This window comes from Deinococcus radiotolerans, assembly GCF_014647435.1.
In the GTDB taxonomy this organism is placed as follows: domain Bacteria; phylum Deinococcota; class Deinococci; order Deinococcales; family Deinococcaceae; genus Deinococcus; species Deinococcus radiotolerans.
The window spans coordinates 1-49,319 of record NZ_BMPE01000025.1 but is presented as its reverse complement, the minus strand read 5'-3'; the positions used below and the strand labels follow the sequence as shown (position 1 = coordinate 49,319).

At 67.1% G+C, this 49,319-nt stretch carries 45 protein-coding genes; 24 read left to right on the top strand and 21 right to left on the bottom strand.

From position 1 onward, the window contains the following. Positions 1-194: 194 nt before the first annotated feature. The 3 genes from IEY63_RS20335 to IEY63_RS20325 form a co-directional block, all read right to left on the bottom strand. A complete protein-coding gene (locus IEY63_RS20335; protein ID WP_189070831.1) occupies positions 195-671 on the bottom strand; it encodes a hypothetical protein in 477 nt (158 codons plus the stop codon). A 91-nt stretch (positions 672-762) separates the two neighbouring features. Next, positions 763-1,722 carry an excalibur calcium-binding domain-containing protein gene (locus IEY63_RS20330; RefSeq protein WP_229784832.1) on the bottom strand — a complete coding sequence of 320 codons (960 nt, stop codon included), beginning with the start codon at positions 1,720-1,722 and terminating at the stop codon, positions 763-765. 38 nt (positions 1,723-1,760) lie between these two features. Further along, the gene (locus IEY63_RS20325) at positions 1,761-2,042 is read right to left on the bottom strand and encodes a DUF3006 domain-containing protein (protein WP_189070829.1); all 282 of its coding nucleotides are present in this window, start codon (positions 2,040-2,042) and stop codon (positions 1,761-1,763) included. A 513-nt stretch (positions 2,043-2,555) separates the two neighbouring features. Between IEY63_RS20325 and IEY63_RS20320 the strand changes: the two genes are divergently transcribed. Then, positions 2,556-2,795 carry a hypothetical protein gene (locus tag IEY63_RS20320; RefSeq protein WP_189070828.1) on the top strand — a complete coding sequence of 80 codons (240 nt, stop codon included), beginning with the start codon at positions 2,556-2,558 and terminating at the stop codon, positions 2,793-2,795. 28 nt (positions 2,796-2,823) lie between these two features. Here IEY63_RS20320 and IEY63_RS20315 read toward each other — a convergent pair whose 3' ends face one another. After that, positions 2,824-4,335 (bottom strand): toll/interleukin-1 receptor domain-containing protein, encoded by a 1,512-nt coding sequence (locus tag IEY63_RS20315; protein ID WP_189070827.1) that lies wholly within the window; start codon positions 4,333-4,335, stop codon positions 2,824-2,826. Between the two features lie 255 nt (positions 4,336-4,590). Here IEY63_RS20315 and IEY63_RS20310 point away from each other — a divergent pair, with 255 nt between their 5' ends. The 4 genes from IEY63_RS20310 to IEY63_RS20300 all read left to right on the top strand — a co-directional run bounded on the left by IEY63_RS20310 (position 4,591) and on the right by IEY63_RS20300 (position 7,156). Then, positions 4,591-5,766, top strand: a complete 1,176-nt coding sequence (locus IEY63_RS20310; RefSeq protein WP_189070826.1) for a hypothetical protein — start codon at positions 4,591-4,593, stop codon at positions 5,764-5,766. 114 nt (positions 5,767-5,880) lie between these two features. Beyond that, a complete protein-coding gene (locus IEY63_RS20305; protein ID WP_229784831.1) occupies positions 5,881-6,738 on the top strand; it encodes an NAD(P)/FAD-dependent oxidoreductase in 858 nt (285 codons plus the stop codon). Beyond that, a complete protein-coding gene (locus IEY63_RS22325) occupies positions 6,732-6,929 on the top strand; it encodes a hypothetical protein (protein ID WP_229784830.1) in 198 nt (65 codons plus the stop codon). Before IEY63_RS20305 ends, IEY63_RS22325 begins: the two co-directional genes overlap by 7 nt. Next, positions 6,926-7,156, top strand: a complete 231-nt coding sequence (locus tag IEY63_RS20300) for a hypothetical protein (protein ID WP_189070825.1) — start codon at positions 6,926-6,928, stop codon at positions 7,154-7,156. The genes IEY63_RS22325 and IEY63_RS20300 overlap by 4 nt, the downstream gene beginning before the upstream one ends. A 288-nt stretch (positions 7,157-7,444) precedes the next feature. Here IEY63_RS20300 and IEY63_RS20295 read toward each other — a convergent pair whose 3' ends face one another. The 13 genes from IEY63_RS20295 to IEY63_RS20235 all read right to left on the bottom strand — a co-directional run bounded on the left by IEY63_RS20295 (position 7,445) and on the right by IEY63_RS20235 (position 21,498). Next, positions 7,445-8,434 (bottom strand): DUF3103 family protein, encoded by a 990-nt coding sequence (locus IEY63_RS20295; protein WP_189070824.1) that lies wholly within the window; start codon positions 8,432-8,434, stop codon positions 7,445-7,447. Positions 8,435-9,054: 620 nt separating this feature from the next. Continuing rightward, positions 9,055-10,164 (bottom strand): galactose-1-phosphate uridylyltransferase, encoded by a 1,110-nt coding sequence (gene galT, locus IEY63_RS20290; RefSeq protein WP_189070823.1) that lies wholly within the window; start codon positions 10,162-10,164, stop codon positions 9,055-9,057. After that, positions 10,151-11,701, bottom strand: coding sequence for a glycoside hydrolase family 36 protein (locus IEY63_RS20285; RefSeq protein WP_189070822.1), 1,551 nt, complete (start codon positions 11,699-11,701; stop codon positions 10,151-10,153). Before IEY63_RS20285 ends, galT begins: the two co-directional genes overlap by 14 nt. Positions 11,702-11,736: 35 nt before the next feature. Next, positions 11,737-13,065 (bottom strand): alpha-glucosidase/alpha-galactosidase, encoded by a 1,329-nt coding sequence (locus IEY63_RS20280; RefSeq protein WP_189070821.1) that lies wholly within the window; start codon positions 13,063-13,065, stop codon positions 11,737-11,739. Between the two features lie 70 nt (positions 13,066-13,135). Further along, positions 13,136-14,446, bottom strand: a complete 1,311-nt coding sequence (locus IEY63_RS20275) for an ABC transporter substrate-binding protein (protein WP_189070820.1) — start codon at positions 14,444-14,446, stop codon at positions 13,136-13,138. Between the two features lie 89 nt (positions 14,447-14,535). Beyond that, positions 14,536-15,438: a carbohydrate ABC transporter permease gene (locus tag IEY63_RS20270; RefSeq protein WP_189070819.1), complete on the bottom strand. Its 903-nt coding sequence runs from the start codon at positions 15,436-15,438 to the stop codon at positions 14,536-14,538. Between the two features lie 28 nt (positions 15,439-15,466). Then, the gene (locus tag IEY63_RS20265) at positions 15,467-16,387 is read right to left on the bottom strand and encodes a carbohydrate ABC transporter permease (RefSeq protein WP_189070818.1); all 921 of its coding nucleotides are present in this window, start codon (positions 16,385-16,387) and stop codon (positions 15,467-15,469) included. A gap of 57 nt (positions 16,388-16,444) precedes the next feature. Next, positions 16,445-17,449 (bottom strand): LacI family DNA-binding transcriptional regulator, encoded by a 1,005-nt coding sequence (locus IEY63_RS20260; protein WP_189070817.1) that lies wholly within the window; start codon positions 17,447-17,449, stop codon positions 16,445-16,447. A 144-nt stretch (positions 17,450-17,593) separates the two neighbouring features. Further along, positions 17,594-18,517, bottom strand: coding sequence for an AraC family transcriptional regulator (locus IEY63_RS20255; protein ID WP_189070816.1), 924 nt, complete (start codon positions 18,515-18,517; stop codon positions 17,594-17,596). A 36-nt stretch (positions 18,518-18,553) separates the two neighbouring features. Continuing rightward, entirely contained in the window at positions 18,554-18,955 is a 402-nt protein-coding gene (locus IEY63_RS20250; protein ID WP_229784829.1) for a cyclophilin-like fold protein, read from the bottom strand. Positions 18,956-19,049: 94 nt separating this feature from the next. Then, the gene (locus tag IEY63_RS20245) at positions 19,050-20,273 is read right to left on the bottom strand and encodes an MFS transporter (protein ID WP_189070814.1); all 1,224 of its coding nucleotides are present in this window, start codon (positions 20,271-20,273) and stop codon (positions 19,050-19,052) included. A 53-nt stretch (positions 20,274-20,326) separates the two neighbouring features. Next, positions 20,327-20,725, bottom strand: coding sequence for a (R)-mandelonitrile lyase (locus tag IEY63_RS20240; protein WP_189070813.1), 399 nt, complete (start codon positions 20,723-20,725; stop codon positions 20,327-20,329). Between the two features lie 29 nt (positions 20,726-20,754). Beyond that, positions 20,755-21,498, bottom strand: a complete 744-nt coding sequence (locus IEY63_RS20235; protein WP_189070812.1) for an SDR family oxidoreductase — start codon at positions 21,496-21,498, stop codon at positions 20,755-20,757. 313 nt (positions 21,499-21,811) lie between these two features. On the opposite strand from IEY63_RS20235, the gene IEY63_RS20230 reads away from it, so the two are divergent. The 5 genes from IEY63_RS20230 to IEY63_RS20210 all read left to right on the top strand — a co-directional run bounded on the left by IEY63_RS20230 (position 21,812) and on the right by IEY63_RS20210 (position 25,459). Beyond that, positions 21,812-22,753, top strand: coding sequence for a hypothetical protein (locus IEY63_RS20230; protein ID WP_189070811.1), 942 nt, complete (start codon positions 21,812-21,814; stop codon positions 22,751-22,753). Positions 22,754-22,893: 140 nt separating this feature from the next. Next, positions 22,894-23,199, top strand: coding sequence for a PadR family transcriptional regulator (locus IEY63_RS20225; RefSeq protein WP_189070810.1), 306 nt, complete (start codon positions 22,894-22,896; stop codon positions 23,197-23,199). Between the two features lie 14 nt (positions 23,200-23,213). Beyond that, complete coding sequence (locus tag IEY63_RS20220; RefSeq protein ID WP_189070809.1) at positions 23,214-23,819, top strand: hypothetical protein; 606 nt, start codon at positions 23,214-23,216, stop codon at positions 23,817-23,819. 7 nt (positions 23,820-23,826) lie between these two features. Then, positions 23,827-24,432, top strand: coding sequence for a competence protein CoiA (locus tag IEY63_RS20215; protein ID WP_189070808.1), 606 nt, complete (start codon positions 23,827-23,829; stop codon positions 24,430-24,432). Between the two features lie 4 nt (positions 24,433-24,436). Next, positions 24,437-25,459, top strand: a complete 1,023-nt coding sequence (locus IEY63_RS20210) for a hypothetical protein (RefSeq protein ID WP_189070807.1) — start codon at positions 24,437-24,439, stop codon at positions 25,457-25,459. Between the two features lie 548 nt (positions 25,460-26,007). On the opposite strand, the gene IEY63_RS20205 is transcribed toward IEY63_RS20210, so the two are convergent. Next, a complete protein-coding gene (locus IEY63_RS20205) occupies positions 26,008-27,654 on the bottom strand; it encodes a M20/M25/M40 family metallo-hydrolase (protein ID WP_189070806.1) in 1,647 nt (548 codons plus the stop codon). A gap of 104 nt (positions 27,655-27,758) precedes the next feature. Between IEY63_RS20205 and IEY63_RS20200 the strand changes: the two genes are divergently transcribed. Continuing rightward, the gene (locus IEY63_RS20200) at positions 27,759-28,634 is read left to right on the top strand and encodes a LysR family transcriptional regulator (protein WP_189070805.1); all 876 of its coding nucleotides are present in this window, start codon (positions 27,759-27,761) and stop codon (positions 28,632-28,634) included. A 334-nt stretch (positions 28,635-28,968) separates the two neighbouring features. Here the strand turns inward: IEY63_RS20200 and IEY63_RS20195 are convergent, their stop codons facing one another. Next, positions 28,969-31,983 carry an AfsR/SARP family transcriptional regulator gene (locus tag IEY63_RS20195; RefSeq protein ID WP_189070804.1) on the bottom strand — a complete coding sequence of 1,005 codons (3,015 nt, stop codon included), beginning with the start codon at positions 31,981-31,983 and terminating at the stop codon, positions 28,969-28,971. Between the two features lie 511 nt (positions 31,984-32,494). Here IEY63_RS20195 and IEY63_RS20190 point away from each other — a divergent pair. The 6 genes from IEY63_RS20190 to IEY63_RS20165 all read left to right on the top strand — a co-directional run bounded on the left by IEY63_RS20190 (position 32,495) and on the right by IEY63_RS20165 (position 37,931). Further along, a complete protein-coding gene (locus IEY63_RS20190) occupies positions 32,495-33,202 on the top strand; it encodes a hypothetical protein (RefSeq protein WP_189070803.1) in 708 nt (235 codons plus the stop codon). A gap of 81 nt (positions 33,203-33,283) precedes the next feature. Continuing rightward, complete coding sequence (locus tag IEY63_RS20185) at positions 33,284-33,817, top strand: AbfB domain-containing protein (RefSeq protein ID WP_189070802.1); 534 nt, start codon at positions 33,284-33,286, stop codon at positions 33,815-33,817. A 91-nt stretch (positions 33,818-33,908) separates the two neighbouring features. Further along, positions 33,909-35,327 (top strand): hypothetical protein, encoded by a 1,419-nt coding sequence (locus IEY63_RS20180; RefSeq protein WP_189070801.1) that lies wholly within the window; start codon positions 33,909-33,911, stop codon positions 35,325-35,327. 243 nt (positions 35,328-35,570) lie between these two features. Next, positions 35,571-35,996, top strand: coding sequence for a response regulator (locus tag IEY63_RS20175; RefSeq protein WP_189070800.1), 426 nt, complete (start codon positions 35,571-35,573; stop codon positions 35,994-35,996). Positions 35,997-36,955: 959 nt separating this feature from the next. Next, positions 36,956-37,309 carry an HIT family protein gene (locus IEY63_RS20170; RefSeq protein WP_189070799.1) on the top strand — a complete coding sequence of 118 codons (354 nt, stop codon included), beginning with the start codon at positions 36,956-36,958 and terminating at the stop codon, positions 37,307-37,309. Between the two features lie 196 nt (positions 37,310-37,505). Next, entirely contained in the window at positions 37,506-37,931 is a 426-nt protein-coding gene (locus IEY63_RS20165) for a hypothetical protein (protein ID WP_189070798.1), read from the top strand. 317 nt (positions 37,932-38,248) lie between these two features. Here the strand turns inward: IEY63_RS20165 and IEY63_RS20160 are convergent, their stop codons facing one another. After that, on the bottom strand, positions 38,249-38,449 hold the full coding sequence (locus IEY63_RS20160; RefSeq protein ID WP_189070797.1) for a hypothetical protein: 201 nt from the start codon (positions 38,447-38,449) through the stop codon (positions 38,249-38,251). Positions 38,450-38,755: 306 nt separating this feature from the next. On the opposite strand from IEY63_RS20160, the gene IEY63_RS20155 reads away from it, so the two are divergent. The 7 genes from IEY63_RS20155 (at position 38,756) to IEY63_RS20125 (ending at position 47,701) form a co-directional block, all read left to right on the top strand. Then, the gene (locus IEY63_RS20155; protein ID WP_189070796.1) at positions 38,756-39,607 is read left to right on the top strand and encodes a DUF4388 domain-containing protein; all 852 of its coding nucleotides are present in this window, start codon (positions 38,756-38,758) and stop codon (positions 39,605-39,607) included. A gap of 8 nt (positions 39,608-39,615) precedes the next feature. Beyond that, a complete protein-coding gene (locus IEY63_RS20150) occupies positions 39,616-40,470 on the top strand; it encodes a HAMP domain-containing protein (protein WP_189070795.1) in 855 nt (284 codons plus the stop codon). Positions 40,471-40,539: 69 nt separating this feature from the next. Next, positions 40,540-41,415 carry a prephenate dehydratase domain-containing protein gene (locus tag IEY63_RS20145; protein ID WP_189070794.1) on the top strand — a complete coding sequence of 292 codons (876 nt, stop codon included), beginning with the start codon at positions 40,540-40,542 and terminating at the stop codon, positions 41,413-41,415. Between the two features lie 75 nt (positions 41,416-41,490). Continuing rightward, positions 41,491-42,429, top strand: coding sequence for a tripartite tricarboxylate transporter substrate binding protein (locus IEY63_RS20140; RefSeq protein ID WP_189070793.1), 939 nt, complete (start codon positions 41,491-41,493; stop codon positions 42,427-42,429). Positions 42,430-42,614: 185 nt separating this feature from the next. Further along, positions 42,615-43,229, top strand: a complete 615-nt coding sequence (locus IEY63_RS20135; RefSeq protein WP_189070792.1) for a hypothetical protein — start codon at positions 42,615-42,617, stop codon at positions 43,227-43,229. A gap of 231 nt (positions 43,230-43,460) precedes the next feature. Continuing rightward, positions 43,461-44,519 (top strand): hypothetical protein, encoded by a 1,059-nt coding sequence (locus IEY63_RS20130; RefSeq protein WP_189070791.1) that lies wholly within the window; start codon positions 43,461-43,463, stop codon positions 44,517-44,519. Then, on the top strand, positions 44,516-47,701 hold the full coding sequence (locus IEY63_RS20125; RefSeq protein ID WP_189070790.1) for an AAA family ATPase: 3,186 nt from the start codon (positions 44,516-44,518) through the stop codon (positions 47,699-47,701). The genes IEY63_RS20130 and IEY63_RS20125 overlap by 4 nt, the downstream gene beginning before the upstream one ends. A gap of 246 nt (positions 47,702-47,947) precedes the next feature. Here IEY63_RS20125 and IEY63_RS20120 read toward each other — a convergent pair whose 3' ends face one another. Continuing rightward, positions 47,948-48,838, bottom strand: coding sequence for a YdgH/BhsA/McbA family protein (locus tag IEY63_RS20120; protein ID WP_189070789.1), 891 nt, complete (start codon positions 48,836-48,838; stop codon positions 47,948-47,950). Between the last annotated feature and the right edge of the window lie 481 nt (positions 48,839-49,319).

Sequence of the window (49,319 nt, the reverse complement as noted above, 5' to 3'; positions counted from 1 at the left end):
AGGCTGCTGAGCACACCATTTCACGCGCCAGGCGCGGCTTGAAGGCAAGATGTCCTGTACAGAACTCCGCCCCATCTCCACTCCTCCGCCCATAAGGCAATCGGCACCAGATCGAATCGAACGCCGCCATGCGCCCACCTCGGAGCGCTCCATGATGGTGACGTGCACGGAAGGTCCACCCCTCGGCTGGAGGTTCACGTGTCCTCATCAGGGTCGAGGTGGGCCCGGAGGTCGAGATCAGCGGCCAGCCATCCGTCCCGCAGCAGCGTCGCCACCAGGGTGTCACCGAGGCCAGCGCCGTAGGCTCGGTTCAGGGCGTCCTGACCCATGGCCAGCACCGCCGGACTCGCGCAGAGTCGGCCCACCTCGCAGAGGGACAGCATGGCGCGTCCATCGTCCGCCCCAGGGTCGATGGTGCGCCACCGGCGTCCCCTGAGGACCGTCTGGACGTCCGATTCAAAGGCCGTCCACCCCTGAAGTTGATGCAGGTAGTAGGCCGCCGCGACGGCCCGGATGGAGCCCGGGTCTTCGGCATCGTGGCATCTGGAGAGGACGTGCAGGCCCAACCGGCGGCCCAGCGAGCCGGGGAAGCGCGTATGACTGAGGAAGACGGCATGCGTGCTGGACAGCCCTTCCAGGAGCAGGGTACGGTCGAGTGCTGAGGTGGGCACGTTGTGCATCAGCCGTTCTACTTCGAATCCGAGTTCGCGCGAGTTCATCGGGCGGCACCTGAACGCGGCCTGGCCCCGACGGAGGCCGTGGTCACTCGCACGCCCGGCCATCCCCATCCCGGTCGAGTTTGGGCGAGTACCCAGGCTGACCGCGCAGCAGGGGGGCTTTCCCGGCCGCCCGCACGGCCGCGCAGTTGGCATAGACCACGCTGGGGGCCGCTGGTGGCGTGACGCTGGGTGGCGCCTGGGTCCGGGTGGCCGCCGTCCCGGTGCCTTTGGCCGCACTGAGCGTGTACGTGCCGCCGGGCTGCACAGTCACGGTAACCGTACCGTTGAGGTCCGTGCGGTAGATCGCCGCGCCGGCTTTCTTGTACAGCGTGATGGCTTCAGCGGTCGGGTGCCCGTAGTTGTTCGGCCCGACACCGATCACGACGTTCGCAGGGCGGACTGCCGCCAGCCACGCGGCGTTGTCCCCGTTCTTCGCGCCGTGGTGAATGCTCTTGTACACGTCGATCGGCCCGAGGGTGGAGGCGGGGAGCTGTTTCAGCCACGCTCTCGTCTCCGGTGTTTCGCTATCGCCGGTCATCAGGGCGCGGAACGACCCGTACTGCACGAGCAGCCCCACACTGTTGGTGTTCTGGTCCTTCATGCCGGGTGGCGGGGGAATGACGGTGAGCTTCACGCTGCCCAGGTTGATGACCTGGTTCTTCGCTCTGAGCCCCTGCGTGCCGGCCAGCTTCGCGGTGGTGACAAGCTTCTGCCAGATCTGCGTGGTCCCGGCCAAGCCGTTGTTCAGGAAGTACTTCGGCTTGAAGGTTTGGACCGCGGGGACGAGCCCGGTGATGTGATCCGAGTCCGCGTGACTGGCGACGACCAGGTCGAGAGACTTCACCTGGTACTGCGTGAGCAGGCCCTGCAGTCTCGCTTCGCTGCGCCCACCGTCGTAGAGGACACTCTTCCCTTCGGGGCTGGTGATGAGCACCGCGTCGCCCTGGCCCACATCCAGAAAGCGGATGGTCAGGACACCACTCGGCGCGGCTTGGGCAGACACCAGCCCCAGACACAGCCCTGCGAGGACCGCTAACCGCCTCACAGGTCCAGCTCCCCGTCCGGGCTGCCGGCATTGAGTTCCGTCAACTCGGCCTGGGCGCGCTGGGTGCGCCGCCGCGTCTCGGCCCGGTCGATCCGGACGTGCCGCTCCCCGTCCTCCACGCGCACGTGCAGCACGTCGCCTTCCTGGACGTCCCGGGGCAGGTCGAGACGTGCCCAGTCCTGGGTGGTGCCGTCCGGCAGTTCGACGCGCACCACCGGCCCTTCGAGGGCGTCGACCGTGACGGTGGCGTGCGCGGGTGGGCCGGGCTGATCTGCCATGGGTCACGGTAGCACCGTGTACCGACCAGGCGCCGCTCATACTGCTGAACCGCTCGCACTAGGAGCAGCATGCTGTACCAGTGAACCGGTCCCCGGCAGGTCCCTGTCCGCTTGCGTGTGGTGGGAACCCAAATCCTGAAGAGCGCATGAACGCGGGGGCATGCCCCCCCCTCACCGTTCAACAATCCTGGTCCAGGCGCTGTTGCGTACGGTAAGAGCCGGGTTGATCCCACGGTTTTTTCGAGGAGTCCAATCTCGCACGGCGCGTGTCACACGGGCATCTTGACGCCATACCTGGTCCCATGATCCGCACCACAGATCCACCTTGATGTCAGTGCGGAATCAAGTGCTCCTCTGATCAGCACAAGACAGGCACACGTACTGCACGCGCACCGGATCGCGGTGCGTGTACACCTCTTCATCGCCATCCGCACGGACAACCCAGTACTCCGTCGAACCTACCACCAGCTTGCTGAGCGTCGTGCTCAGCCGTCACACCAGAGGTGATCCACCGTGATTGCAAAATTGGCGTTGTTCCTCGGTACCGTCATTACTTTCCTTGGCTTTGCCGCAATTGGCGTACCTGTGCCCTGGGACCACCTCGTGCCGTTTCTGGAACACCTGGCCGGGGAGGTCGTCACGCTCACCGTCCTGACCGAAGTCATCCGGGCGCTCCCGAAAGCGGCTGCCCCAACTCCGCAGGAGCGGAGCAATCCGGATTCGCCATTGCAAGATGCCCCGGCCCAGCGCTGACGCGCCCGCCACCCGCGTCCAGACATGGCTACCGGCGGGTGCCCCACGTATCAAGTTTTAAGAGGACGTCCATCGACACCGTACCCCACCGGCTGTTCAACCCGCGCCCAAACGTCTGGTCCGGGAACGCTTTCCGGAGTGCCGCTTGCGCCGCGGGCACGTCCGCACTGTTGAACAGAGGGAGCCAGGGCCGAATCACCCGCTCACTGAGAAAGCGGCCAAACAGCGGGAAGTAGCTGGTCAGCTCGAGGAAGTTGCCGATCGTGCAGTACCACCGACCGTCGTAGGATTCCCAGTCATGCTCCAGTCCGCTTTTGACGTACAGCAGAATGTCCGCTTGAGTCAGGGCGCGCGTGTCCACCGACTGTAAAGTGGCCCGTTCACTCAACCACCCGCCGACCGGCGAGATCCAACGTCGGCCCAGGTGGTGCTCCAGATGGCTTTCGTCACTGATGTGACGAAGAACCGTGAAGTTCACGGCCTTCTCATCACCCCGCTGCCGCAGGAAGTACGTGTGTTCCGTCAAGGCTTTCAGCGCGTCCACCTGGTCCTCAGCGATCAGGATGGCCGTGGTGTACAGCGTCAATTCCAACACCAGGAAGTCAACGTGCTGGAACAACACTGGCCGCATGACGTACCCATCCCGGCGGTACTGCGGTTCATCGGGCAGTTGGCCACTGAGATTCATCACACGCTCGAAGAACCGCACGACTTCATCCATGGGCAGGCCGCCATGACGGATCCCCAGTTGGAGGGCCCGGACGAACTGATCGCGAACTGGAGTAAACCGAGCAGCCTCCTCTCGGGCGATGTGAACGTCGTACTCCCAGGCGCCATCGACCAGCGTGGCGGGTTTGAGTTGCCGCAGGGCCAATTCCACCTGTTCGAGGTAGTCGCGCCAGTGATGCTTGGTCGCCTGCTCGCGCTCCAGGCGCCGCTGTAACGTATCGAACTGCACCTGACTGGGTAGGCGCGCTGGCGCGTCCGCGCGGAGGTGCGCGGGCACCTCCCCAAGTGCGGGGCGGACGAGTTCAGGCCGGTCCAGCAGAAACCGCAGCAGCTGCTCGAAGTTGGCGTCGTACGCCTCGTCTGTGCTCATATCGATGAATTTCATGGAGCCGAACATGGTCGGACGATTCCGGGGATCTTCGACGAGCGTTCCAGGCCTGCACGTGAAAATCACGGGGATGAACCGGCGCTCACGGAACCCCTCGGGCTGGCCGGACCCGCGCAACTGGTCGATGACGTGTGGGCTCATTAGCATGCCTTCCTGGCCGACGCCGCCCGCCCGGTCATTCATCTTCTGAACGTACTTCGGGTCGCAGATGGCGATGACTTTCTGAATGTTCCCCTGAGCGGCCGCCTGCTCCATGAACCGGTTGACATCGTCGCCATCGCGCAGGTCGTATTGATCGAACGTGACGTCAATGCCGTTGCGAATCAGGTGATCCACCAGGGTTGTGACGCGCTGTTGATGCTCGGGCGGACCCCAGGCGTAACTCACCATGGCTTTCACGGGTTCAGCAGGCGGTGGGGTCATGCGTGGCATTCTAGAGGTGCTGGGGCACGCGTTTTCCGGTGGTTGCGTCCATTGCCGGCCGTGCCGCTCGGGGCACGGGCCGTGACCCCCATCCCGCTGTGGACGGAGTACCATGGGGGTGGCCACCTGAACGCCTACGCCCCCCGCACATGCACGGTGAAGTTCAGGTTTGATCGTCTGACCGGTCCTCCCTTCAGGAGCGCGGCGGCGGGAACGTGGGGACCCGCCGCGCCGGCGCTCCGGAAGGACTGCGCGATGACCCACCCCGCCAAGACCGCTGCCCACACCCTGCGCGCCCACCTCGCCGCCCATCACCTCAATCCCCTCGGCCAGCAGCGCGCCCTGAACGTCATCGCGGCCCTCCACGGCACCGACTGGAACACCCTCAGCGCGCACCCGCACCGGCCCCGCCTCGCCGCGAGGGACGCCGCGCTCGCCCTCCAGCGGGCCCTCGCGCATTACGGGAACGCCGTGGACCTCGACTGGGCGCAGGCGGCCGTGGCCCTCCTCAGCGACACGGCCCACGCAGGCGTGCCTGTCCCCTCTCTCACCCGTGGGGCTGTCGTGGCGCGTCCCGAAGGGCCTGCAGACGCACGTCCCGGGGCGGCAGAGTCCACGCTGTTCGCCCGGGAGGACCGGTACGTGCCGCGCTTCGTGAATCACCCGGGTGTGTTCGTCGACCGCCGCGTGCACCTGGCGACCCCCTGGCCGCTGCTGCCGCTTCCGGACACCATCAGCGCCGCCCTGCACCGTCAACTGCGTCAGGCGCGCACCCTGACATGGGCCCGAGGGACCGGCCTGCGGATCGATGGCGCCGCTCCGGCGATGCCGCTGCCAACACTCGGGCCAGACGCCCGACCGGACGACATTCAGGCCTGGTGGGAGACCCTGCACCACTGTGCGCCGCGCGGCACCGTAACCCGAAACAAGTACACGCCAGCGTCCCAGCTGGACTGGGTGACCTTCACCCGGACCTTAACGGTCCCTGAGTGCTTCACGTATAAGGCACAGCACGCCTTTCCGCGCCTGTTGATGCGGGAAGCGCGGGCGGCCCTGCCCTGGAGTATCCAGGGCGCCGAGGATACCGCGGTCCAGGCGCCCCGATACGACGCGTTCATCAACGCCTCCGGCGTGGATGGTCGGTGCTCCGCCGCCCTGAGCCGACGAGAGAGGGACACCCTGGATCGACTGGAATACGCCGTCCTGCACGCTTTCCCGGACCGGCGGCCCACGATCCGGGATCACGTGAAGCACTGGCGGATGGTGACGACCGGCCAACTGCTGCTCACGTACGAACCGTATCTGGTTCAGGCCGACGCGCGGATTGAACAGGAGGCCGCGGTGTTCCGGCAGTCCGGATGGACGGTCGAGGTGCGCCGCGCCGCCTACGCGCCCGGCTGCGCCACGATCGTGTTGGGCGCACCGCGCTGAGTGATCCCGGCTCGGGTGTCCCGTTGGACCGTCTGGGTGGGGCACCCGATCAGGTTGGCGGGGCGCCTTCAGGTGCGGCGACGCGTCCATCCGGCGTGTGCGATGCTGCGCGGCATGTCCCCGCACGACCAGGCGAACCTGGACCTGATCGCCCTGCTGACCGCCCACCTGAACGTCCAGACCCCACACGCCTCCCCCGAGACCCCCGAGGAGCCCGGTGTGCACGCGGCTCCTGCGCTGCTGGACGTCCTGATCGTCGGGGTCGGCTTCGCGGGACTCAGTGCCGCGCTGTACACCGCGCGCGGCCTGAAGCGGGGCGTGCTCGTCACGAGCGGCCCGAGCCGGAACGCGCCCAGCCCGCACGCGGGCGGGGTGTTCGCCCACGACCGGCAGAGCCCGGCCGCGATCCTGGCTGAAGCGCGGGATGACCTGCGCCCGTACAACTTCCCGGTGATCGAGGCGGAGGTGACCGCCCTGACAGGGCACGGTGATCACTTCACGGCGGTCCTCTCGGACGGACAGGAGGTGCGGGCCAGGAAGGTGATCCTGGCGACGGGCGTGCGGGACGTGCTGCCCGAGACGCCCGCGGGCCTGCGCGAGCAGTGGGGCCGGGGCGTGCACCACTGCCCGTACTGTTACGGCTGGGAGTTGCGGGGCGGTCAGATTGCGGTGTACCTGCCGGGCTTGAGTGGCCTGAGTGGTGTGCAGCGGGTGCTGTACCACCAGAAGATCACCCGGGACGTGTTGGTCTGCACGGACGGCGTGGCGGCCCTGACGGCCGAGCACCGGGCCGTGCTGAGCGCGCAGGGCGTGACCCTGATCGAGGAACCCCTGGTCCGCGTGGACGGCGGGGCGGGGGGCGGCGTGACCCTGACCTTCGCGAGTGGGCTGGCGGTGGACCGGGACGTGCTGTACGCGCATGGGGCCGGGCCCTGCGTGCGGAGCTGGCCCAGGCGCTGGGCTGTGTGGTGACGCCGGCGGGCATCACGGTGGACGCGCAGCAGATGACGACCGTGCCGGGCGTGTACGCCTGCGGGGACGTCACCACCGGCAATCAGATCGCGTTCGCCGTGGCGGGCGGCGCCATGGCGGCCATGCAGGCGGCGAACGCCATCTTCTATGACACCCTGCCCGCGGGCGCACGGTCACCGGACTCCGCGTGACCGTCCTCCTGGCGCACCTGCCTGAGGGGGTGCGGCCCGCCGTGCGCTGGCAGGTCGCCCAGCACGGCAGCGATCACCTGAGTGTGCCCGAACTGGCCCTGCTGCTGGGCCTCACCCCCGTGGACGTCGCCGGGCACGTTCCTGGCGGCCAGGTGGCGCGTGCGGACCTCCTGGCCCTTCTGCACACGCCCGTGCCGGGCGATGACCGGCCCTGTTACGGCTGCTGACCGATGCGCCCGTGCATGCACCGGTCCAGCACTGGGAGCACAACAAGAGAAACCGTCACGCCCTGATGCGCGGGCGTGACGTTCCTCATCGTTTAGGGCCTTCTCTTCGATGATGGGGTCCTCAACGGGACGAACCATCAAGTGGGCGAGGGGATAGAGCCTGACCCCTCCCGCTCGCCAAGCACGCGCGGGTCAGCCCGTTCTGGTGTGCGGCCCCCTCGGGCCTTGTTCGACGGACCGTCTAGGCGGGGGCGGGCGCGTCCGGTTCCACCCCCCTCACTGCGCGGGTCAGTGGGTGTACTGGGAGAGGTTCCCGAGGTTCACCTTGTCCACCGTGGTGCCTTCAAACAGGGCCTTGCGCATCGTGGTGCTGCCCAGGAAATCGTTGCTGTCATCGATCTTGATGCCGAAGCCGTACCCGTCGACTGAGATTTCGAAGTCGAGGTTCGTGCCGTCCTTCTCGTACCAGTAGAACCGCACGTCACTGTCGGTGCAGCCGAACACCTGGATGGCGTCCAGGTAATCGCCGGGTTCAGTGATCATGGTGAGCTGGCCGTGCCAGCCGATGCCGGAGCCCTTGACCGCCACCCAGATTTCCGCTTTGCCTTTGGTCCAGGGTTCCATGTCGTTGTACAGGTCGACGCGCACGAGTTTGACCTGGTAGCAGCCCTGCGCGGCCAGCGTGGCCGCCGGGACGGGCGCGGACTGCACGACCTGCCCGCTGGCATCCACGCGCTCGTTGACACCCACCACCACGACCGGCCGATCTGGAGCGGTCCGGCCGTCGAGCACATGGGCGTTCCCCTGAGCGTCGTAGGCGGTCACGGGGGCGAACTCGTCTCCGCCCTCCTGAGCGACGGCCACCCAGGGCACCGTGCGGGCGGCGTCCCAGGCGGCACCCCGGACCGCGACCTGCAGGTTGGGGACGCGGGACGTGAGGTCACGCAGGTTCTGGGCGCCGACGCCGGTACTCAGGGCCTGCGCGAAGGACTGGGGGCCGGCCGCCATGGGGGCCAGGGTGCTGTAGAGGGCTTCGGTGTCACCGTCGAACTGCCGGGCGGTTTCCTGTGCGATCAGGGTGCGGACGGCCGGGTCGGTCATGGACCGCGCGAGCTGCTGGGCGAACGCGCGCAGGGCGTCGTTGGTCCGGCTCTGCACGGGGGAGACCGCGGGTTGGGTGGCGCTGGGCGCTGGGGTCGGCTGGGCGGGAGTCTGACTGCAGGCGCCGAGCAGGAGGCTGAGGGAGAGGGAAATGGGAAGAAGTCGAGGCAGCGTCATGGGACCCCCTGGGGTGAACCCCCGAGTGCAGGAAGAAGAGAAGTTGGGCCGACTGGGGCAGCGTACCCGCTGACGGGTCGCAGGGTGTGTGCACATCGGGTCCTATGAAGGCTGCATGAACGTTGGCGTGTTGGGCGGTCTGAAGGTCGCCCACGTGAGTGGAGCGCCCGTGCTCCCACCGGGTGTCGCCCGCATCTGCGCCCCGAGCCTCCCGGGCTGACTCGTACGCTGAGCCATGACCCTGCGCGCCCTGCACCACCCCACTGATCAGGCGCCCCAGCGGAGCCCCAGGTGATCTCCGCACTCCCATCCGGGAGGGCCTCGACCCAGTCCCGCTGGACATGCCCACCCTTCACTAGAGGAATCTGCGAGAAGTGGCCGATATCCTGTACGAACTTCGACCTGTCTTTGAACGGGGCGCGGACCACCCGGCGGTGTGCGAGCTGATCAGCACCCAGTGACGGCCACATCGGCGCGACTCTGAAGGACTGCGTGGACGCAGTCGTACTGGTTTTCCATCCACGCGACGGCGACTGTGGTGCGCTGTGATTCACCAGTGGCAACCCTGTCACGACCCAGGGGCTGAGCAGGAGTCCACCGTGAGTTGACTGGTGTTCAGGTCAGTTGCCTGGCTCGATGTTGCGTTCCCCGGGGGCAACACTGACCGCCCGCAACTCCTGTGCCGCCGCTTCCGGGAACTTGTCGTTCGCAAACTCACCGGCCCCCTGTTCAGTGCCCGCCAGGAACTTCAGTCGGCCCGGTGCGCGCAGGTACGGATAAATCTCGATGTGCAGCGGAAACTCCGGGTGTGAGCCAGCCCCCACGGGCGCCTGATGCACGGTCAGCAGGTACGGCATGGGCACGCCGAACAGGCCGTCCAGGCGCCGCAGAGCGTCTTGCAGGACCCGCCCGAATGCACGTGTCTCCTCCGCGCTGAGATCACTGAGCAGCGCGGCCGGTCGGGCGGGCACCATCCACGTTTCGTACGGGAACCGTGCGAAGGGCGGCACCACACTGAGGGCCAGTCCCTCGTCGCGGATCACCCGCGTTCCTGCCGCCTGTTCTGCCTGCACGAAGTCCGCCAGCCACGGCCGGCCATGGGCCGCGTGGTGCGCCTGCGCGGTCGTGAGCATCCGGGCCTGCACGGGCGGCACGTGATCGAACGCGTAGATCTGTCCGTGCGGGTGGTGTAGGGTCACGCCCACCTCCACGCCCCGGTTCTCGAACGCCAGCACGCTGCGGATCTGGCCCGTCCCGGCGAGGCGCGTGGTCCGGTCGGCCCAGACATCCAGCAGCAGCGCCAGCTGCGTTTCACTCAGGTCGGCGAGGCGGCCGTGGGCATCCTGGCTGAACATCACCACCTCGCACTTGCCCACCCCGGCACGCGTCCCGGCCGGGCCGGGTTCAGGATCGGGGGCGGTGAGGGTCAGGCTGGGGAAGCGGTTGTCGAACACGGCGATGTCGTACTCGCCGCGCGGCAGTTCGGTGGGGTGCGCGGGGTCGCGCGTGGGGGCCAGGGGGTTGTACTCGGGTGGGGGGAGGAACGTGCGGCCCAGGCGGTGCGCGGCGTACATGACCCACTCGCCGCGCAGCGGATGCCAGCGCATCACGGGCCGGGCGTCCACTGGGTCCACGCTGGGACTCGGAATCTCGGACGTCACCTGGACGGGGCGCACCCCATACAGCGTCAGGGCGCGCCCGTCGGGCTTCAGGACGTCACGGTGATGCATGACGGTCCCGTGCCGCAGGAGCCAATTGCAAGGCCTCGTCCTGCACGGGCGCCGCGTGGTAACTGTGCGGCGCCAGCCCGTCAGCGGCGTGGTTCAGCAGGTTGAACGTGCCGCGGGTGAAATGCGTGACGGCGCCGCCGTGACTGTGCGTGAGGGAGCGGGGCCGGTCCGGCGTGCTCAGCGTCAGGCTGCGGCGCAGCAGGTCCAGGCCCGAGGCGTCCAGCAGCTCAATCGGGTCGCTGCTGGCCCGCAGGCCCCCGATAACGTCCAGCAGCCCCTCCAGCGCGCCCCGCTCCTGATCGTTGAGCAGGCTGCGTTCACGCCGCGCGATCATCACGTCCGGGTCCGGCTGGTACCAGGTGTGCTGGTACCAGCGGGTGAGCGCCGTGTGCAGGGCGCTACGGGCACTGGGCACCGCGCCATCGCCGAGCAGCACCCGGCGGGCCTCGTCATCCCAGAAGGGCGTGACGTCCGGCCCGGTGCGCATGGCGTCCACAATGCCAATACTGCTGGCCAGGGGCGCGCCGCACCCGAGCAGGAACCCGTCGTCCCCCAGGCCGTCCCTCAGGGCCTGCAGGCCCATCCGGTACGCCTCAGCGCGGCTGACGGCCGGGTCGTGCCGGCGGCCGGGATGCGAGGCGGCGTACAGGAAGTCCACTTTCAGGTAGTCATACCCGTACCCGCGGAACGTCGCGGCCAGCTCCTGCAGCCACGCCAGCGCCTCGGGATGGGTGGTGTCGAGCGCATGATACGGTCCGCCCCAGTTGTCGCCCAGCAGGAGCGGCTCACCCTGCTCGTCCTGGAGCAGCCACTCCGGGTGAGCGGCCCGCAACTTCGAGTGGGGGCCGACCAGGAACGGCGCGAGCCACAGGCCCGCCCGGTACCCCAGGGTGTGCAGGTGCGCGGGCAGGTCCTTCGCGTGCCCGCCAAACCAGGCGCTCGGCTCAAGCCAGTCCCCCAGGTCCGCCTGAAACCCGTCGTCGAGCTGGAACACATCGAAGGGCAGGCCCAGATCGTACGCGCGGTGGGCATTGTCCAGCATGGCCTCCAGGGTGATGTCGCGGTAGTAGGAGTACCACGAGCACCACACCCGCAGGGGTGCCGGCGTCCGCGCGTGCATGGCCTCACCGAGCTGCGCGCTCAGGCGCTCCAGGGTCGCCTGCACGTCTGTCGTCTCCTCGAACGCCACGGGCGCGTCCGGACCTTCCAGGGTGCAGGTGAGCGTCACGGCCTCGCCGGCCACCCGGGCTTCCCAGTGCGCGAATGTGCGCGTGGCGTCCAGCAGGCAGCCGACCCAACCGCTGCCGTCCGGGCGCAGCAGGCCGATCAGGGTGTGCGATCGCCAGACGCCTGCCTCGCCGCTGGGCGGGAACGCGGGGTCCTGACCCTGGTCAATCATCCACTGGAAGTGCGCGCGGGGGGGGGTGTCGGTCAGGGGCCGCAGCTCGGCCTCACTCCACGATTGATAGCCGTTGATGAGAACACGCACGGTGTCGGGTGAGGCGGGTATGGTCCAGTGAAGCGGGGCGTGGGTCATGGTGAAGCTCCAGAAAGCGTGAGAGGGCGGACGACTCAGTCGGCGGCTTGCAGGCGGCGCAACTCGGCGGGAATGAACTCGCCGTGCGCGTCCAGCAGCTCATCAACCAGCGACCAGATCTGATCGAGGTCGAGTTCCGCCGCAGCGTGCGGGTCGAGCATGGCGGCGTGGTAGATGTGCTCCCGGTGGCCGGTGACGAGCGCCTCGGTGGTGAGCGTCTGGACGTTGATGTTGGTCTGCATCAGGGCCGCCAGTTGCGGCGGAATGCGGCCGATGCGGGTGGGTTGCACGCCCTGGCGGTCCACGAGGCACGGCACCTCGACGGCGCAGTCGTGTGGGAGGTTCTCGATCAGCCCGCCAGTGTTCATGACGTTGCCGTACACCACGCGGGGCTGTCCGGTCACCATGGAGTGGATAATCAGCGACCCGTACTCCACGCTGCGCTGCACGTCGATCGGTGCGTCCGGGTTCTGGAGTTGTGCCCGGAGGGTCTCCCACCCGCCGATCTGCGCCTCGCAGCGCCGGGGGTACTCGTCGAGCGGCACCTGGAAGCGCTCAATCAGGTCGTCCCGGCCGCGCTTGATGAAGTACGGAACGTACTCGGCGAAGTGCTCACTGCTTTCCGTGACGAAGTACCCCAGGCGGCGCAGCATCTCGTACCGGACGCGGTTCGTGGCGGGCACCTGGCCGGAGGCGGCCAGGGCCTGCAGGCGGGGGTAGAGGTCCTCGCCCCGATGCTCGAACTTCAGGTAGAACGCCATGTGGTTGATCCCGGCGCACAGGAAGTCGATCTCCTCGACCCTGAGCCCCAGGTCGTGCGCGAGTTCCGACGCGGTGTGCTGCACGCTGTGGCAGAGGCCCACGGTGCGGATGCTGCTCTGCCGCGCGAGCCCCATGATGTTCATGGCCATGGGGTTGACGTAGTTCAGGTGCAGCGTCTGCGGGCACAGGCGCTCCATGTCGCGGCTCATGTCGAGCAGCACGGGTACGGTCCGCAGGGCGCGCATGATGCCGCCAATCCCGAGGGTGTCGGCGATGGTCTGCCGCAGGCCGTGCCGCGTGGGGACGTCGAAGTCCGTAACGGTCGCGGGGCGGTAGCCGCCCACCTGGATCATGTTAATGACGAAGTCCGCGCCGTCCAGCGCGCGGTGCCGGTCGAGGGTGGCGGTGACGGTGGGGTGCGCCCCGACCGCCTGGGCGACACGGTGGGCGACCTGTTCGGTCACAGCGAGGCGCTCGGCGTCGACGTCGAACAGCCGAATGTCCGCGTGGGCGAGTTCGGGGAAGCTCAGGATGTCCCCGAGGAGGTTCTTGGCGAACACGGTGCTGCCAGCACCGACCAGGGCGATCTTGGGTGGGGTCATGTGGGGCCTCGGCGGGAGAGGGGGGCGAGGACGGAGGGCGGCCGCGTGCGCGGCCGCCCGGACGGTAGGGTTACTTGAACAGGGCGTTGACCTTGGCGTTCGCGGCGGGGAGGACGTCGCTGGCTTTGGCCTGCCCGAGGAACACGCGCTGGAGGGCGCTGGTCATGATGTCGTTGACCTGCGCGGCGTTGTCGGTGATCGGGAAGTAGAAGGTTCCGCCGGGCGCTTTGGCCTGATTGACGAAGCTGCTGACGTCCACGCCGCGGGCCTTGTCAGTCGCTACGGCGAGGGCTGTGGCGGACGGAATGGCGGGGAACACCACGCCGCTGCGGCCAATCACGTTCTGGCAGTCGGCGGAGGCGAGGTACTTCACCCACTGCCACGCGGCTTCCTTGTTCTTGCTGCCCACCCAGATGGCGTCGGACAGGCCGTTGAACATGCTCATGCGCTTGCCGTTCGGACCTTTCGGGAGGGGCGCGATGCCGACTTTGAAGGGGAGTTTCTGCGTGAAGTCACTGATCATCCAGGAGCCGTTGATGACCATGGCGGCCTGGCCGGAGCGGAACAGACCGTCGCCGCTGCTCTGCACGTCCTTGAAGCTGGGGATCAGGCCGTACTTGAGGTTCAGGTCGGCGAGCCACTGGATGGCCTGCGCGAAGCGGGGGTCGTCGTAGTTGTACTTGGTGCCGAACAGGCCGTTGTTGTGCGTCCAGCCCATGGGGGCGGTGTAGAAGGACCATTCGGTCTGACCGTTGAAGCCCGCGCCGTACCCGGTGAGGTACCCGTACTGTTTGACCTGGCCTTTGTTGAAGCTGGCGCTCAGGCCGTTCTGGCCTTTGCTGTCGACGGTGAGGCGCGCGATGGCCTTTTGCCAGGTGCCGCCGTCTTTGGGGTTCCAGGTGAGGTTGGCGAGGTCGCTGGGTTTCATGCCGGCCTTGGCGAGCAGGTCGGCGTTGTAGAAGATGCCGACGGTGTCGAAGTCTTTGGGCAGGCCGTAGCGTTTGCCGCCTTTGACCCAGAGGTCTGCGAGGCCCTTGTAGTAGATGGTGGTGGGGACCTTGTCCCGTTTGATGTACGGGGTGAGGTCGACGAGCTGGTTGTTGCTGGCGAACTCGGGGTAGTAGGCGAGGTGGTTGGTGAAAACGTCGGGGGCGGTGCCGCTGACGAAGCCGGTGGTGAGGCCCGTCCAGTAGTCACCCCAGCCTTTCTGGGTGATTTTGATGGTGATGTCGGGGTTTTTCTTGGTGAAGTTCGCGGCGCACTGGGCGTACGCGGGTTGCTGGTTGGCGTCCCATAACCAGTATTCGAGCGTGGTGGCGGCGCTGGCGGTGCTGGCGAAGGTGGTGGCGAGCGCGGCGGTCAGGGTGAGCAGTCGTTTCATGGGGTGCCTCCGGGGGCGGGTGAGAGCGCGGTGGGTTGGGGGGTGAGCGGGGTCGGGGCGGGTGGGGCGGGGCCGGTCACGGGTGGGCTCTATTTGGTGCCGCTGAACGCGAGGGATTCCACGACGCGCCGGCCCAGGATGATCAGCAGGATGAAGACGGGGACGGCGGTGACGAAGGTGCCGGCCATGAGGCCCGTCCAGTCCGGGACGCCCTGGGGCGTCTGGGATTTGAAGACCTGGAGGGCGACGGGGAGGGTGTAGGCGCTCTCGTCTTTGGCGATGAGGAAGGGCCAGAAGAACTCGTTCCACATGCCGATGGTGGTGAGGATGGCGAGGGTGGCCAGGGGGCCCTGGCTCATGGGCAGGGTGATGCGCCAGAAGATCGTGAAGGGCCCGGCGCCGTCGAGGAAGGCGGCTTCTTCGGTCTCGCGGGGTAGGGAGAGGAAGAATTGGCGGAGGAAGAACACCGCGAAGGGGGTCATGAGGATGAAGGGGGCGACCATGCCGGGGAGGGTGTTGAGGCCGCCGAGGTTCTTGACGGTGATGAAGTTGGGGATGAACAGGACGATGCCGGGGATCATCATGGCGATGAGGAAGAGGGTGAAGATGGCGTCCCGGCCGGGGAATTTGAGTCGGGCGAAGGCGTAGGCGGCCAGGGCGGAGAAGAAGGTCTGGCCCAGGACGATCAGGCCGGTGAACAGGACGCTGTTTTTGAGGGCGCTGAGGAAGTTCACCGCGCTGCCGGAGCCACCGGCGGCCTGGGCCTGTTCGGTGCTGAGGAGCCCGAGGACGCGTTGGAAGTTCACGAGGGTGGGTTGGCTGGGCCAGAGCGCGGCGGCTTCGGTGAAGAGGGCCTTGTTGCTCGTCAGGGCCGTTTTTAGAACGATAAAAATGGGGAACAACGAAATCAGGATGATCAGGCTCAGGCCCAGCCACGCGAGCAGTCGGCCAAGCGGAAACGGACGGCGGGGACGGACAGCGGTCGTGGTCATGGCAGGCTCCTGGCGCGCACGGGACGCCTCACTCGAGATCCGATTCGTTGGCGCGCAACAGGCGCATCTGCAACAGCGTGAACACGACCAGGATGACGAACAGCACCATGCTCATCGCCGTCGCGTACCCCATCCGGAAGAAACTGAAGGCGTTCTGGTAGATGTAGTACACCAGCACCCGCGTCGCGTCCGCCGGGCCACCCTGCGTCGTCACGGCCACGGTATCGAAGATCTGGAACGAGCCGATCAGCGACGTGACGAGCACGAACACCATCACCGGGCGCAGCAGGGGCAGGGTAATGCGGCGGAAGGTGGTCATCTCGGACGCGCCGTCAATGGCCGCCGCCTCGTACACCGTACGCGGAATGGCCTGCAGGCCCGCGTAGAACAGCAGCGCGTTGAAGCCCATGTGCTTCCAGATGTTCACGAACGCGATCGTGGGAATCGCCTGCTCCGCCGAACTGAAAAATGCCTGCTTCCCGAGCGGCGTCGCGGCCAGCCACTGATTCACGATGCCCAGGAAGGGATCGAGCAGCCACAGGAACACCATGGCGACCACGACGCTGGAGAGCAGGTAGGGCAGGATCAGCAGGCCCTTGATGAACATGCTCTTGACCAGGCGGTCCATCGCCACGGCGAGCGCGAGTGCCAGCACCGTCTGCAGGGGAATGTTCCACAGCACGTACTGGACGGTGATGCCCAGCGCCGACCAGAACTTCGGGTCGTGAATGACTTCCGCGTAGTTGGCCAGCCCAACGCTTTTGGGCGCGCTCAGGAGGTTCCAGTCCGTGAAGCTGATCTGCACGCCCCGGAGTGCGGGGTAGAGGTAAAAGACCAGGAACCCCACCATCGCCGGCAGGATGAACAGGTAGCCGACCAGCGCCTGCGGGGGGGCGCGGCGGGGAGGCGCCGTGGCGCGCAGGGGCGTGGACTCAGTCTGAGTTGTCATGAGAACCTCCTGGGTGTCTCCAGCGCGCCGGGGCAGCTGGGCAGCGGGCTTGCGCGGTCAGGCCGATTCGCGCACGAGCAGCGGAACGGGGTAGGTTGGCGTGGGGGGCAGGGGCCGCTGCTCGACGAGGGCCACGAGGTGCCGCACCGCCTGCCGGGCCATCTCGCCGTGCGGCACCTGGAGGGTGGTCAGCGTGGGGGTCGTGAAGCGCGCGAAGTCAAAATCGTCGAAGCCGCTGATGGCCACTTCTGACGGGACCTGCAGGCCCAGCGTGTGTGCGGCGCGCAGCGCGCCAGCGGCGATGCGGTCACTGGCAGCGAGGACGGCGTCCGGGCGGGCGCCACTGGTCCAGAGGGCGTGCATGGCGTCGCGACCGGATTCGAAGGACCACGTGCACGGCATCACCTGCGTGTCTAGGTTCAGGCGGCGCGCCTCGTTCTGGAAGCCGTGCAGGCGGGCCTGGGCGCTGCTGCCGGGGTCACCGGCGGGGATGAGGAGGGCGAGGTGGGTGCGGCCCTGCGCGGCGTGGTGGCGCACCATGGCGGCCATACCGCCGGCGTAGTCGGCCTGGACGGTCGGCGCGTCGTGCCCTTCGATCTGGTGGTCGAACAGGACGGTGTGGACGCCGAGGGCGCGGATGGCGGTGAGGTCATCGGCGGGGAGGGTGGTGCCCACGATGACGGTGCCGCCGAACTGGCCTTGGAGGTAGCGTTTCTGGAAGCGGGCGAGGCTCTCGGGTTGGCCTTCGTCGAGGAACGCGGTGGTCATGCTGTAACGGCTGGCGTTGGCTTCCGCCACGAAGGCGGACTGGATCAGGTTGCGGTACGGGTCATGGATGTCTTCGGCGTTGTGGCCGAAGAAGGTGCAGCAGAGGGTGGTGATGCGGGCTTGCCGGAGGGCCTGGGCGTTCTGGTTGGGCTGGTAGTTGAGGGCGTTGATGGCACTCAGGACGCGGGCGCGCATTTCGGGGCGGATGGAGGGGTGTCCGTTGAGCACGTTGGACACGGTTTGGTGGGAGACGCCGGCATGGTCGGCGACATCGCGCATGGTGGCTCGGGGCACAGTTACCTCCGGGTTGATCGTTGAGCTTGTACGATCACAGTAATTTTATCGTTCAAAAAAGTCAATGGATCGTTCAAAAACTGAACTCAGTCCACATCATCAGGCGCACCGACCGGCCCCACCCACCCCCACAACCCCGTCCGCTCAGCGGCCCTCAGCACCACCCAGCCGCAGCTCAGTCATATCCTGACGGGGCGTACTGCTGAACAGCCGCGTGTACTCCCGCGTGAACTGCGACGCGCTGGCATACCCCACCTGCCGACTCACCGCCCCGACATCCAACCCCGTGGTGTACATCAACCGCCGCGCCTCCTGCAACCGCAGGTTCTTCTGAAACTGCAGCGGACTCAGACCCGTCACCGCCTTGAAATGCGCATGAAAGGTCGACACGCCCATGTGACTCAACTCGGCCAGAGCCTCCACGTTGAGCGGCCCCTCAAAATGCGCCTGAATCCACCCGATGGCCCGCTCTATCCGCTGCGTACTCGACTCCACCTGACCCATCTGCGCCACCATCGGACCAACCGGGCCGAGCAGCAGGCGCATCACCATTTCGTCCACGATCAACGGCCCGATCCACGTCGCCTCACGTTCCTGATCGACCGTCTCCAGCACGCGAATGGCCGCATTCAGGATCGCCGGGTCCGCCTCAGTCACCTGTACGCCCCGCCCCTCCGGCCGCCGGGGCAGCCCGTGCGGGTACAGCTTCAGGGCCAGTTCGGCAATGCGTTCCGGGTCAAGTTCCAGCTTGAACGTCAGAAACGGTTCCTCCACACTGGCCCGCGTCACCTGAAACGCAACCGGCACGTGCACGGCGTACACCATCATCCGCTGCGGATCGTACGCGTACTGCTCGGCGCCAATGTGCACCGCCTTGTTGCCCTGCGCGACCAGGCACAGCGCCGGCTTCTGCACGCTGTGCGCGAGGGCCTTGTGCGGACGTACCGTCCGGGCCACCGACACCCCAGGCACCCGCAGCGCACACTCCCCCTCATACGGCGTGTGCCGCTGGATCAGTTCCGCGAGGCGCGCCAGCCCACCCGCGGCAAGGTCTGAAACCCCAGTCATTCGCGCCACACGCCCATGCCCATCACAGTGATCCTCCTACTCCACGGAGAACGTGACGGTGACGTTCCCAGGACCCAACGCCTGCGCCAACCCCTGCGGGTCATCGATCCGCCCGAGCCTCGTATAACTGTACGCCGTGGGAAACGTCTCGTAGAACAGCACCACGGTTTTCGACCCGTACAACAGGAGATCACCGCTGCGAACGGTGCCGGGCTTTGTCGCCTTTACGGGAAGGCTCCAGGTCAGGTCGGCGAACTTCTCGTTGCGGTGCAGGTCGGTCATCTTCAGCGTGAGCGGCAGGCGCGCCGTGAAGGCCTGCGCCGCTGCGCTGCGGTCCAGGGTGGCGGTGAAGGTGGTCTGCCCGATCCTGACCTGCACCTGTTGCCTCCCGTGCCCACGCACCGCCGCCTCGCTGTAGGCCGAGAACAATCCCGCCATGAGGAGTGCAGACCGCGCGGCCTGTCTTCCGTTCAGTGTCATCTTCTCTCCCTCACGCTCTCTGGCCCGATGAGCTGCACCTGGACGCGATGGTTCAGGCGTCGGCTGGGGCCGTCGAACGATGATTCAATCCCCTCCCGATCAACACGGCGCCGATGATCAAGGCCGCGCCACTGCTGAAGAGGAGCCCGCCTGAACCGCTGCGGTCGAACATCACGCCACCGAGGACCGCACCCAGGGTCATCCCCAGTTGAATGGCCGCAATCTGGAGACCGCCGGCACTTTCCGCTTCATCCGGCACCGCCACGGCAAGCCAGGTGCCCCAGGCCACGGGCAACACGCTGTTCACCAGGCCGAGCAGCACCAGCACCACCGTGGTCCACACAGCGGACGCCCCGACCAGCAGCAGGCCCAGCACCAGCACGCCCGTGACCAGTGGCACCAGGATGTGGACCCGGCGTAGGTTCCAGGTCAGGAGGCGGCTGGACAGGGCCGTCCCGACGACGCCCGCCACCCCGAGGGCAAGGAAGACGCCAGAGACCTGCGCGACCGTCAGGTGGGTCACCTGTTCCAGGAAGGGCCGCAGGTACGCGAAGAACAGCATGTACCCCCCGAACGTCAGCACCAGGGCCGCGACCGCCACCCGCACCTGGGGGCGATCCAGCAACCGAAACAGCGTGCGCAGTTCGGCTGGTCGCCCTGGCGACAGGCGCGGCAGACTGATCCACTGCCACCCCAGCCCAATCACGCCGAGCAGGGCGGCCACGCCGAACACGCCACGCCAACCCAGGGTTTCACCCAGGAGACTGCCCATCGGTGGGGCGAACACGTTGGCGATCGCCACGCCACCAGACGTGACGGCCAGCGCCCGTGCGATGAGGTGCTTGGGCGTCAGGCGCAGGGTGGTGGCGTTCGACAGGGACCAGAAGCTGCCCATCGCCACGCCGAGGAGCAGCCGCGCCAGCATGATCACCGCCAGGTTGGGCGCGAGGGCGACCAGCACGTTGGAGAGGATCAGGGCCACCGACGCGCCCAGGAGCACCGCCTTGCGGTCAAACCGGCGCGTCACTGGGGCCGTCAGCAGGCTGGTGATCACGGCGGCCACGGACGTCGCAGAGATCATCTGCCCGGCGGCCCCTTCAGTCACGCCGAGGTCCTGCGCGATGGGCGTCAGGAGGCTCACGGGCAGGAATTCAGACGTGATGAGGTTCATCACCACGAAGGCCAGGGAGAAGATCGGCAGCCACTGCGGCTGGTCGGTGTGCCGTGGTGTGGTAGCCTCGGGAGCCACGGGCCGGAATGGCGTGGTGCGGGTCATGACGACCTCCTGTTGAGACACGGGCCGGAGCTGGGGCCGGTCGCCCGGGCCCGTTAGTGGGGGTTGTACTGCTCGTCTGTGACGGGTTCGAGCCACGTGACCACTTCGCCGTTCAGGGCTTCCTGAATGGCCAGGTGCGTCATGGCCGTGGTGGGACCCGCGCCGTGCCAGTGCCGCTCGCCCGGTTCGAACCAGACCACGTCACCGGGCCGGATCTCCTCGATGGGACCGCCCGCTCGCTGCACCCGGCCCAGACCGGACAGCACAATCAGGGTCTGCCCGACCGGGTGGGTGTGCCAGTTGGTGCGCGCGCCGGGCTCGAACGTGACAGCGGAGCCGGCCGCGTGCCCGGCGGGGTGGGTGTCGAACTGCGGGTCAATCCGGACTCGACCGGTGAACCAGTCGGCGGGGCCAGACGTAGAGGGGCGGGAACCAGCGGGGTGAATCTTCATGGGGGCCTCCAATGGGAAGGGCGAGTGGCTTACCAGGGTTGCGGGGTGGGACCCACGGTGAATTCCGTGACGTTCGTGTCTTCAGGCTGGTCGATGGCGAAGGCCACCACCTGCGCGATCCGGTCCGGTGAGATCCCGTACTGCCGGTACAGAGCGCCCATGGCCTGCGCGGACGCGCCGTGCGTGATGCCGCCCAGCAGTTCCGTGTTGATGGCCGCCGGGTAGATCGTGGCGGTGCGGATGTTCGTGCCTTCCTGCGCGGACTCCAGCCGCAGGACTTCCATGAGGTTGCGCACGAACCACTTGGTGCCACCGTACACGCCCGCACCGGGGTAACTCTTGAGGCCGGCGACGGAGGACGTGGCGATCACCTGCCCACGTTGCTGCGCGGTGAACGTGGGGAGGGCCGCCGCGATGCCGTGCAGGACACCCATCACGTTGATGTCGACGGCCTGCTGCCACTCGGCGGTGTTCAGGGCCGAGAGTGGGGCGGTGGGCATGATGCCGGCGTTGAGGAACACAACGTCCAGACCGCCGAACGCTGTTTTCGCCAGGTCGACGAGCGCGGCGTTGTCCTCGGGCCGGGTGACGTCCGTGACGCGGTACGTGGCCTGCCCGCCGGCCTGCGTGATCTCCTGGGTCACGTGCTGTAACTGCGCTTCGCGGCGGGCGCCCAGCACGACGCGCGCGCCGCGGCGGGCGAGGAGCCTCGCGGTGGCTTCGCCGATGCCGGAGGACGCGCCTGTAATAATGACTACTTTGTCTTGAATCATAGGTTCTCCTGTGCGGGTGTGGTGGTGGCGCAGGACGTACGGGTTGACCTTCGTGGGCGGGGGACAGTGTCCTGGACGTGAAGTCCGGCCCCAGCCATAGCACCGAGTGTAGGAGGCGGGGCCCGGCGGTCCTTGCCTAAAACTCTGAGCTTTCCGCCCGATTCTCTGAACGCGGGGCGCTTCCGCCGGCACGAACGAGAGAAGCAGGCACACAACAGAACAAGACCCTCGCGGCGTGGGTGTGTCGGTGCCCCCGCCGGGTGGCGCATGCATCTGCGCCCCGAGCCTCACGTGACGACCCGTACGCTGAACCATGACCCTGCGCGCCTGGCTCACCCTCGCCGCCCTCACCCTGCCCGCCCTGGCGGGCGCCACCCCGGCCACTGTGGCGCAGCAACTCGCGCAGGGCCTCGGCGGGCTCGCGCAGGCCTGCCCGCCCGCGTACCCCCAGGCCAGCTGCGTGCGCGTCTCCGGCGACGCCGTCGCCGTAGCGGGCCGGATCTTCACCACCTTCCCGGCGCTGCTGCCCAACCCCTGGCGGGACGGCCCGGAAGGCGGACTCAGCACCGACATCGAAGCGGGCGCCACGACACTCAGCGCCGTGCCCCGGGGTGACGCGCAGGCTCTGCTGGTCCTGCAGCCGGGCACCGCGGCGGTCACCCCTGCCGCCGCTCCGCTTCCTGCTTTCACGATCGACAATCCCACCGGGAGCTACTTCGTGATCCTTGATGGGGACCAGCCCGTGCGGGACCCGGCGGCCCTGAAGCCCGGCACGTACCCCATGATCGTCAGCGCCACGGGCAAGGCCACGCAGCGGGTCAGCGTGACGGTCCCCGCCTCGGGCCTGACCCGCCTGACCATTCCCACGCTGTACGCCACGCCCGCCCGCGCAGACCGCGCCGGTCTCCAGCTGCCCCTCGCGCCCGGGTACGTGTTCATCGTCTTCACGGGAGGCGGAACGCCCGTCCTGGACCTCGCGGACCTCCTGCCTGGGTATTACGACGTGCGCAGCTACTGGAACGGTACGGTCGGTCCGGTGGCGTTCCTGCAGGAAGCGAAACTCGGCGCGACCTTAACTCCTGCTTTCCAGGGCACGTTCCAGACGAAGGTGACGGCCTCCCCGACGTTCACCGCGCCGACGCCGGTGGTGACGCCGAGTGCGGCGCCGGCCTCATCGACGAGTGGCATGTGCTGGGTGAACGGGTACCGGCGCAGCAACGGCACGTACGTGAGCGGCTACTACCGCCGCTGCTGATGACCCTAGACCCCCGGCGGGTCGGTGCGTGAACAGCTGAGGCCGGCCTGGTTCGTCCGGTGGGCTGTGGAGCGTTCATACCAGCTCACTCAGTTGCCCACTTCTTGACTAAGACCATGGGGGGTAGTCATACTACGACCATGGGTAAATTCAGAATGTCCCTGACCATCCTCCGGATCCTGGAGGTGCTCTACGCCAACCCAGACCGCGAACACTACGGCCTGGAAATCGCCCGCACCGCCAACGTCAGCAACGGCGCCCTCTACCCCGCCCTCGAGCGCCTCACGCGCGCCGGCTACCTCACCAGCGCCCTCGAAGACATCGACGAAGCCGCCGAAGGCCGCCGCAAACGTCGCTACTACCAGCTCACAGAAGACGGCCGCGCCCTCGCCGCAACCGAACTCCGAGACGCCCCCCGACTCCCCGGACACCTCGCCCTGAACTGAGACAAGGAGACGACATGCCCACGAACCCCACCCTCGACCGGCTGATGACCCTGCTCTGCCTCCCCCTCCCCAAACCCATCCGGGCCGACTACACGCGGGACTGGCTCGCCGAATGCGAAACCCAGCCCCGGCCCCTCCTCAGCGCCCTGCGCTACGTTCCCGAGGTCATCGGCTTGTGCGCCACCTACGAGGCACCAGAGACCCAACGGGGGAGAATCAAACGCCTGGACCGTGTCCTGCTGTTCAGCTCCCGATCCATGGTCGTTCTCGCGGCCCTCTGGTTCAGCCTGTTTATCGCGTACCTCACCCTCGCGGGCGCCTGGACGCCCGGCCTTCAGACCTGGATGCTCACCCGCCTGATCGGCCTGGTGGTGGCCGCCTGGGTGGCGTGGCGCGGCCTGGGCCGGGACGTGCACTGGCTCCGCTCCACCCGGGGCGGCAGCGCCGCCCTGCTCCTTGGCCTCCTCAGCCCGTTCCTGATCGGCTGGTTCATCCCCAGCACGGGGGACGTCATGGGCGTGGCGTGGATCTGCGCCCTGTTCATCATCCCGACGTGGGACGCGTACTGGGGCGTCCAGCACCCCCTGAAGACACCGGGCGTCTTCGGCCGCCACCGCTGAGGCCCCCGTGATCTCCGCGCTCCACATCCGGGAAGGCCACGACCCTGTCCCACTGGACATGCCCACCCTCCGCCAGAAGAAGTCGCGCGACGACATCTTCGCCCAGACCTGGCAGTGCAAGTTCTGCGGGAAACCCATGACGCCCCGCATGGGCGCCATCCGCGCGTGGTACTTCGCCCACAAACGCGAAGCCAGCGAGTGCCCCTTCGAAGCGGAGAGCGAAAAGGAAAGCCCGCAGCACCTCGCGCTCAAACGCGCGGCCGCAGAAGCCCTGCGGAAGTACTTCGGCAAGCAGGTCGCCTCCCTCGAGTACGAGGTGCGCTTCCCGAACATCAGACGCATCGCGGACGCCGTGATCACCCTCACCGACGGCACCCGCGTCGCCGTCGAGGCGCAGCTCAGCCCCCTGACCCTGCACCAGCTGCAGGACCGCACCGACAGTTACCTGCGTGACGAGATCGAGGTGATCTGGGTCTTCCAGGAGCAGGACCACGGCGGCCTGAAAGCCGGGGGCATCTGGGACACCTGCCGGCAGTGGCTGCTGGACGAGGGCTACCTCGTGCTCACCGCGCGCGCCACCGTCACGCAGACGTCCGTGCCCCTCCCGGGGTAAGACCGTGGCGGACGACTGGACCTTCAGCCCAGCGGCGGATGACACCCCGGGAGACCTGGTGTTCACCGCCCACACAGCTGAATCGCAGTTCACGTTCAAGGGGCACCGGCAGAACGCCACGTACGCCCTCACGCTGGCGCAGCGCACGTCCCAGGTCCTGGCCTGCACGGCCGCCAAGCAGGGCCTCGACCTCACCCGGCACCAGCACCAGATCCGGTCCCTGCTGATCGCCCGGACGGACTGGACGTTCCTGGGCCAGCGGCGCGAGTACGCCGTGACCCTTCACCCCTGGACCGCCCGCGGGGTCTTCGCCCGGGTGGTGCGCCTCCTGAGGGCGCGCGGCTGGGCGACCCTCACCACCCTCCAGGCCGACCTGCACCGCTGGGGTGGGGAGGAAGCCACCGCCTTCCTCCCACACCTTGCACACTCCACTCTGGCGTTCGTGGAGTGGCAGCCGGGCTCGTGGACGCTGACCCCCTGGCTGCGGCTGGGCGTGCCGTTCTCACCCACGCTGACGACCCTGCCCGGGCAGACCTTCTACGAACGGGCGGCCGCCGAGTTCTGGATCACGCACCGGCACGTCCCCACGCCACACGAGGAGTGGCATCCCGGCGTGCGCCAGGTGGTCGAGCACAACCTGAATATCGGCGCGGTGCCCATCTGCTTCGAGGAGCACCCGTACGGCGAATTCCAGCAGGTGACCCTCCAGGGGACCCGGCGCCTGCGGATGATCGTCGACCGCCTGCCGGAAGGCCTGCACTTCACGCGCCTGACCGAGGGCGGCGACGAGACCTACTCCGTGACGGGCCGGGCGTTCGTTATGGATGGGGCGGCGGGTGTGCAGGTCATGACGGACTGGGCCGGCCGCCGCTGGCAGGAAGCCCTGCTGCACCCGGACGACGAACCGGGGTTCATCTGGCACCCGGTGGGGTTACACCTGCGCAAGGTGTGCCGGGCCGCGCGCATCACCCCCCGGGTCGGCCCCAGCCTTGGTCTCGAGCCACTCCCGACCGTCCGCCGGTTCTGAAGGCACGACGAGGAAATGACGCTGGAAGGAGGCGCCGCAGCGCGCACGTCCGCACGCAGGTCACGGGCGCACAGGCGGCAGGGATGTCCATTGACCTCGGCCACTCAGGGGTCACGACACGGAATCGGGAGGAACTGGCGCGCAGGGTGTAGGCCGCGGGGGTCTCTACGTCGGCGCTGGACGTGCGGCGCATCACGACGGCAATCAGGTTTAGGCGGGCGTTCGCTTCGAGGGTTGGCAGCACTTCGATATGGTTCATGCTGAGCCGCTGGAAGGGTCCAATTGCCGAGATTATGCCTCTCACGCTCACCAGTAGCGCGCTGTTCGCTGAGCGGCCCGTTGATGTCGGTCGGGCATCTGAGGATCCCGCCACCTGACCGTGACCGCCCTGCCCACCGTGAATGTGTGCCAGAGCGCCGTCGGAGGTTCCGGTCGAGAGAGCGGATTCAATTGGCTCAAGCGAATGACGTCCATCCTCCCAGCCACCGTCCCCTTCCACCGCATTGCTGAGGCTTAAAGCGCCGGACGGGGCCATTCCCGGCCGGCGTTCACGCGAGTCCAGCGGGGCGCGCCGTCACGCTCAGGTGACACAGCAGCCTGGGGAGGGTGCCAAAAGCGTACGGGCGGTGCACCCGTTCGAGCTTCTGGTGGTAGTCACGGCCCCAGGGCCCCACGTTCAGCACCGGAAACTTGAGGCCGTCTTCCCGCGGCGGGGACACGTGCGCCGGGTGCACGGTCTGCCGGGCGACCACGTCCTGCGTACCGGCGGAGGGGACCTGGCCGAAGAAACTGACGTCGGAAATCCCCGCGAAGTACGGCCGGATCCCGATCACATGCCCGGTCAGCCTGGCGAACGCCGCACACTCATCTTCCACCCAGGCGCGCACGGCGGCGCCGCCCGGGGCGTCCTCGAGATGCACGTGCGGGTAGTGGAGGCTGCCGAGGCCCAGCACGATCAAGGGCCCTTCCAGACCCGCGAGCGTCAGGAGGCCGTGGGTGAGGCGCCGGCTGGCCTGGAGGGGGTCCGGGCCGGGTGGCGTGGCGGCCTCCAGGGCCCGCACGCGGGCTTCGCCCGCCCGCTCGGTGGCGTGCGCGCGCAGGTCCGCGGCCGTCACGATGAGGGTGCGCTGCACGGCGAGACCCGGGGCGCTGGGGCTGCTGGCCCTCGCCGCCCGGTCACTGAAGGTGCGCCGGGCCGCGTCCGCGGCCTGATGGGCCAGCGTCTCAAATTGAGCCAGCACCTCGGCCGGGCTGCGGCGGTGCGTCAGCACGTTGAACGCGCACCACACGGCGGCGGGCGTGGTCACATCATAGTGGGTGCGGTCGTCCTGCACCGTCAGGCAGATGGGCGGCGGGGCCGCCGCGCCGTGCGCGTGGTCGGCGAGGTCCGGGTGACCCTCGGCACGCCTGAGGAGTTCCGCGGCCATCAGGGCGGCGCTGGTGCCGTCAAAAGGGTAGCCGGCGTGGGTGGGGCGGCCGACCATCAGGGCCGTGATGAGCAGCTTTCCGACGCTGCCCAGGTACACGGCGCGGCCGTCCTGCCCGTCCCCGGCGGCGCTCGTGGCGTCCAGGTTCAGGCCCAGGCGGACGCGCAGCCCGCGCGCAGCGGTGAGGCCGGGCAGGACCTGCGCGGCGTGGCGCGCCCCGCTGGAGGTGGCCTCCTCGTCAGGTGAGGCGATGAGGAGCAGGTGGCCGCGGCGGTCGTGGGCTGGGCGAGCGGCGTAGCGTTCCATGACAGCCAACCCGGCCGCGAGGCCAGCTTTCATGTCCAGCAGGCCCCGCCCGGGCAGGAAGTCACCGGAGCGCAGGTCCGCGCGGGCCAGTACCTCGGCGGCTGTGAGGTCATCCCGGTCGAGCTGCGCAAGGAGCGCGTCGAGCAACGCGTGTGGCTCAGTGGCGAGTGGCTGCAACGCCCCGTAGGGCGCCGTGGACACCGTGTCGTAATGGCCGGTCAGGAGGACCGTGTCAGGGTCGGTTCCAGCCACAAGGGCGCAGACGTTGCTGGCGTCACTACCGGGAATGGGAGAGAGCCACAGGTGATCCGGGTGCGCCTCAAAGTACGGCCAGGAGGCCAGCAGGTCCCGCAACCGCGGGCCGAACGCCGCCTCATCGGGGGTGGCCGTCACGCTTGGCCAGCGGGTGAGGGTCAGGGCGAGCTGCTCGGTGCGGTCGAACCAGGAGCAGGGTTCAGTCATAGGGGCCTCGTGGTGGGGTGACATCGGTACCAGTCACGGTAGGCCGTGCGGCGGGCCGCGTGATGCGCGAACTGCACCGCACGCCCGTGCTATGAATTTCATTCATGAAAGGCCTGACCCTCACGCAGCTGCGCGCCTTCGTGGCGACGGCCCGCACGGGCCGCGTGAGCAGCGCCGCGGTGGACCTGAATCTCACGCAGTCGGCCGTCAGCCACGCCCTACGTCACCTGGAAACGCATCTCGGCGTGACGCTCCTTCACCGGGGCGGCCGCGGCATGACGCTGACCGGTACGGGCGAGCGCCTGCTGCCCCGGGCCGAGCAGCTCCTGGTCCAGCTGGCCGCCTTCGAAGCCGCCACCCGGGCGGAAGCGGCCCTGAGTGGGATCGTCCGCATCGCCAGTTTTCCCAGCCTCGCCCGGCACCTGGTGCCGCGCGCCCTGCCCCTCATTCAGGCGCAACTGCCGGGCGTTCAGATTCAGGTGAGTGACGCGTACCTGGACCGCCCGGCCGTGTATGACGCCGTCCGGCGTGGTGAGGCCGACATCGGCCTGACCCAGGTGTGGCCCAGCCCGGATCTCGCCGTGCACGTCCTGGGCGCCGACCCCTACCTGCTTGTCCTGCCGGCCGGCTGGCAGGATGAGGACGTCTGGTCCCGCCCGTACATTCATCTGGGCAGCGCCCACGACCGGCAGATTCCCGACGTCCTGGCCCAGCGGGGCGTCCGACTCCATCCGGCCCTGAGCCTGGCGACGGAGCAGGCCATTCTGGCGCTGGTGGCCAAACAGTTGGGGTTTGCCCTGCTGCCCGCGCTGGCCCTGACCGAGGTGCCGGCTGGTGTACGCGTGCAGGCGCTGCCCTGGCCAGTTCACCGCTCGTACGGCGCCGTCACCAGCCGGGACGTCCCCGCGGCCGTGCAGGGCGTGCTGAAGGTAATTTTGCAGTCTGGCTCAGTCGATCCGGCGCCGCCCCGGTCCACCTGACGTCGCTCGTACCTCTGCGTCCTGGGGCTGATCTGCCCTGGCCGCACAGCGTGCGTCAAGGCCGGTGAATGCTCGCGCGAGCCTGTGGGGTATGGCCGGTCGCCCGACAGCACGCCTTCCTGACCTACCGGGCACGACAGTGTTCGTGGGCACCGTGCCCTCCCATAGGCTCAGGTGTGCCCTGGGCTCATCGACCATCGGAGAGCGCCCTTGGATCGGCCTCCCCGTACGGTGACGTGACCACCAGCAGTACAGCGTGCCAGGACGGCTTGCTGGTTTCAATTGACGCACGTGAAGCATGAACCTGCTCGGGTGACTCGAGCAGCTGAGCGCTTCAGGAGAGACCGTTTGCCGCTGAGCTGAACAGCGCCCGCTTGCGCGCCCGGAGCGCCGCCTGCATCCCCACCTGGTCGCCCAGCGCCTCGCAGCACCGCAGGACGCCCGCGTGCGCCGCCTCCGAGAGGGGGTCGAAGACCAGCATCCGCTGATACAGCTGCCGCGCGCGGTCCGGGGCGTGGCTCTCTACCTCCTCTGCCTGCTGGTGCAGCGAGGAGAGCGCGGCGTCCACGAGTCGGGCCCGGACGGCCTGCACCCACTCTGACGCGTGCCTGGGCAAAAAGACCCCGGCGAGGGCGGCGTCACGTCCCTGCTCTTCGGAACCTGTCCCCTCCAGCGCGGCCCGCACATCTACCCACACGTCCAGGTCCTCATGGAGGCTGTAGAGCCCATGCGTATAAGGAACCGGATTCAGGTGGGCCGCGCCGGCCTGGGTGAGGGCAGTGCGCAACCGCCGCACGATCAGGCGGAAGTACTCGGCGTGCGCGGGATTGTTCGAGCCGTCCCAGAGCGCGTTGATGATCTGCGCGCGGGAGCTCGGGCCATGGAGCGCCAGCCACATTAGCAGCTCCTCGCACTTCGCGAATGGAAACTGCACGGCCTGGCCGTCCAGCGTGACCTCGACCCGGCCCAGGGAGCGGACGCGCAGGTGTGGGCGGGTAGGCCCCTGGGCCCGTTCGGCCACAGGCGCCGGGAGGTGCGCGGGCCACCACGCCTCCTGCCGCAGGTGGCTGAACACGCCCGGCAGGTCCGGTTCGGTCGTGCGCAGGAGGCCAGTCACCAGCGGCAGCGGCACGAGTGGTCCCATCGCCTTGACGTTCTCCTCCCAGGGCAGCCCTGCCCGGCGCTGCGCTTCGGCCAGGAACAGCCGCACGTGCAGTTCATGCATCGCGGGCGGCCCGTACGGGATGGGCTGGCGGAGCATTTCCGTGAGCGCTCCGGCCAGTTCACGCCAGGTCGCCTCATCCTGCCCGGGCGGCCGCAGCAGGTGCAGTCGAGCCTGCGTGAAGGCCACAGCGCGGTGCACAAACGCCCACTGGGGCGCGCGGGCCTGCGGGAACTCCAGCAGGCAGGCGTCCAGGGTCCGCTCAGCCTGCGCGCGCAGCGCCGCATCTCCTGTGCGCGCCGCGCATTCCAGGGCGTGCACCCACAGGTCCGTGCGCTCCTGCGGGGCGAGCGTGCGCAGGTCGAGGCTGCCCAGCGCGCGCTGCACTTCGTCGTGGGCGGCCGCGTACTCCCGGCGCATCAGGTGCACGAGAATCAGGGTGATCCAGGTGCGTGCCGCGCTGCGGCTGAAGGACGCGTGGGCGTCCTGCGCCGCCCGCCGCGCTTCACGCAGCGCGTCATCGAACTGCCCTTGAAAGGCGAAGCACAGGGCCAGGTTCATGCGCGCGGGAATCCCGCTGTACGGCGTGTGCTGTATGTCGTAGAAGGCCAGTTCCTGCTGCAGGGCGCGCACGCCGTCCGCCGTGCGGCCCAGGCTGAACAGCACGATGCCGCGCAGGGAGAGGCACGCCCCGAGTTCGTAGGGTTCACCCAGCGCCTCGGCCCGCTGCACCAGCGCCTCCACCCGGGGCAGCGCCACGTCGAATCGGCCCAGGCGGATCAGCGCCCGCACTTCAAACCGTTCGAGCTGCACCTGCTCTGCGGCCGTGCTGGCGACCCGCGCCGCGGCGTCCAGGTACGTCCGCAAGACCGTCATGTCTCCCTGGCGCCACGCGTGCTCGGCGAGCGCCAGCCACGAGCACGCCGCGAGGTCTGTGGCCTCCGACAACGCTTGGAGGAGCGCGGCCCCCTGCGCTGCGCGCCCCGTCTCGAGCTGCGCGACCGCGAGGCGCTGCTGGAGGAGGACCGGCAAGGTATGTACGGCGAAGCCTTCCAGGATCTCGCGGGCCAGCCAGAACTCCCGGCGGGGCCAGTGCTGCGCCGTCACACGCTCCGCGAGCCTCAGGGCCTCTCCAGCCGCGCCGCCCGCCTGCGCGGCCCGTAGAGCCTCGAGCAGCTGTCCCTGCCGCTCGTACGTGGCCGCTGCCCGCTGCCAGCACCGCGCGGCCCGCTCGGGGCGCAGCGCGAGTTCGGCCTTGAGTTGCCGCCGCAGCAGCCCGTGAGGCCTCGCCTGACCGTCCTGCTGGACAGCGACCGGCAACCCCGCCCGGGTGACGTCCTCCAGCCACGTGGCGACCGGCGGCACATCCAGCTCGCGCGCTTCGGCTTCGCCCCATTCGCTCCAGACGCTCATGTCCTGCACGGTGACCCGGACGTCTGGCGGCAGCCGGTCCAGGGCCCAGCGGGCCAGTGCGTCCAGCGACCCGGCGGTGGCCGGGCCGGACCGCAGCAGGCCGACCGCGATGGGCCAGCCCTCCAGCTCATCGTGCGGCAGGGGGAGCGGTTCGCCCGGGGCGAGCCACGGCAGCGCGCGCCGCGTCTCCTCCTCCGTGAACGCCAGCTCGGACGGACCGAACGCCATCACGGCCCCCCGCGCCGTGAGCGCGGTGAGGAACGGCACCGCGGACGGGTCGTACACGCTCAGGCCCACCTGATGCCCTTCGGCCAGCACCTGAATGAACCGCTCCAGGCACTGCTGAGCGGGTGTGCTGAGGTGCTGCGCGCCGTCAAGCAGGAGCAGCAGGCTGCCGGGCAAGTCGTTGAGGGTCTCCGCGAGCAGGCCCGCCGCCCGGAGCGGGGACTGCTGGGCCAGCGCGCCCCGCGCGGCGTCCAGAGAGACGTGGGCTTCGGCGTCCTGAACGGCCTTCAGAAGGGCCCGTATGAACCCGGTGGCGTCGGCCTGCTCGTCGGTCAGGCTCAGGGCCGCCAGGGCACTGAAGGCCTCCCGCTGCGCCTCGGCTTGCGCCCACTGCGCGAGGAGGGTCGTCTTGCCGAACCCGGCGCCGCCGTGCAGCACCACGACGTTCGCGTCGCGGGCGGCGTGGATGGCGGCCAGCAGACGGGTGCGCGGCACGTCCTGCAGCCGTGGAGAGGGCAGGGGGTCAAGTGAGCGGAACAGTGCAGGCATGAGGGGCTCCTTTCACAGGCAGCGGATGAAGCAGATGAGCTGGGTCTGGAGGCCACCCGCTCAGATTGGGACCGCGCCAGGCCTCTATGGGAAGGGATGGAGGCGCTGCGCGGCAGTCAGAACACACACTTTTCTGAAGGGCCCGTGAAGAAAAATTTCCCTCGGATTTCCCACCTCACTCTGTACGGTACAGGCACCGAAAAGCGCTCTACCTCACTGTTCAATCAGCGCAGCATTCTGACCGCCTGGCGCGAGTCTGACGGGCTGCCGTGGAGTCCGCGCACGGTCAAAGGAGGACCCCTACCCCGAGAACGCCGCGCGCTTTCAGCGTGTGGCCCCAGATACCCGCACCCCTCCCACAACTCACTGTTCGCCTGGTGCCGGCCCTGTGCAGCCCGGCCCAGGCCCCTGCGGGCCACCGCCGCAGAAGGACGTCCCCATGACACACCCCGTCCTGAGACCCACCGCTTCGCTCCTGCTATCCTCCGCCCTGATCCTGACATCCTGCAACGTGGCCGGACCCCAGGCGCCCGCAACCACCCCCGCCCCGGACAGGACCCAGTCCAGCGGCGACCTCCGGCTGACCGCGCAGTACCTCGACGACGAATTCGAAACGCTCGTGTTGCGGTCTGCGGCTGATGCCAAAATGGGATTTCTCAACAACACCTCGTTCAATGAACTGCGCAATTACTGCGCGAGTAGCGTGGCAGCGTCCGACGACTGCCGCCGGCGCTACGAGCGGGACATCCTGACGGCCCTGAGCAACGCCAACCGGTCCTTGTTCGACGGCTTCGGGGAATGCCTCACGTATAACAGCCGCCGCGTACTGGCGCTGGAACGCAAACGCATCTTCCTGGCCAAAACGGTGGGCGGCGTGGTCCTCATGGCGTCCAGTGGCACAGTGACCTACGTCATCGGCCGGTACGGCTTCAACTCCACGAGCGGCTGGATCCCGACGGCCGGCGCCCTGGGCGCGCCCCTGATGTTCTTCGGCATCATTCAGCCCCTCCTGAACCGCCTGCTGGACCACAAGAACGAACAGCTCGGCGCGGCTGGACAGGTCATGGACGTGGTCCAGGCAGCCAACGCCGCCAACGCCATCATCAACGCCAATGCCCTGAACGACGCGGCCAGCCGAGGCTCTTCGTTCCTGTACAACACCGCCCAGGACTGCATCAACGATGTCGAAGCCGCCGTCGTAGATCCGGGCGAGATCTGAGTGCCCACCGCGAACGGCCAACCGCCCGCGTCCTCCACGGTTCCCATCGCGTCACTGCGCGCCGCGCAGGAGGTTCATTCCATGCCCATTCTGTCCCCGCTCGCCCTGCGGTCTGCGCTGCTTCTCGCGGCGCTCGTCAGTACCTCGAATGCCGCGGCCGTGGCCGTGAATCAGCGTGTGTCCCTGCGCGCCGTCACGCCCGCCGTCAGCAACAACTACATCGCCCACGAGAACTTCATTGGCGTGATCCGGCCCGTGAGTTCCACCAGCACGGCCACGAGAAAAGCGGACGCCACGTGGGTTCTGCGCACCGGCCTGGCCGACTCCAACTGCTACTCCTTCGAGTCCGTCAATTACCCCGGGTATTTCCTGCGGCACACGAACTTCAAGCTGTACCTGTGGAAGAACGACGCGACCCAGGCCTTCAACAATGACGCCACGTTCTGCCTGACGCCGCCGCTGATCGGCAACGTGGGCGTGGGGCTCGTCCCCGTGAACTACCTCAACTACAACGTCCGGCATTACTCCAGCAACCTGCTGCTCAACACCGAGCAGAACAACTACACCTTCCGGGTCGACGCGACGTTTGACTTCGTGGCCCCCTGGGCCCCCTGAGACGACTGGCCCGAGCAGATGATTTGTTCTGGCCTGCCGCACCTCCGACCCACCCTTCCCTCTCTACTGACCTTCCGGGAGCACCGCGACCATGACCATTCACCGACTGACCCTGATGGCCCCCCTTACCCTGCTGACCCTGGCCCTGGCGGGCTGCGGATCGCTGAGCCCTGCCCCCACGCCTCCCGCCGCGCAGGCGCCTGAGGACCAGAGCGCGTCCCAACCGGCCGGTAAGGTGCACGTCCTGCCACTGACTGACCTCTCCGGCGACTACGGCCGCACGTTGCAGCGCTCGTCAGCCTTCGACGCCACACCCGTGTCCACACCCCAGAACCTGCGCCAGGCCCTGACGCGGGGCGGCGTGCACCTCGTCTACGCCGACGCCGCCCGCCTCCAGGCCAACAACCCGGATCAACTCGCGGTGCTGAAACTCGCCCGGGCTCAGGGGGTGCCCGTGCTCATTGAGGGCGGCGCCACTCAACCGGGGACGTTCGGCGACGTGACCATGGCCGCCTTCGACTTCCGGGGTGGGGCGGGCAGCTACCTCATTCGAGCCATTCCCAGGACGGACGGCGGCCAGTCGGTCGTGCTGCTGGAGGCGGGCAGCGTGCAGACCGCAAACGCCGAGACCGACGGTCGGGCGTCCTGGCTGCGCGGCCTCCTGGTGGGGCACGCGACCGACACCGCAGCAGAGGAGGACACGCCAACCCTGCTCCAGGCGCTGGCAGTCCCGGCGCAACTCTGGGTCGGGCGAAAGTACTACGGCAATGAGGGACTCGTCCGGCTGAACAACCCGTCGTATGTCACGACGCTGGCGACCTGCTCCACGACCACCCCATGTACGGATTACACATACAGCACCCCTCTGAAAACGTTCGGAACGCCCAGCTTTAAAGCCGCCAAGTGGTACGGATCGTGGTTGGTGTGCGGCGGGACCACCATCGTGCTCGACAACAATTGCGGCGTAAGCTACACCGACACCGCGATCAGCACGACCGGCAGCACCAACGCGCTGGGCTTCACCGTGGGCGGCGAACTGAATGGGGAAGCGTCCGTCGGCGACGCGTACAACCCGTTCACGCTGTTCAGCGAGTGGAAAGCGAGCCTCGCCATCAAGGCCGAGATCCGCTACGACCACACCTGGCTGACCTCAGACACCAAGTGGTTCAGCACGACCGACAGCCTCAGCATCAAGCAGGGGTACCGGGCGCGGTTCGGGCAGGGGGATTACGGCCTGAACTACAAAACGCAGGTCAAGGGCCGTCACGAGCGGTTCACCAACATGACCTTCGTCGGCGGTCAGGGCGGCGCCGGCTGCGGAGGACGCTGGGACGGCAACTACGAAGCCCTGATTGAGTGCAGCATGACGTACAACCCGAACTTCCTGGGCCCTATCGCAAGTGGCGTCATTAAGACCTTCGGCGCGAAAGTGTGGGCCATCTGCAAGAACATCGACACGGCCTGCATCAACAACTTCAACGCGGCCGACACGTACGACCTGCCGCTGTAAGGCGCGGCGAGTTCAGGACGGGCTGGCACGCGTGCGTGAAGACGTGACAACGGGCGCGCCCCGAGTGGTTCTTCTCCTTCCCACTCGGGGGCGTGGGGCAGATCACAGTGTGCGCTCTGGGTGGGCACAGGGGCCCCTGGCTTCCGGCGTCCGCAGGGATCGTGGTGGTGACGCTGCGCTCCGTGAGCAGAGGAAGCGGCGCGCGCGTGAACCGCACACGTGCAGGGAGGTGAAGTGATAAGCGTGAAGGATGGTGCCAGCGTGCTGGTGATCGATGACTGCGCGAGTGACGTGATGCTCCTGGACCTCGCCTTCCAGGAGGTCGCACCCGGTACGCCCGTGCAGGCCATCTTAGAGGGCGAGGAGGTGATGGGCTTCCTGGACGCCGTTCGTCAGGGGCAGGTGCCCTTGCCCGCGTTGATCATCCTCGACCTGAACCTGCCGCGCCTGACGGGCTTTGAACTCCTCGCGCGTCTGAAGGCGGAGCCGTGCCTGACGTCCGTGCCGGTCGTGGTGCACAGCGTGTCGAGCGCCCCGCAAGACCGGGAGCACTGCGCCACGCTGGCCGCAACGGCGTACTACACCAAGGCGGCCACATATCACGGTCTGCTCGAGCTTGTCGGGGTGCTGACCGACGCGTGGATGTCAGGACATAGGGCAGAGGGCTGAGTGGAGTCGCCCCGCAGGCCGCCTGGCTGTCGGTGGGAGGGGCCGGCAGCGCTCAACGTGATGTGGCAGTGGGGAAGGGAGCAATCATGCGGTATTTCAGCGCTCGTCCGAGACGCGCATCTCCAGACGCACCGAAGCCGCAATACCGGGACGTGCCCTCGCGGCGCCCGCTTGTGGGCGCCGCAGATCATGAGGTCTGGCTTCACCTGGGGCGCATTCTGAGCTCGCGGGACGCGGTGGCGAAAGCGGGCGTGCTGACCAGCTTCATGGTGTCAGCCCCGCTGGGGCTCTGCTTTCATCTCCGTCACCTGGACCACCGGGCGGCTGGCCGCGTGGTGGTGACCGTGTCGACCCTGCAGCAGCGGGGTCCGGAGGTCGCAGTGGAAGCCGTTGCCTTCCTCAACCGGTTGGGGACTCAGGGGGCGCTACCTCCATGCACCGCATCAAGCCCCACACCTGTGCTCGCCGTCTGGTGACAGGCTTCCAATCAGGCCAAGTTCGGGTCGTGTCGTGAGCCATCACCCCGGCGGAACGCGGCAGATCACCGGGTGACTTCAAGGCAGCCTTGCGGGCAGACGTGGACTGGCCACGGAAGTCGCCTTCAGGCGCTGCGCGGTGATGGCGTGCCCTAAAGACCGGCCGAATTCAGTCGGCTCGTTCGGACGGCCAGTACCACAGGACATCTTCCGGCAGTGCTCGCTCCGGATGCGGGTCGTGTGCCCAGGCCAATGCGGACGGACCGGTCCAGGTTCAGCGGCCCGTCCCGGGGCCTCAGTCGGGCCCGGCAGGCGCCCACATATCCCACTACTGCTGCCCCATGAGGCCCACGAGATTCACCTGCTCCGCCACTTGTGTGCCCGGTCGTGTAGCGGGCGCACGCGTTGGGACCAACCGCGCCTCTGTCCGCTTGGCTCCGAACGGCCACAAGGCAACGTCGGCATGGCCCGTATCCTCCCGGTATGCCCGCGGAGCTCCCCTGCCCTTACTGCAACGCGCCGGAACTCAGTCGCGGCGCGTTCGGCCTGGAAAACGACCTCTGCCTGCTGAGCAGCAAACCCAGCGAGACAGGTGCCCTGGAGAGTGCGGGCGTCATCGTCTCGAAAGCGCACCGCCCGACCGTGTTTGACCTCACGCCTCAGAAGTGGGCGGCCACGCAGGACCTGCTCCTCCAAGCCAGGGTGCACCTGGACGCCACGCTCGCCCTGGACGGGTACAACGCCGGATGGAACGTGGGTAAAGTCGGCGGTCAGCACGTCATGCACGCGCACTTCCATGTGATACCGCGGTTCCAGGACGAGCCTCTGGCGGGGTAAGAAATCCGGAGTCACCTCAAAGCGATCCGGAACCGCCGCCCACATGAACCACCTATGGTGGTCCGTTCTGCAACACTGGCTGCATGACCACCCCAGCCCCCCACGCCGAGCACGTCCACCCCCGCGTCCAGTCGCAGTAATGATGTCGGGCCGTGCACAGGATGCTGAATCTTGTTCAGATTGCCGCAGGGCTCTGATGCCCCACACACCGTTCCGGCTCGTGCCCCAGGTGGGGCTTCTGCCGATTCGGCTGGGCATGCATCTCAAGGACGTGAACGAGGGGCTCGCGACCGCGCCGACGAGCATCGTCTCGCTCGGGGCGAGCATCAAGTGGGTCGAGTACGGTGATCTTGCTGCCGTGGATGTCGACGAGCACGACCTCGTGTTCGGCATAACCTGCACCCTCCTCGGAGCGAAAACCGTCCATCTGGGGGGCGTGCCGATCATCGCGGATGGATCCTGGCTCCCGGCGGCCGCGCCACTCATCCGGTCGTTGGGACCGTATCAGCTCTACGATGGGCTGATGTTGTTCGGTGAGTTGGGCCTCGTGTTTCCCGACCGAATGGACAACGCGGATACCAGTGGTCAATTCATCAGCGTCACGTCTCCCTTCTGCGACTAGGCCACCGCGCTGATGTTCCTGCAGCCGTGATCATCGGGCACGATCAGGCCGCCGACGGGCGGAAGGACCTGGCGACCTCAAACGTCGTCTCGACCTCCCGAAAGGTTTACGGGCGGACGAGCACATGGAACGAGTCCACCAACCGGAACACTGCCTCACCAATCTGGACGTCCCCGTGGGGCATGAGGGGGCGGCGCTCCGGTGCCGTCCACTCGTCCCCCGCGTGGCCGCTCAGCAGGTAGAGGCCGTTCCACGCCCCCGCCGGTCGTCGGGGGAGGGCCTGCTCATCCAGCGTCCGCCACGTGCTCGCGGCTGCGTCAATGAGGGCCTCGGCGGTGCCGCCCAGGTGTAGCTCCGTATTCCTCGTCGTACCCCGGCAGACGGTACGCGTCCATGAACGCTGAGGGTGTCGCGTCGCCGTCCTCGGTGTACGGCGTCGTGAAGAGGGCCGCAACCGTCTCCGGCGCGTCGGTGCGCAGCGCCCAGAGGGTCACGACGTCGGGTTGATACAGGCTCATGGGACCACGGTAGACCACTCGTGCTCCCTGGGCAGACGCACGTGCCCGGAAAGCTCTCCCTCCAGCGCCGCTCAGCAAGTGAGCACGCGCGCCGTTGCGCTGAGTTCCTGCTCGCGACCTGCGGGCATTCCCATCCATGCCGCTCCCACCGCTCAAAAAGTCTTGCGCAGAAGACCCTGGACGGGGACTGCGACCCGCCCCCCTTGACACGTGAGCGCCTGCGCACACACCGTCACCGCTCGGGCAGGCACGCTCCACCCGCCGCCCCCAGACAGGCAGTGAATCCCGATCCGCAAAGAGCCGCTCATGTCCACCCGTCTCATCCTCCTCAGTGGCACCGTTCACGGCGACAGCCTCACCCACACCCTGCAACTCCTGCACGCCGAGGGCCGCACCGGGCACCTGCACGTCCACACCCCCACCGGGCCCGGGACCTTGCACCTCCACGCGGGCCGCCTGACCCACGCCGCGTACGCCGGACAGGTGGGCGAAGCGGCCCTCCCCGCCCTCTTTCAGCTCCCGCCCGGCACCTTCGAGGTGTTCGCCGATCCCCCCATGACCCCGGTGACCATCACCCGCCCCCTCACGCAGGTGCTGCTCACCGCCGCCGTCGCCCTGGACCACCAGGCGGCTGAGCAGGCGCCGCACGTGGCTGCCTCACCCAACAGCGTGAGTGACGCGGAGCTCGAAGCGGACCTGCTCGGCCGGGCCACGCCCCTGCGGCCCACGCCCGAGTGGGTGCCCGCCCTGATCGCCGACCTGCAGGACCTCACCCTCGGCGCCGACGCCTGGCGCGTCCTGACCGCCGTGGACGGCCAGCGCGACATCACCGCGATTGCCGCGCACGTCGCCCTGCCGCTGGAGCAGGTCCCCAACGTCCTGGCGGAGCACGCGGCGCGCGGGCACCTCACGTACCTGCCGCCCCTGCTGCCCGCCGCGTTCTGGACGGACGTCCGTGCGGCCGCCACGAAGGTCCTCGGGCCCGCCTGCCTCTTCCTGCTGCGTGACGCCGCCTCGCAGGTCGGCGCGGCACCGGAGCAGATTCCCACCGCGAGTGGCCGCGCGTTCCTGGATGCCCTTGAGCGTCTGGCCAGCCCTGCCCGCCGCGCAGCCCTGCACGCCCAGCTCTCACCCCTGCGCGCCACATACGCCCTCTGAGGTCCCCCATGACGACTGCCAGCCCCACCCTCTCCACCCTTGACCCGGCGCGTCCGGCGCCGCGCCGCTCGATCGGCACGTTCCTCCTCGCCCTGACCCTCCTCCCGGCCACGGCCGTCGGCGTGACCTGGGCGGGCAGTACCCTCCTCACGCAGGCCCCACAGCACCGTGCGCTGCTGCTGCAGGGCGGCACGCAGACGGCGCAGGCATTCAGTGACCGCATCCTCGACCTGGGCGAGCAGAGCGGCCAGGACCTCACCAGCCCCGAACTGCGTGCCGGCGTGCAGGTCCGCGCCGAGGACCTCCTGCGCGCCGGGACGCTGCCCGTCACGGACGTTGCCGTCACCGACCGCACCGGCCAGGTGGTCGTCGCCTACGACCGCTCCTCAGGTGCGGGAACAGGCGCGGCGGAGGAGAACATCGTGACCCGCTGGCAGGCGAAGACCGGCACCCTCGCCCCCGACGTCCAGGCCCTCGCCCGCGCCGCGCTGAAGGCGGACCGGCCCCTGACCCGCACCCTGCCCGGGCGCGGCGTGACCCTGACCGCCACCCCCATCACCGGCGGGGCGGGCGTGACGGTCCTCGCGCTGGACGAGGCGGTCATCCAGCGCGGCGTCCGGGCGAGCCTGGTGCAGTCGATCGTGCTGCTGGGGGTGGTCCTACTCGCCGCGACGGTGGCGGCCAGTCTGGTCGCCCGGCGCCTCATCACCCGCATTCAGCAGCTGACCCAGGCCGCGCAGGCCGTGAGTGAAGGCGAACTCGACACGCCCATCCCCATCACCGGCCGGGACGAGCTGACGACCCTCAGCGAGAGCGTCGCTCGCCTCGCCGAGAGCAGCCGCATCGCCCTCAGCCGCCTGTAAGGCCATAAGAGAACCAGCGGACCTCAAGCCCTCCACCTTCACCCCTCATTTCCCTTCAGGAGTTCCACCATGCGTAAATTCTTGACTCTGGCCCTCGCCCTGTCCGTCACCGCGTCCGCCGCGAGCCTCGCCTTCCTCGGCCCCAAGGGCACCTACAGCGACCAGGCCGCCACCCAGTACGCCGCCGCGCACGACCTCACCGTCGGCACTGTCTACCCCACCATCACGGCCGTCGGGCAGGCGGTCGTCGCAGGGGAGACCCCGTACGGCCTGATCCCCAACGAGAACAGCAGCGGCGCGTTCGTCGCCGAGACGAGCGGCCTGCTGGCCAAGGGCGACCCGGGCTGGCGGATCATCGGGGAACTCACCCTGCCGATCAGCAACACCCTGCTGGTCAAGCCCGGCACGAACGCGAGTGACATCCGGACGATCATCAGCCACCCGCAGCCGTTCAAGCAGAGTGCCGGGTACCTCGCGGCGAACTACCCGAACGTGACCCGCCAGGAGGTCGCCAGCACCGCCGCCGCCGCGGAGGCGGTCTCGAAGGGGGACGGGACGAGTGCGGCGATCAGCGCGCCCGCCGCCGCGACCGTGTACGGGCTGAGCGTGCTGGCGGCGGACATCCAGGACGACAAGCACAACGCCACGAGCTTCTGGGCGGTGCAGAAGGCCGACCAGGCGTTCCCGGAGCGCCGGCCGAACCGCGTGCTGGTGATGCTGGACACGCAGCCCGGCGACGCGCGCCTGGGCACTGTGATGGGGGACCTGCGGGCGCTGGGTTTCGTGCCGCGGAACGTGCAGAGCTGGCCGCTGGGCGGACGGCTGGGCGGGTACCGGTTCGTGCTGGCGTTCGACAGCGAGCACGGCATGCCCCTGACCCGCGTGCAGGCGACACTCGCCCCGCTCGGGAAGGCGGCCATCCTGCTGGGCGCCTACCGCAAGTAAGCCAGCCACGGGGCAGGGATGACCCCCTGCCCCCCTCAATCTCTCGTCGTCTCCTTCCCTGACCGAGGTATGCCCATGAAGAACCTGCTGCTGACCGCCCTGCTGACCCTGACCGCCACCGCGTCCGCCCAGTCCACGTACCGCATCCTGGCGCCCGCCACAACCGGCGGCGGGTACGACACCCTCGCCCGCAACCTCGCCAAAACCCTCGACGTGACCAGACTCGCCCCGAACGCCGCCGTGTACAACGTGCCCGGCGAAGGCGGGGTGGTGGGCCTGCGCGAGTTCGTGAAAATGAGGGGTGACGAGCACCAGCTGGTGGTGTTCGGCCTGACGACCATCGCGGCCATGCAGACCAGCAAGGACGGCAGCGTGAGCCTGCGGGACCTGACGCCCGTGGCGCGCCTCGTGAACGACTACGAGGTCCTGATCGTCCCCGCCAGCAGCCCGTACAGGACGCTGGGGGACCTGACGGCGGCGTTCAAGAGCAACCCGAACCTGCGCGTCGGCGGGGCGAGCGTGGCCAGCGCCGGGCACCTGTTCACCGGGAACGTGCTCCAGGCGAGCGGGGGGAACGTGCGGACCCTGAAGTGGGTGCCGAGCAGCGGGAACCTCCAGGGCATCAAGGCCATGCTGGCCGGGGAGCTGGACGTCGTGTCGAGCAGTTACGGCGTGGCGGAGGACGACATCAAGGCGGGCCGCGTGCGGGCGCTGGCGCTCAGCGCGCCCGAGCGCATCCCGGGGATCAACGTACCGACCGCGCGGGAGCAGGGCGTGGACGCGGAACTCGTGAACTGGCGGGGCGTGTTCGCGCCGGCGGGGCTGGACGCGGCGGGGCGGGCGTCGCTGAACAGCGTGGTGGGGCGCCTGGCGCGCAGTAAGGAGTGGCGGACACTGCTGGTGCAGGAGAAGCAGAACAGCTTCTACCAGCCGGGGGTGTCGTTCGCGTACTTCCTGGACCGGGAGGAGTTGCGCATCAAGGCGCTGCTGCGTGACCTCGGCTTGACCAAATAGCACCCAGTCACGGAAGGGGGCCGTCCAGAGGGGCGGCCCTTTCTCGAGTGGTGTGTACCGAGTGTGTTTCTCAGGTCGCCGAGATTTGGTAACGCAGAAGGGCGGTTCTGGCGCAGGTGGACGTCTCTACGTTTGCTTCGCAGGACTTGCCCTGACGAGACACGCCTGCCCCGCTACCATGAACCATGGAGACCGACGACCGATCTGTCAAAGGGCTGAATCTGCTGTACCAGCTGCGTGAGCGGAGTGCTCAGTCCAGAGGTGGCGAGGCAGCCGCCACTGATCTCGAATCGGTTCTTCAGATCAGCCCTGCGGAACTGAGGGACCTCATCTTGTTTCTGACGCAGTTGGGGTATATCGAGAAGTCGCCCCAATCGATGTACGGACAGACGTTGTACCGCCTGACGCCGACGGGCATGCGTGAACTCATTCAAGGGCAGCAGCACGGTGGCAAATTGATCTCCCCATCTGGGCCTGCCGTTCATTTTCAGCAGACGGTTCATGGCACGGCCAACACACAGGTGGGCTCCTTCAACACCATGAATGTGACGCTGCAGAGCGGTACCACGCCGGACGACCTCCTCAAACTACTGGCGGATCTCCAGGCGGCCGTGGCCACCTTACCCTCGGACGAGCAGGAAGAAGCGCAGGATACTTTGAAACGTGCCGAGCAGGCCGTCAAGGAAGGCGCGTTTGACAAGCTCAAGCGCTACAGTGGTGTGCTGTTAGATCTGGGTACGAAGAGCGTCGAGTTCGGCACAAAAGCGCATGCTTTTCTTAAATTGATTGGCGCGGTATAAAATCGACTTAGATGGTCGAGCAGCTATCGCGCCGAGTCCCTGCGAGCGAACAGCAGGTCGGCGTCGTTATTAGAGTGGTCGCCTTTAGAGTCGGCGCTCTATGAAGAGTTTTGTATTTTAAGCATTCCGCCGCGCGACGCCTTAATATTGGCCTGCGAGTTATCCGTACGCTATTGACGCATTGTAGTAATTAAAGGCGTTATTCGTCCGTAAAAGGAATGTACTTGACTGATGAATATCGATTATGGCTGCCAACGCGTGCTCATCTACGTGGCGAACCCAGAGCTTGCTGGTATCATTCACAATGATGTCGAAACCACTATCTGCTTTCCGCCAGCCAATTTTCCTGGAGTTGATTTATTTACTCTGGGTCTGGGTATGAGGAATCGGGCACAAGCTAAAAGACTTGCCGAGATATTACATGTATGGAGTAAATCGGCGGACCAGGGCGAAGGGATATTTCTAGCTATCCTGAGAAATAAAAAGGGTTTCCATCGCTTGCAGTTAGGGCCAGATCTCCAAGTACTTCAAGACCGTCTCACCAACACTTACACGTCGAAGTTCATAAAATCCATGGGATTTGGAACTTTCCCCTCTAAAGGTTTCGATGATATAGACGGGGGGCCCAGCCGTAACTTCCCCATCTTTTTGGAGCGCTGGACCGGTCAGCCTATTCGACTGACGATGTTCGTCGCCGCCTACCCTTACCCGGTGGAGGTGCCAGGAACTCGAATTGACAATGTGCCGCTACATGTCTTTGACACTGAGAAAAACACGTATATGCCAGGTGAGGACGCGGCGACTCCGGATGGCCCGGAGGAGTTAGACCACTCTGCGGATATAGTGTCGAGTCGCCGATCGTTTGCCCTTAGGCGGTACTTCCCAGTCACGATGACTCGCTTGGCGAGCAACCCTGAATTCATAGTCCTTTCCCAACACCTGCAAGCCGAGGGTTTTAGCCACTGGCAAATCCTTCAGGGCGCCTGCAACCTCACCTTACGCGGAAGATTCCAGGATCATTCAGAAGCACGCTCGGCTCTCAATGAACGAGATCATGCGAGCGTGATCCAAGCCTTAGAAAGGCACCCAGAATCAGTTACGCAACCGCTCCCAAAATTGACACTCATCAAACTGCGCAATCAGATTCTCGGAGATGTGCGTGATTTTCACCAAAACGTCACGAGGGATAAGGGATTGTCATCCGCGCAGATTCAGGCATGGCTTCAGTCCAGCGAATTCCGTGATGCTGACCTTCATTCGCCGCCCATGGTCGACTGGAGTTTCAGGTGAAACGCGCCACCACTTCCGAGCAGCTGCTCAGCGCCCTCGCCGACCGCGCCCCATCCGTACAGGTCCAACATCTTGAGAAATTAGAGCAGCACGTTCAAGGCAACGCCAACTCGATCGTAGGCGATCACGGCACCTTGAACGTCTTCCAGGTGTCGAATGCTGATGCCGCCAAAGTGCTCTCGCAGTACTTGAACCTGCAGGCCCCCACGGCTCGCCCAGACGCAGATCCATCTCACGACCTCCCTCCACCTGAACCGGACCTCCTCAGCCGCGAGGCGCTGGAAGATCAACTGATCAGCACGTTGCAGCGGGGGCAGACGACGGTGGTGACCGGCGTTCCCGGAAGCGGGAAGTCCACGTTCCTTCAGCAGGTGGCCCGGCGCACAGGCGGCCTCTACATCCAACTGGGCGGCAAAAGTACGGCCAGAGCGCTCCGAGCCTTCCTCAGGCGGCTTGATCCTGCGGTAGTCCCACCAACCGATCCCGAGGCACTGATGGACGCCATCGACGCCGCGCTTGAGCAGCGTCAGGAGCTGATTTTCATTGATCAGGCGACCGACCATCCAGACCTGCTCCGGGCTCTGATGGAACTCCAGCACGTCAACGGCATCGCTGTCAGCGCCAGCCACTTGCCTGTCGGCCGCTCCCGGAACGTCGGTACATTCACGCTCCCGCCGTTTTCAGACGAAGAACTCAACCAGTGGTTGAACGCGAAGAGCATCTCGCTCCCCCCTGGGGAACTCATCCGTCTCAGTGAGGCGTCCCAGGGCAACCCCCTGTACCTCCGTGCTTATCAAGCTTTGCAGGCCAAGACGATTCCTCAAGACCTCGAAGCTCTGGAGGAACAGCTGTGGCAACAAGCCAGTGTGACCCCTGGTCTCGAACACGCCCTTGCGTTCACAGCCCTCGCCTACGGTCCCGTGCGCGTCACTGATCTGAGGAATTTACTCGCGGCCCACACTCAAACCGCACCTGCCGTACAAGACGTCCTCAAGTTCATCTCCGAGAGCCGAGGCCTCCTCACCACCAGGGAGGGGGTCGTCACCGTCTTCCACTCGCATTTCGCCGCGTACGTCGAGCGGTTCTTGCGCCAACATGATCTGTCAGAGCCCTATCACCAGCTCCTGGCGGAGCAGGCGCGCCAGAGCGGGGCCACGGTGGCCCTGGCCTACCACCTGCACCAGGCGCACGATCCCGCCCTCCATGAGGTGACCCTCCAAGCGAGTTTCGAGGCGTTCCGAACGGGTGACTGGCCATTCGCTCTGGAACTGGCCACCATGGCCGAGCAAGACTCCGTGCAGAGCGGTGATCTGGAGCAAGCTGCGCGCTCGGCCCTGCTGCAGGCGAATATCCTCCAAGTGACGCGGGCCAATGGCAGCATGGAAGCCGCGCAGCGTGCCGCTCAGGCCTTCCGCGAGATGGAGGACACGGAGGGCGAGCTTGCAGCCGAGGTGTTCCAACACGTCCTGAGGGTTGGTACACCCGACAACCAGCAGGGGCTGCAGGGCCTTGAAGGCATCCGTCAGAACCTGGGTGACCAGTTGGAGCGCTCGCGATCTTTCGCGGCGATGTTGGACGTGAATCTCAGCTTCGCGTACATCCACTCAGGTGAATTCGAACTGGGACGAGAGGCGGCGCAACGTGCAGCCGAGGGGTTTGGCGCACTTCACGAATCAAGTGGCGAATTTACTGCCTGGCAGAACTTCACGTTGTGTGCGGCTCAACTGAATGACCTGGACGTCGCAGAAGACAAAGCGCAATACCTTCTTCAGGAAGCGCAGCGCACCGGGCACCCCCGGTGGATTCTGGCAGCCCGAAACACCCTGACCATGATCTACCGGAAGCGCGATCTGCCGGAAGAAGCGGAGCAGCATGCGAGGGATGCCATTCGGCAGGCACAGCGTTTAGGCAGCGCGCATTTGCAGGCCATGAACCTCGCGAACCTCGGCAACGCACTGCTGGACCAGGGGAACGTTGAAGGCGCTGAACGGGCCTATCAGGAGGGTCTCGCCCTGCTCCAGCCAGGAGCCCCATCAACATTGGGCCAGGAAGCGCACCTGGAAGAGTTGATCTGCCGACTGCGGATGGATGCAGAACAGTGGCAGGATGCCCGACAGCTGGCTGAGGCCGCAATCGCCAAGCAGCGCCAGGTGGGTGAACTCCTCCGTATCTCGACGCTGTCCGAAAAACTCAGCAAGATCTACGCTCAGGGTGGGGATTTCGCGCAGTCTGCCACGTGCGCAGAGGACAGTGCCCAGTACCGCCCCGATGTATACACCGAAGAAAGTGTGAACCTGTGGGCGCAAGCGGCAGCGGGATGGGCCGAGGTGGGGGACTTGGACCGGTCCTTGAACGCCGTGATCCAGGCCGTCAGCTTAGTCCACTCCGAACATGCCACCGCCTTCCAGGGGCAAAAAACATGGGAGGAACTGTTCCCACTTCTCCTCCAGCATGATGAGGATGGATTTTTCGTGATGCTTCTGGTTCGCTGTGTCAACCGTTGGGCGACACGCCTTGGACGCGCAGACATCCGGCGACAGCTCATCATCCAGACGCGGGATGCGAGTGTCCGCGGGCATCAGCGAGCAGCCAGTGCCCTGGCCTTCCTGATTGCGGAAGGAGACTGGTCATCTGACGAGTTGAACGCTCTGGCCCAAGATATTCAAAGGATCTGGTCCCATGTCTCGTTCCATGATCGAGACGATGGAAGCGGTGTGTGGACGATCGGTGTCAGCAGCGATCCGGGTTTCATCCTGCAACTCGACGTGTTCAGTGAATCGCCAGCGACACGGGCTGCAGGCATGTCCCTCGCGGTTCTGGCTGCCAGTCAGGCCAGCGCTTTTTCTGCCGTCATGGCCGACGTCACTCTCGCCACCCATGTGAAGGACACCTTGTACCTGATAATTAGCGAAGCCGATCAGGGAGCCTATTTCCCTTCGATCAAACTGAAGCGCGCGCTAGAGAAGCAAAAAACGGCGGCCATCGTCAATCCTGAACTTGGGGCGATGTTGTCCTTGAGCAACACCTGGATGGAAGGGCATTCAGCCGGCGTGACCCGCTACGGAAGGTCGTACGTCGCGCTGATCATCGACTTCTGTCAGGCGCTCTGGGCCAGGTGGAATGTTCCGGAAGAGCAGTGGGAACGTGCCACCCGGACGCTGGCAGAACATTATCTACCCTGATAACCAGTCCTGAAGGCCGATGGTGGTGAGGTTACCCCTGTGGCAGCATGAAACCCTCCTTCGTCACGCGCGTTGCCCTCTCGAGCATGAGCGATCGTTGGCGCCAGGGGGTAGGCGTACACGACAGCATGTTCATTCCTCCGACGTCCCATCCCGAATCCAGCACCACCGCGCATGGAGAGCGAGCCTGACGCGCTAGCTGGACGAGTCACCGTGTGACCTGGTGCGGCACAGCCACGAGCAGCCTCAGCGGCGAGTGAGGTTCGTCACGCCCTGCAGTACCCAGGTCATGGTCGCACTCGTGGGCCACGTCACGTCGCTGTGGTTCTCCGGGAAAGCGGCACTGAAGATGCCGGCACGGCTGCCGTCAGGGCGGGTGTTGTCGGTACCATCAAACAGGGCCAAGTCACTCGAGTGGACATCCAGGTTGTACCGGACGTTGCCGAACACCACGTTCTGCAGGTCGCTGGCATCCCCGCCGAGCGCGCTGCTGCGGGTCCGGCACACCCGTTCGAAATCCAGCAGGTCCCCCAAGCCGGCCTGGCGGAAGTCCCCCTCATTATCGGTCTGCCAGTACGCGCACACCCCGTCCAGATCGACCTGAATCTCGATGGGCAAGGCTGGGGACAGGGCGGTCAGGAGGTGGCTCCACACGGTGCCGTGGGAGTGGCCCACCACGATCAGCCGCGACGGATTGCGCACGCCCTGCATATCCCGGCGCACGATGGTCTGTAGGTCGCTGACCAGTGACAGGTACCCGCGGTGCGTGGCGAGGACACCTGAACTCGTGTTGGTGCGGTCGTTCAGGCTGGCGGCGTAGCCCATCGCCCGGGCCGTCCAGCCATTTTTCTCCACGGCCCGCACCACCGCCGCCAGCGTCTGCCGCTGCTCCAGGTAGTTGAAATTGTTGGCGGTGTTCAAGGGCGTCAGGCTGGACGGCACCAGATTCCAGCACCACTGATCGGCGGCGTCCTTCAAGCACTTCCCCGAGAGGCCGATCACATAAAAGTCCGGGCTGGAGGCCGGCCGGAGGGGCAACTGTGGGGCGGGATCCGGCGTGGGCGTGGACGGCGTGGAGGCAGGTGCGCCGCACGCGGCCAGCAGCAGGGGGAGGACAACGGGGACAAAGCGCTTCACGGCGTCATTGTCAGGTGACGCGCTGCCGGGCTCCGGTCGAAGTGAAGAAGCCCCCAGTGGGGGAAGGGCGTAAGCGGGCTTTGAGTGGCGGGCTGCTCACGAGTCAACGCTGGACCCTCCGGCTGACCGAGCGTGGGTAAAGGGCCACGAGCGGCGGCAGGTTCGTGTACGCAGGATTCCACCCGCCATCTGTGCAGGCGTCGGATCGTGGCCGAGCCTTACGGTGTGCGCCCAGGTTGACCCCGTAGCGTGCCGGCGGGGCACAGCCGCTCGCCCCTCCCACCGACAGGCGCGTTTTTCACCCTGCCCCACGGCAGTCTGGTGCACCTGGACCTGGTGACGCGGGCCTGGACGCCGCAGTGGCTGCGGGTTTCGGATGAGCGGGACATGGTGCCCTACCGCGCCCTTCAGGCGGACTTAGAGCCTGAGGACAGAACGGAAGCACGATGATGCGTCGTGGCAGACTTGACCTATGCCCCGT

Bases quoted from the DNA above. Each gene is read 5' to 3' on its own strand.
- IEY63_RS20325 (WP_189070829.1), bottom strand. From the start codon at position 2,042: ATGGCAGATCAGCCCGGCCCACCCGCGCACGCCACCGTCACGGTCGAC.
- IEY63_RS20315 (WP_189070827.1), bottom strand. From the start codon at position 4,335: ATGACCCCACCGCCTGCTGAACCCGTGAAAGCCATGGTGAGTTACGCC.
- IEY63_RS20310 (WP_189070826.1), top strand. From the start codon at position 4,591: ATGACCCACCCCGCCAAGACCGCTGCCCACACCCTGCGCGCCCACCTC.
- IEY63_RS20305 (WP_229784831.1), top strand. From the start codon at position 5,881: ATGTCCCCGCACGACCAGGCGAACCTGGACCTGATCGCCCTGCTGACC.
- IEY63_RS20295 (WP_189070824.1), bottom strand. From the start codon at position 8,434: ATGACGCTGCCTCGACTTCTTCCCATTTCCCTCTCCCTCAGCCTCCTG.
- galT (WP_189070823.1), bottom strand. From the start codon at position 10,164: ATGCATCACCGTGACGTCCTGAAGCCCGACGGGCGCGCCCTGACGCTG.
- IEY63_RS20285 (WP_189070822.1), bottom strand. From the start codon at position 11,701: ATGACCCACGCCCCGCTTCACTGGACCATACCCGCCTCACCCGACACC.
- IEY63_RS20280 (WP_189070821.1), bottom strand. From the start codon at position 13,065: ATGACCCCACCCAAGATCGCCCTGGTCGGTGCTGGCAGCACCGTGTTC.
- IEY63_RS20275 (WP_189070820.1), bottom strand. From the start codon at position 14,446: ATGAAACGACTGCTCACCCTGACCGCCGCGCTCGCCACCACCTTCGCC.
- IEY63_RS20270 (WP_189070819.1), bottom strand. From the start codon at position 15,438: ATGACCACGACCGCTGTCCGTCCCCGCCGTCCGTTTCCGCTTGGCCGA.
- IEY63_RS20265 (WP_189070818.1), bottom strand. From the start codon at position 16,387: ATGACAACTCAGACTGAGTCCACGCCCCTGCGCGCCACGGCGCCTCCC.
- IEY63_RS20255 (WP_189070816.1), bottom strand. From the start codon at position 18,517: ATGACTGGGGTTTCAGACCTTGCCGCGGGTGGGCTGGCGCGCCTCGCG.
- IEY63_RS20250 (WP_229784829.1), bottom strand. From the start codon at position 18,955: ATGGCGGGATTGTTCTCGGCCTACAGCGAGGCGGCGGTGCGTGGGCAC.
- IEY63_RS20245 (WP_189070814.1), bottom strand. From the start codon at position 20,273: ATGACCCGCACCACGCCATTCCGGCCCGTGGCTCCCGAGGCTACCACA.
- IEY63_RS20240 (WP_189070813.1), bottom strand. From the start codon at position 20,725: ATGAAGATTCACCCCGCTGGTTCCCGCCCCTCTACGTCTGGCCCCGCC.
- IEY63_RS20235 (WP_189070812.1), bottom strand. From the start codon at position 21,498: ATGATTCAAGACAAAGTAGTCATTATTACAGGCGCGTCCTCCGGCATC.
- IEY63_RS20230 (WP_189070811.1), top strand. From the start codon at position 21,812: ATGACCCTGCGCGCCTGGCTCACCCTCGCCGCCCTCACCCTGCCCGCC.
- IEY63_RS20225 (WP_189070810.1), top strand. From the start codon at position 22,894: ATGGGTAAATTCAGAATGTCCCTGACCATCCTCCGGATCCTGGAGGTG.
- IEY63_RS20220 (WP_189070809.1), top strand. From the start codon at position 23,214: ATGCCCACGAACCCCACCCTCGACCGGCTGATGACCCTGCTCTGCCTC.
- IEY63_RS20205 (WP_189070806.1), bottom strand. From the start codon at position 27,654: ATGACTGAACCCTGCTCCTGGTTCGACCGCACCGAGCAGCTCGCCCTG.
- IEY63_RS20200 (WP_189070805.1), top strand. From the start codon at position 27,759: ATGAAAGGCCTGACCCTCACGCAGCTGCGCGCCTTCGTGGCGACGGCC.
- IEY63_RS20195 (WP_189070804.1), bottom strand. From the start codon at position 31,983: ATGCCTGCACTGTTCCGCTCACTTGACCCCCTGCCCTCTCCACGGCTG.
- IEY63_RS20185 (WP_189070802.1), top strand. From the start codon at position 33,284: ATGCCCATTCTGTCCCCGCTCGCCCTGCGGTCTGCGCTGCTTCTCGCG.
- IEY63_RS20180 (WP_189070801.1), top strand. From the start codon at position 33,909: ATGACCATTCACCGACTGACCCTGATGGCCCCCCTTACCCTGCTGACC.
- IEY63_RS20170 (WP_189070799.1), top strand. From the start codon at position 36,956: ATGCCCGCGGAGCTCCCCTGCCCTTACTGCAACGCGCCGGAACTCAGT.
- IEY63_RS20165 (WP_189070798.1), top strand. From the start codon at position 37,506: ATGCCCCACACACCGTTCCGGCTCGTGCCCCAGGTGGGGCTTCTGCCG.
- IEY63_RS20160 (WP_189070797.1), bottom strand. From the start codon at position 38,449: ATGAGCCTGTATCAACCCGACGTCGTGACCCTCTGGGCGCTGCGCACC.
- IEY63_RS20155 (WP_189070796.1), top strand. From the start codon at position 38,756: ATGTCCACCCGTCTCATCCTCCTCAGTGGCACCGTTCACGGCGACAGC.
- IEY63_RS20150 (WP_189070795.1), top strand. From the start codon at position 39,616: ATGACGACTGCCAGCCCCACCCTCTCCACCCTTGACCCGGCGCGTCCG.
- IEY63_RS20145 (WP_189070794.1), top strand. From the start codon at position 40,540: ATGCGTAAATTCTTGACTCTGGCCCTCGCCCTGTCCGTCACCGCGTCC.
- IEY63_RS20140 (WP_189070793.1), top strand. From the start codon at position 41,491: ATGAAGAACCTGCTGCTGACCGCCCTGCTGACCCTGACCGCCACCGCG.
- IEY63_RS20135 (WP_189070792.1), top strand. From the start codon at position 42,615: ATGGAGACCGACGACCGATCTGTCAAAGGGCTGAATCTGCTGTACCAG.
- IEY63_RS20130 (WP_189070791.1), top strand. From the start codon at position 43,461: ATGAATATCGATTATGGCTGCCAACGCGTGCTCATCTACGTGGCGAAC.